Annotated in this window: 49 protein-coding genes (2 of these 49 running past the window's edge); 9 read left to right on the top strand and 40 right to left on the bottom strand. The window is 64.5% G+C overall.

Features of this window, described 5'->3' with window-relative positions; genetic code table 11:
- The 15 genes from PXJ20_RS15285 to PXJ20_RS15215 all read right to left on the bottom strand — a co-directional run.
- On the bottom strand, positions 1 to 689 hold the 5' portion of the coding sequence (locus tag PXJ20_RS15285) for an NAD(P)-dependent oxidoreductase (RefSeq protein ID WP_421032605.1). It extends 256 nt beyond the left edge of the window; the window shows 689 of its 945 coding nt (coding positions 1-689); the start codon lies at positions 687 to 689; the stop codon falls past the left edge of the window.
- Entirely contained in the window at positions 689 to 2,038 is a 1,350-nt protein-coding gene (locus PXJ20_RS15280; RefSeq protein WP_277599326.1) for an MFS transporter, read from the bottom strand. The genes PXJ20_RS15285 and PXJ20_RS15280 overlap by 1 nt, the downstream gene beginning before the upstream one ends.
- A 108-nt stretch (positions 2,039 to 2,146) precedes the next feature.
- Positions 2,147 to 2,551 carry a carboxymuconolactone decarboxylase family protein gene (locus tag PXJ20_RS15275; RefSeq protein WP_017773587.1) on the bottom strand — a complete coding sequence of 135 codons (405 nt, stop codon included), beginning with the start codon at positions 2,549 to 2,551 and terminating at the stop codon, positions 2,147 to 2,149.
- A 115-nt stretch (positions 2,552 to 2,666) separates the two neighbouring features.
- A complete protein-coding gene (locus tag PXJ20_RS15270) occupies positions 2,667 to 4,097 on the bottom strand; it encodes an aldehyde dehydrogenase family protein (RefSeq protein WP_421031234.1) in 1,431 nt (476 codons plus the stop codon).
- A gap of 25 nt (positions 4,098 to 4,122) precedes the next feature.
- Entirely contained in the window at positions 4,123 to 5,010 is an 888-nt protein-coding gene (locus PXJ20_RS15265) for an NAD(P)-dependent oxidoreductase (protein ID WP_421031235.1), read from the bottom strand.
- A gap of 12 nt (positions 5,011 to 5,022) precedes the next feature.
- Positions 5,023 to 5,349: an NIPSNAP family protein gene (locus tag PXJ20_RS15260; protein WP_017773584.1), complete on the bottom strand. Its 327-nt coding sequence runs from the start codon at positions 5,347 to 5,349 to the stop codon at positions 5,023 to 5,025.
- Positions 5,350 to 5,372: 23 nt separating this feature from the next.
- Positions 5,373 to 6,308 carry an NAD(P)-dependent oxidoreductase gene (locus PXJ20_RS15255; protein ID WP_421031236.1) on the bottom strand — a complete coding sequence of 312 codons (936 nt, stop codon included), beginning with the start codon at positions 6,306 to 6,308 and terminating at the stop codon, positions 5,373 to 5,375.
- 37 nt (positions 6,309 to 6,345) lie between these two features.
- The gene (locus PXJ20_RS15250; RefSeq protein WP_421031237.1) at positions 6,346 to 7,713 is read right to left on the bottom strand and encodes an MmgE/PrpD family protein; all 1,368 of its coding nucleotides are present in this window, start codon (positions 7,711 to 7,713) and stop codon (positions 6,346 to 6,348) included.
- A 1-nt stretch (position 7,714) separates the two neighbouring features.
- Positions 7,715 to 8,512: an SDR family oxidoreductase gene (locus tag PXJ20_RS15245; RefSeq protein WP_421031238.1), complete on the bottom strand. Its 798-nt coding sequence runs from the start codon at positions 8,510 to 8,512 to the stop codon at positions 7,715 to 7,717.
- Positions 8,513 to 9,325 carry an N-acyl homoserine lactonase family protein gene (locus PXJ20_RS15240; protein ID WP_126875910.1) on the bottom strand — a complete coding sequence of 271 codons (813 nt, stop codon included), beginning with the start codon at positions 9,323 to 9,325 and terminating at the stop codon, positions 8,513 to 8,515.
- A 68-nt stretch (positions 9,326 to 9,393) separates the two neighbouring features.
- The gene (locus tag PXJ20_RS15235) at positions 9,394 to 10,818 is read right to left on the bottom strand and encodes an MFS transporter (protein WP_421031239.1); all 1,425 of its coding nucleotides are present in this window, start codon (positions 10,816 to 10,818) and stop codon (positions 9,394 to 9,396) included.
- 385 nt (positions 10,819 to 11,203) lie between these two features.
- The gene (locus tag PXJ20_RS15230; protein ID WP_017773578.1) at positions 11,204 to 11,911 is read right to left on the bottom strand and encodes a ribonuclease activity regulator RraA; all 708 of its coding nucleotides are present in this window, start codon (positions 11,909 to 11,911) and stop codon (positions 11,204 to 11,206) included.
- Between the two features lie 50 nt (positions 11,912 to 11,961).
- Positions 11,962 to 12,747, bottom strand: a complete 786-nt coding sequence (locus tag PXJ20_RS15225) for an SDR family oxidoreductase (protein WP_126875912.1) — start codon at positions 12,745 to 12,747, stop codon at positions 11,962 to 11,964.
- 69 nt (positions 12,748 to 12,816) lie between these two features.
- The gene (locus PXJ20_RS15220; RefSeq protein WP_017773576.1) at positions 12,817 to 14,103 is read right to left on the bottom strand and encodes an MFS transporter; all 1,287 of its coding nucleotides are present in this window, start codon (positions 14,101 to 14,103) and stop codon (positions 12,817 to 12,819) included.
- A gap of 98 nt (positions 14,104 to 14,201) precedes the next feature.
- Positions 14,202 to 15,203: a 2-hydroxyacid dehydrogenase gene (locus PXJ20_RS15215; RefSeq protein ID WP_421031240.1), complete on the bottom strand. Its 1,002-nt coding sequence runs from the start codon at positions 15,201 to 15,203 to the stop codon at positions 14,202 to 14,204.
- 119 nt (positions 15,204 to 15,322) lie between these two features.
- Here PXJ20_RS15215 and PXJ20_RS15210 point away from each other — a divergent pair, with 119 nt between their 5' ends.
- From PXJ20_RS15210 to PXJ20_RS15200, 3 genes are all read left to right on the top strand, one after another.
- Entirely contained in the window at positions 15,323 to 17,062 is a 1,740-nt protein-coding gene (locus PXJ20_RS15210) for an IlvD/Edd family dehydratase (RefSeq protein WP_126875915.1), read from the top strand.
- A gap of 142 nt (positions 17,063 to 17,204) precedes the next feature.
- The gene (locus PXJ20_RS15205; protein WP_017773573.1) at positions 17,205 to 17,942 is read left to right on the top strand and encodes a GntR family transcriptional regulator; all 738 of its coding nucleotides are present in this window, start codon (positions 17,205 to 17,207) and stop codon (positions 17,940 to 17,942) included.
- A 71-nt stretch (positions 17,943 to 18,013) separates the two neighbouring features.
- Positions 18,014 to 18,823, top strand: coding sequence for an NAD-dependent epimerase/dehydratase family protein (locus tag PXJ20_RS15200; RefSeq protein WP_421031241.1), 810 nt, complete (start codon positions 18,014 to 18,016; stop codon positions 18,821 to 18,823).
- 162 nt (positions 18,824 to 18,985) lie between these two features.
- On the opposite strand, the gene PXJ20_RS15195 is transcribed toward PXJ20_RS15200, so the two are convergent.
- Positions 18,986 to 20,110 carry a mandelate racemase/muconate lactonizing enzyme family protein gene (locus PXJ20_RS15195; protein WP_421031242.1) on the bottom strand — a complete coding sequence of 375 codons (1,125 nt, stop codon included), beginning with the start codon at positions 20,108 to 20,110 and terminating at the stop codon, positions 18,986 to 18,988.
- A gap of 130 nt (positions 20,111 to 20,240) precedes the next feature.
- On the opposite strand from PXJ20_RS15195, the gene PXJ20_RS15190 reads away from it, so the two are divergent.
- The 3 genes from PXJ20_RS15190 to PXJ20_RS15180 all read left to right on the top strand — a co-directional run bounded on the left by PXJ20_RS15190 (position 20,241) and on the right by PXJ20_RS15180 (position 23,325).
- On the top strand, positions 20,241 to 21,194 hold the full coding sequence (locus PXJ20_RS15190; protein WP_199542185.1) for a LysR family transcriptional regulator: 954 nt from the start codon (positions 20,241 to 20,243) through the stop codon (positions 21,192 to 21,194).
- A gap of 110 nt (positions 21,195 to 21,304) precedes the next feature.
- A complete protein-coding gene (locus PXJ20_RS15185) occupies positions 21,305 to 22,390 on the top strand; it encodes a lactonase family protein (RefSeq protein WP_421031243.1) in 1,086 nt (361 codons plus the stop codon).
- Positions 22,387 to 23,325 (top strand): dihydrodipicolinate synthase family protein, encoded by a 939-nt coding sequence (locus tag PXJ20_RS15180; RefSeq protein ID WP_421031244.1) that lies wholly within the window; start codon positions 22,387 to 22,389, stop codon positions 23,323 to 23,325. Before PXJ20_RS15185 ends, PXJ20_RS15180 begins: the two co-directional genes overlap by 4 nt.
- Positions 23,326 to 23,387: 62 nt before the next feature.
- Here the strand turns inward: PXJ20_RS15180 and PXJ20_RS15175 are convergent, their stop codons facing one another.
- The 21 genes from PXJ20_RS15175 to tssB all read right to left on the bottom strand — a co-directional run bounded on the left by PXJ20_RS15175 (position 23,388) and on the right by tssB (position 48,790).
- On the bottom strand, positions 23,388 to 23,993 hold the full coding sequence (locus PXJ20_RS15175) for a hypothetical protein (protein ID WP_017773567.1): 606 nt from the start codon (positions 23,991 to 23,993) through the stop codon (positions 23,388 to 23,390).
- A gap of 57 nt (positions 23,994 to 24,050) precedes the next feature.
- Positions 24,051 to 25,157: a type VI secretion system protein TssA gene (gene tssA, locus PXJ20_RS15170; protein WP_421031245.1), complete on the bottom strand. Its 1,107-nt coding sequence runs from the start codon at positions 25,155 to 25,157 to the stop codon at positions 24,051 to 24,053.
- Positions 25,154 to 29,356: a type VI secretion protein IcmF/TssM N-terminal domain-containing protein gene (locus tag PXJ20_RS15165; RefSeq protein WP_421031246.1), complete on the bottom strand. Its 4,203-nt coding sequence runs from the start codon at positions 29,354 to 29,356 to the stop codon at positions 25,154 to 25,156. Before PXJ20_RS15165 ends, tssA begins: the two co-directional genes overlap by 4 nt.
- 73 nt (positions 29,357 to 29,429) lie before the next feature.
- Complete coding sequence (locus tag PXJ20_RS15160; protein ID WP_421031247.1) at positions 29,430 to 30,182, bottom strand: DotU family type IV/VI secretion system protein; 753 nt, start codon at positions 30,180 to 30,182, stop codon at positions 29,430 to 29,432.
- 82 nt (positions 30,183 to 30,264) lie between these two features.
- The gene (tssK, locus tag PXJ20_RS15155) at positions 30,265 to 31,599 is read right to left on the bottom strand and encodes a type VI secretion system baseplate subunit TssK (RefSeq protein ID WP_421031248.1); all 1,335 of its coding nucleotides are present in this window, start codon (positions 31,597 to 31,599) and stop codon (positions 30,265 to 30,267) included.
- On the bottom strand, positions 31,596 to 32,096 hold the full coding sequence (locus PXJ20_RS15150) for a hypothetical protein (protein ID WP_421031249.1): 501 nt from the start codon (positions 32,094 to 32,096) through the stop codon (positions 31,596 to 31,598). The genes tssK and PXJ20_RS15150 overlap by 4 nt, the downstream gene beginning before the upstream one ends.
- Positions 32,093 to 33,523 (bottom strand): dicarboxylate/amino acid:cation symporter, encoded by a 1,431-nt coding sequence (locus PXJ20_RS15145; RefSeq protein WP_421031250.1) that lies wholly within the window; start codon positions 33,521 to 33,523, stop codon positions 32,093 to 32,095. Before PXJ20_RS15145 ends, PXJ20_RS15150 begins: the two co-directional genes overlap by 4 nt.
- The gene (locus PXJ20_RS15140; RefSeq protein ID WP_017773560.1) at positions 33,520 to 34,221 is read right to left on the bottom strand and encodes an aspartate/glutamate racemase family protein; all 702 of its coding nucleotides are present in this window, start codon (positions 34,219 to 34,221) and stop codon (positions 33,520 to 33,522) included. Before PXJ20_RS15140 ends, PXJ20_RS15145 begins: the two co-directional genes overlap by 4 nt.
- Positions 34,222 to 34,230: 9 nt before the next feature.
- On the bottom strand, positions 34,231 to 35,505 hold the full coding sequence (locus PXJ20_RS15135; RefSeq protein WP_017773559.1) for a dicarboxylate/amino acid:cation symporter: 1,275 nt from the start codon (positions 35,503 to 35,505) through the stop codon (positions 34,231 to 34,233).
- A gap of 42 nt (positions 35,506 to 35,547) precedes the next feature.
- A complete protein-coding gene (locus PXJ20_RS15130) occupies positions 35,548 to 36,567 on the bottom strand; it encodes a substrate-binding periplasmic protein (protein WP_421031251.1) in 1,020 nt (339 codons plus the stop codon).
- A gap of 13 nt (positions 36,568 to 36,580) precedes the next feature.
- Complete coding sequence (locus tag PXJ20_RS15125; protein ID WP_421031252.1) at positions 36,581 to 36,844, bottom strand: hypothetical protein; 264 nt, start codon at positions 36,842 to 36,844, stop codon at positions 36,581 to 36,583.
- A gap of 13 nt (positions 36,845 to 36,857) precedes the next feature.
- On the bottom strand, positions 36,858 to 37,244 hold the full coding sequence (locus PXJ20_RS15120; protein ID WP_277599304.1) for a DUF4280 domain-containing protein: 387 nt from the start codon (positions 37,242 to 37,244) through the stop codon (positions 36,858 to 36,860).
- A 2-nt stretch (positions 37,245 to 37,246) separates the two neighbouring features.
- On the bottom strand, positions 37,247 to 38,026 hold the full coding sequence (locus PXJ20_RS15115) for a toxin-antitoxin system YwqK family antitoxin (RefSeq protein ID WP_421031253.1): 780 nt from the start codon (positions 38,024 to 38,026) through the stop codon (positions 37,247 to 37,249).
- Positions 38,027 to 38,034: 8 nt separating this feature from the next.
- A complete protein-coding gene (gene tssI, locus PXJ20_RS15110; RefSeq protein ID WP_421031254.1) occupies positions 38,035 to 39,957 on the bottom strand; it encodes a type VI secretion system tip protein TssI/VgrG in 1,923 nt (640 codons plus the stop codon).
- A 4-nt stretch (positions 39,958 to 39,961) separates the two neighbouring features.
- Positions 39,962 to 42,727, bottom strand: a complete 2,766-nt coding sequence (tssH, locus tag PXJ20_RS15105) for a type VI secretion system ATPase TssH (protein ID WP_421031255.1) — start codon at positions 42,725 to 42,727, stop codon at positions 39,962 to 39,964.
- Positions 42,728 to 42,738: 11 nt separating this feature from the next.
- On the bottom strand, positions 42,739 to 43,866 hold the full coding sequence (gene tssG / locus PXJ20_RS15100; protein ID WP_421031256.1) for a type VI secretion system baseplate subunit TssG: 1,128 nt from the start codon (positions 43,864 to 43,866) through the stop codon (positions 42,739 to 42,741).
- On the bottom strand, positions 43,821 to 45,575 hold the full coding sequence (gene tssF, locus PXJ20_RS15095) for a type VI secretion system baseplate subunit TssF (RefSeq protein WP_421031257.1): 1,755 nt from the start codon (positions 45,573 to 45,575) through the stop codon (positions 43,821 to 43,823). The genes tssG and tssF overlap by 46 nt, the downstream gene beginning before the upstream one ends.
- A 1-nt stretch (position 45,576) precedes the next feature.
- Complete coding sequence (tssE, locus tag PXJ20_RS15090) at positions 45,577 to 46,032, bottom strand: type VI secretion system baseplate subunit TssE (RefSeq protein ID WP_421031258.1); 456 nt, start codon at positions 46,030 to 46,032, stop codon at positions 45,577 to 45,579.
- 67 nt (positions 46,033 to 46,099) lie between these two features.
- Complete coding sequence (locus tag PXJ20_RS15085; RefSeq protein WP_017773549.1) at positions 46,100 to 46,585, bottom strand: Hcp family type VI secretion system effector; 486 nt, start codon at positions 46,583 to 46,585, stop codon at positions 46,100 to 46,102.
- A gap of 78 nt (positions 46,586 to 46,663) precedes the next feature.
- A complete protein-coding gene (tssC, locus tag PXJ20_RS15080) occupies positions 46,664 to 48,169 on the bottom strand; it encodes a type VI secretion system contractile sheath large subunit (protein WP_017773548.1) in 1,506 nt (501 codons plus the stop codon).
- Between the two features lie 66 nt (positions 48,170 to 48,235).
- Positions 48,236 to 48,790: a type VI secretion system contractile sheath small subunit gene (tssB, locus tag PXJ20_RS15075; protein ID WP_277599296.1), complete on the bottom strand. Its 555-nt coding sequence runs from the start codon at positions 48,788 to 48,790 to the stop codon at positions 48,236 to 48,238.
- Between the two features lie 780 nt (positions 48,791 to 49,570).
- Here tssB and PXJ20_RS15070 point away from each other — a divergent pair.
- Positions 49,571 to 50,599, top strand: coding sequence for a helix-turn-helix domain-containing protein (locus tag PXJ20_RS15070; RefSeq protein ID WP_421031259.1), 1,029 nt, complete (start codon positions 49,571 to 49,573; stop codon positions 50,597 to 50,599).
- Positions 50,600 to 50,922: 323 nt separating this feature from the next.
- Here the strand turns inward: PXJ20_RS15070 and PXJ20_RS15065 are convergent, their stop codons facing one another.
- Together PXJ20_RS15065 and PXJ20_RS15060 are read right to left on the bottom strand one after the other, a co-directional pair.
- Entirely contained in the window at positions 50,923 to 52,818 is a 1,896-nt protein-coding gene (locus PXJ20_RS15065) for an SAM-dependent methyltransferase (RefSeq protein ID WP_421031260.1), read from the bottom strand.
- A 70-nt stretch (positions 52,819 to 52,888) separates the two neighbouring features.
- A complete protein-coding gene (locus PXJ20_RS15060) occupies positions 52,889 to 53,833 on the bottom strand; it encodes a LysR family transcriptional regulator (protein ID WP_421031261.1) in 945 nt (314 codons plus the stop codon).
- 99 nt (positions 53,834 to 53,932) lie between these two features.
- Between PXJ20_RS15060 and PXJ20_RS15055 the strand changes: the two genes are divergently transcribed.
- Complete coding sequence (locus PXJ20_RS15055; protein ID WP_421031262.1) at positions 53,933 to 54,760, top strand: SDR family oxidoreductase; 828 nt, start codon at positions 53,933 to 53,935, stop codon at positions 54,758 to 54,760.
- Positions 54,761 to 54,902: 142 nt separating this feature from the next.
- Here PXJ20_RS15055 and PXJ20_RS15050 read toward each other — a convergent pair whose 3' ends face one another.
- A complete protein-coding gene (locus tag PXJ20_RS15050; RefSeq protein WP_421031263.1) occupies positions 54,903 to 56,639 on the bottom strand; it encodes a CPBP family intramembrane glutamic endopeptidase in 1,737 nt (578 codons plus the stop codon).
- A 373-nt stretch (positions 56,640 to 57,012) separates the two neighbouring features.
- Between PXJ20_RS15050 and PXJ20_RS15045 the strand changes: the two genes are divergently transcribed.
- Positions 57,013 to 57,671, top strand: partial view of an MFS transporter gene (locus tag PXJ20_RS15045; RefSeq protein ID WP_199542164.1) — the 5' portion only. It continues 637 nt past the right edge of the window; only the first 659 of its 1,296 coding nucleotides appear in the window; its start codon is at positions 57,013 to 57,015; its stop codon lies beyond the right edge, outside the window.

The raw sequence follows: 57,671 nt of genomic DNA, 5'->3' as shown, positions 1-57,671 counted from the left end.
TTCGGAAAGCGGTTCAGCGTTGCGAAATTCACACCGCTGCTGCTGTTCAGCACGTCCAGCAGCAACCGCAGATCGAGGCCCGCCTTCTTGCCCGCAACCATGACCTCGGCGCTCGCTGCAAGGCTCACCGCGTTCAGGAAGTTGTTCAGCAGCTTGGTCGTATGTCCCGCGCCGCTCGCGCCCATGTACGCGACCTTCGCGCTGATGGGCACAAAAGCCCATTCGATCGATGCCACCGCATGCTCGTCGCCACCCACCATCAGCGTCAACGCGCCCTTCTCCGCCGCCGCCGCGCCGCCGGAGATGCCGGCGTCCACGTACTGAACGCCTTCCTGCGCGAAGCGCTCTGCGAGCCGTATCGTCGAACTGGCCGCCGCCGTGCTCAGATCCACGACGATCTGCCCGGCACGGCAGTGCGCAAGCACGCCGCCCTCGCCTTCGACAACCGTCTCGACAACCTTGCTGTCGTGTAGCGACATCATCACGACGTCCGCAAACTTCACGACCTCTTCGATCGAGCCTGCAACTTTCGCGCCCGCTGCGGCAACCCGCTGCGGCGCTGCGTCGTAGCCCAGCACGGCAATACCGGCATCGACGAGCCGCCGCGTCATCCGGCCGCCCATGTTGCCGAGGCCGATGAATCCGATCCGCTCCTTGTTCATCTCTGCGGTTTCCTGTGGTTGATGAATCAAAAATCGACGTCCTTCGTTTCCGGTCCCATCAACGCTCCAATCGCGCCGATCAGGCCGCCCACCGTCAGCAGAACGACGGATGTCAGATGCAACGGCATGAAGGCGCTCAACCAGTTCATATAGAACGCGTAGAACGACGGAATGATCACGGAGAGGCTGAAGCCGACACCGAAACCCGTTGCGCGCACGTCGGTGACAAAGCGCTCGTTGATGTAGGTGACGATGACGCCCCACGGAGACGTGACGAGCACGGCGAGCAGGCACGTCAACACGATGATCGTCGCGAGCGACAACCCCTGTATGGTGGCAAGCGCGTACATCAGCGCCGCGCCCACGGTTGCGATGGCGGGACCGACGATCACGAAAAAGCGCCGCCGTCCGATGCGCTGCGCGATCAGGCCCGAGGCGATGTAGCTGAAAAACAGCACGCAATACGTGATCATCAGCGTGAGCGTCATCTGGAAACCCGTCAGATGCAGCGTCTTGACGAGCATCCCCGTGGGCAGAAAGATCGTGATGATGTTCTGCGTGAGCCAGAAGCCGGTCATCATCAAAAGCACCTGAAGCAGGTTACGTCCGCTGCGGCCGCGCATCAGATCGGTCAACGGCAGTTTTTCCGCCTGTTTCGGCTTGTCGCCGGCCTCGCTCTTCCAGATTTCCGATTCCGCCACCTTGTGCACGTAGTACAGCGCGAGAATGCCCGCAAGCGCGGCACCCATCACGAACGGCACGCGCCAGCCCCACTGCGCGTACGGCGAGTTCACGCCATTCAGCGGAAACAACACGAACATCACCATCGCGACCAGATTGATCGTCACGTAAGCGGCCGGAAAGCCCGCAATGATGAAGCCGCCGACGAACCCCCGCTGCGACTTCTTCGAGTACTCGATTGCGAGCGGCATCGCGCCGGTATAGCCCCCGCCAAGGAAGATGCCGTCGACGAATCGCAGCAGCACCAGCAACCAGTACGACACGATCCCGATGCTCTGATAGCCCGGCAGCAGCGCAATCAGCAACGTGACGATGCCGAAGCCCGACACCGACCAGATGGATGCGCTGCGGCGCCCCACCCGGTCCGCGATCATGCCGAACAGCAACGCACCCACCGGCCGGCCCAGCAACGTCGTGATGAAGACGAGCGACGCAAGAATCGTCTCCATGCCGCTCGACAGATGCGGCGGCTGAAAATAGGCCAGCACCGGCGAGAGCACGACCACCGGCAAATAGATATCGAACATGTCGATGAACTCGGAAAAAAACGCGCCTTTGATCGCATGGCGGCGCTTCGTTTCGATCGACTGATCGCTGTCCCGCTGTACCACTTCGTCTGCTGTCAGGGTCTTCATCGTTGTCTCCGTTCATTGTCGGCGCCTCGTGGCGCGTGTTTTCCCCGCATAGCCATCGGCGGCGCGAATTGCCGGGCGCCGCCGCGTGCCGCGGTGTCTCATGGTCGGTCAGACCGCCGAGGTCTCCGCCTCATAGGCCTTGATCGCGTCGCTCGCAACGCGAAACGCGGCGAGGGCAAGCGGTACGCCGCAATAAATCGCGGCCTGCATCAGCACTGCGCGAATCTCTTCCTTCGTTACGCCGTTGCGCAGCGCCCCTCTCACATGCACCGAGAGTTCGTGATGCTGGCTCATCGCGGTAAGCATCGCGAGGTTCAGCATGCTGCGCGTCTTGAACGGTAGAGTCTTGTCGCCCCAGATATCGCCCCAGCAACTCTCGGTGACGAACTTCTGCATTGGGCGGTTGAAGTCGTCTGCGTTGGCCCACGACTTCTCCACGTGCGCGGCCCCCAGCACTTCCTTGCGGTTTTCGAAGCCCCTTTCAAAGCGTTCGTCGAAGCGTTCATTGCCCATCTTGCGATCTCCCGGTTTCGTTCCATTCAGCATCGTCATTGCATGACGGAATGATTGAATGTTTGTCATACAATCAAAACGAACAAAATTTTTTGGTGCGCGGCCGGTGCACGGCTTACGTGCCGCCGTAGCCCACCAGCGCCTTCGTTTCCAGATACTCGCGCAGTCCCGCTTCGCCCCACTCGCGGCCATTGCCCGATCGCTTATAGCCGCCGAAAGGCGCATGGAAGTCCGCTGGCGGATAGTTCAGATGCACGCCGCCCGCGCGCAGCGCGCGCCCCACCTTGCGGGCCCGCTCGACACTGCCGGACTGCACGTATGCCGCAAGCCCGTAATCGGTGCCGTTGGCCATGGCGATGGCGTCCGCTTCAGTCTCGTAGGCCATCATCGAAAGTACCGGGCCGAAGATCTCTTCCCGCGCAATCGTCATATCGGGCGTGACGTCGGCGAACACGGTCGGCTTCACGTAGTAACCCTTATCAATTCCCGCCGGTCGCCCTGTGCCGCCGGTTACGAGCCGCGCGCCTTCGTCGATACCTTTCTGGATCAGCATCTGCACACGTTCGAACTGGTTGCGATTCACGAGCGGGCCGAGTTGCGTTGCGGGGTCTTCGGTCGCGCCGACACGGTACGCTTGCGCCGCGCGCTTCGCGATCTGTGCCGCGTCGGTCATCAGATGACGAGGCACGAGCATTCGCGTCGGGATCGAGCACGACTGGCCCGAGTTCGTGAAGCATGCGGCGACGCCGCGTGTCACCGCCGCCTCCAGATCGACGTCGTCCAACAGAACGTTCGCCGACTTGCCGCCCAATTCCTGCGCGACGCGCTTCACTGTGGGCGCGGCCGCCTGGGCGACCAGCACGCCCGCGCGCGTGGAACCGGTGAACGACACCATGTCGATGCCCGGGTGCGCCGCAATCGCCTCGCCTACGCCAGGGCCGTCGCCGTTCACGAGATTGAACACGCCGGCCGGAACCTGAGCCTCGTCGAGCACTTCGGCAAACAACAGCGCGCTGAGCGGCGAATACTCGCTCGGCTTCAGCACCATCGTGCAGCCGGCTGCCAGCGCGGGCGCGATCTTCACGACGATCTGGTTCACCGGCCAGTTCCACGGCGTGATGAGGCCGCACACGCCGATCGGCTCCAGCACGACGCGCGTGTTGCCGCGTTGCTCCTCGAATTCGAAGCGCTCCAGCACTTCGATCAGCGTGTTCAGATGCGCGGGGCCGCGGGCGGCCTGGCCGTTGCGCGCAAACGTGATGGGCGCGCCCATTTCGCGTCGCATCAGCTCGGCGAATTCGTCATAGCGCCGTTCGTAAATCTCGAGTACACGCTTCAACAATGCGACGCGTGCTGTGACGCTCGATGCCGACCACGTCGCGAACGCGCGGCGTGCGGCCGCAACCGCGCGGTCCACGTCTTGCGCGTTGCCGAGCGCGAGCCGCTCGAACGCCGTTTCGGTGGCTGGATCGATCACGTCCATCCAGCGCGGCGAGGCCGGTTCCGTCCAGCGCCCGTCAATGTAGAACTGTGCAGTGTGTGACATGAAAACTCCGAGTGGCCGCGCCGGTTCAGGAACTGCTCACGGGCAGCAGCCGATACATTTCCGTGTGGTCGGTTGCAGGCGTCGAGCGTTGCGCCGCTTCGTCCCACAGGGCGACGCAGGTATCGCCGAGCGTCATGGGATACCCCACGGATTGCGCGAGTGCGCGCGCAATCTTCAGGTCCTTCGTCATCAACTGCAGCGCAAAGCCGGATGCGAAGGTGCCGCTCAACATGAACTGCTTCACCTTGTTTTCCGACGTATTGCTGCGGCCCGACGAGGCGTTCAGCACATCCGTCATGACAGCTGGCTCGATACCGAAACGCTGCGCGATATGCAGGGCCTCCACGGTTGCGGCAAGTCCGGCTGCCGACACGTAGTTGTTCAGCGCCTTCGCGGCGTGGCCCGCGCCCGCGCCGCCAATGTGCAGCAGGCTCTTGCCCATCGCCTCCAGCACGGGCCGGCAGTTCGCGAACACGTCTTCTCTGCCGCCCACGAGGATTGCGAGGGTGCCCTCCGTCGCCTTCTTCACACCGCCCGAAACCGGTGCGTCCAGATACGCGAGGCCGCGCTCCCCGATCACCGCGCCGAGCTTGCGCGAGCGTTCCGGTTCCGACGAACTCATATCGATCACGACCGCGCCGGCACGCAGATGGTTGATCCAGCCGTCCGCGCCGCTCCCCAGCAGTACGCGTTCGACAATCGCCGAGTTCGGCAGCATTGTGATGAGCACATCGAGCGATCCTGCGTTCGCGGCGCTCAGGCGTTGCGCGCCGGTTTGGCTGACGATGGCTTCGGCGCGCGCGGCATCGGCGTCGTCGACGAACAGCTCGAAACCCGCATGGGCGAGGCACTGCACCATTGGCGCGCCCATCATGCCGAGGCCGATGAAGCCGATGCGTCTGGTTTGACCCATGATGTCCAACTCCTATGCCAGCGCCGAAAAAGCCGTCGGCACGAGAAAGTGGTTTTCGATACGCTCGACGATGGGCCGCACCGCCTCCGTCTCCGCGCGCTTTGCGATCCACTCCGGGTCGGTCTGGAACGCGTTCCACTTCTGCTCGCGCTCCGCGAGACTTTCCCACTCCAGCATGTAGGTGAGCGCGTGGTTGTCCGGTCCGATCAGCGTGGTCCAGAAGCCGATCTGCCGGATGCCGTACTTCTCGAAAAAGCCGAGCGTCGTGGTCGAGAAGCGCTCGAGCAGTGCGGGCAGGCGCGTCGGCGCGCAATGGTAGATACGCATTTCAACAATCATCTGTTTCTCCTGTGATGTGCTGTTCAATCGTCGAGGCCGCTGGCAGACGACCAGCGCTCGACATATCTGACGAGTTCCGTCATGTCGCGTGCGGCGCCGTCCTGCATCGCCGCGTCATTCCAGACCTGACGTGCGGCGCTACCCACCCGCATCGGCACGCCAAGCGCCTGGCATTCCTCTACAGCGAGCCCGATGTCCTTGCACACGCTGCCAACCGGAAAGCCGAAATCGAATGTGGCGGGCAGCACGTGCTTCGGAAACTTGTCGAGCGTCGCGCCGTTCTTGCCGCTGCCTGCATTGATGACCGCCATCATCACTTCGGGATCAAGTCCGCCGTGAATACCGGCAACGTAGGCTTCCGACGTGATCGCAAACGCGGTGGTGGACAGCATGTTGTTCAACAGCTTCAACAACTGCCCCTGGCCGGGCACGCTGCCCACCACGAAGACCTTGCCGAGCACGTCGAACAACGGGCGTACTGCGTCGAGCGGCGCCGGCGCGCCGGCCGCCATGATCGCGAGCGATCCCTTGCTGGCGCCTGCCGCACCGCCGCTGACCGGCGCATCCACTGTCTCGATCCCGCGTGCGAGCAGCACCTGCGCCACTTCTTTTTCGACGCGCGAGCCGACGGTCGAGAGATCGACAAGAATCTTCAGCGCATCGCCGCCCGCAAGCCCGTCGTCGCCAATGGCCACTTGCCGGAAGACCGCGGGTGTGGGCAAGCTCGTGAAGACGATGCGCGCCTTGTCCGCCACCTCGCGCACCGACTGCGCCGTGCGCGCACCCATGCCGGCCAGCGCTTCAACAGCCGCTTCGTCGCGATCGTAGACGATCAGGTCGTGCCCCGCTTCGATCAGGCGCCGCGCCATGGGGCGCCCCATCGTGCCGACCCCGACGAAACCCAGCACGCCTGGTTTACGCTCGCCGTTTGCCAGGTCATCCTTAGGACCATTCGTCATGTCCATCCTCATACGTGAATAGTGAAAAGCGGTTGCATCACGACACCGTCCGCGCGGCGCGCATCGGCGCTGCGGCGTCGGGCGCGGTGTCGAGTTTCCAGAGCAGGTCGAGGAGCGGCTGTGCTGCGACGCCGGAACCACCGTACGCTGCCAACTCATAAAGCTTGTCGGACAGTTCCACGTCCGCGAGCGGCGCAGCCAGGCTGCCGCGTGCGTTCAGCACGCGATGCGTCACGCGCTTCCCAGACCGAAACACAAGCGTCACCTGCGCGGACTCAACGGGCCACGCAGGATCGTCGATAAAGCGCAGCCGGTTACCCAACGCGCGCAATGCGGGATCGCTGACCGCGTTGTCGCTGAATTCCGCGAGTCCCGCCCTGCCACGCGCTAGCGCGACCGCGACGGCATGCTGCGCGCTGACCTGTGATTCGCGGCCCGTGCGCACATGGGGCCGATCGGTACGCTCGCGCAGCAGCGGATGGCCCACGATCTCCACCCGTTCGATCTCATCCAGCGTCCAACGGGCATCGCGGCGCAAGTCAAGACACGCGTCGATCACCGGATTCAGCACGACACCACACGGGTACGGCTTGTAGGTGTTCGACAGCAGCGCCCATTCACGCCCGAGCCCTTCGGTAATACGGCGTGTCTCAGCGCGCGTGCATGCCACGGCGAGAAATCCGCGTTGGCCTTCCAACGGCGCGTCGGGGCCGGCAAGTCCCTCCTTTGCGAGCAGTGCAGAGAGCATGCCGTTACGCGCCGCATTCCCCACGCTGACACTCTTCGACATCGTGCCGAGCGTTTCCACGAGTCCGCCCGCCTGGCCTGACGCATGACCCAACGCCCAACCGGTCTGCATTGCGTCGAGTTCGAGCGCCCGCGCAACGGCGGCAGCCGCGCCGAACACGCAGCATGTCGATGTGATGTGCCAGCCACGCTGGTAATGCTCCGGCGACACAGCATTGCCAATACGGCACGCCACCTCGACACCCATCACGAACGCAAGCAGCAAGGCCTCCCCAGACATAGGGCGGCACTCTGCCAGCGCGAACAGCGCAGCGGCAATCGGCGCCGTGGGATGGATGATCGTGGGGATATGCGTGTCGTCGAAGTCGAATACGTTCGCGCTCATCGCATTCAGCGCCGCGGCATTCAGCATGTCCATGCGCTCATCGCGGCCGATGATCGTCGCGTAACTGCCGGCACTAAAGCGCCCATAGACGCCAACCGCCTTATCGATCATCGGATCGCGCGCGCCCGCGAGCGCCACGGCGAAGTAGTTGACGAGCGCGCGCTTCGCTTCGTGACGCACCTCGCGCGGAATGTCGCCCCACTGCGCCGCACTGACGAAACGGGACAGCGCCTGCGTCACGGCAACCTCGTGTGAAGGCCGGGTTGCATTCATATCAGCCTGCAAGCCAGCCTCCTTCGATAGGCATCAACGCGCCCGTGATCTGGCTTCCTGCGGGCCCGCACAGGAATACGGCCAACTCGCCGACGTGCGCCGCATCGATCAGTTCGCCGCCCGGCTGCTTGCCCTTCAGAAACTCGCGCACCGCGTCGCCGCGATCCAGCTCACGCGCCGCCATCAGTTCACGAATGCGTCCATCGATATTCGGCGTGAGTACGGAGCCCGGACAAAGCGCGTTGCAGGTGATGCCCTGGCCCACGGTCTCGATCGCCACCGAGCGCGTGAGCCCGAGCAACGCTGTCTTCGTCGTCACGTAGTCGACGCGGTTCGCGACGGCGCGCGTGCCGTACACGGAGGTCATGTTGAGAATGCGCCCCCAGCCGCGCTCGCGCATGCGCGGCAGCACCAGCTGGATTGCCCGGAAAGCAGAGGTCAGATTCACCGCGAGCGCGGCGTTCCATCGCTCTATCGGAAAAGCATCGAGCGGCGCGAAATGTCGAACCACGGCATTGTTCACGAGCACGTCGAGCGAGCGCAATTGCCGCGTCGCCGTGTCGATCAACGCATCCACGCCCGACGTATTCGCGAGGTCGGCCCGTACGTAACGGCATTCCACGCCGAATTCGGACGCGATACGGGACACCGTGAGCGCCACGTCCCCCGGTACTTCCAGACCGTGCAGCACGACATCGCAGCCGGCGCCCGCAAGCGCCTTCGCTATTGCGAGCCCGAGACCGTTCGACGATCCGGTGACAAGCGCGCCCTTGCCGCGCAACATGCCTGGTTGTGCCATCTATTGCCCCTCAACACGAGGTGCGAGATCGAGCCGCACGATCCAGCCTTCCGTTTCGGCATCATGTGCCGGATAGCGGGCGAGCACTGCGGGATCGTGGCCCGGAATCACGTGATCCGGCGAACTGGCAAGGCGATGCGCGGTCTCGTAGCCTTCGATCATGTCGCCTACGTTGTAGACGACGGGAAACGGCCGCTCCTCCTGCATGTTCGCGTAGAAATGCGAAGCGTCGGATGCGAGCACCACCCAGCCGCGAGCCGTTTGCACACGCACGATCTGCAGGCCGTTCGTATGCCCGCCAACCCAGTGCACGGTAAGGCCTGGCGCGAGCTCCGCACTACCGTCGTGGAACTTCACGCGCCCAGCGAAAAGGCGTCCTACCATCGACTTCACGTCCTCCGGTTCGAACGGATGGCTCAGCGCATGGTGGCACATGCAGCGGCCCGTGCAGTAGGCCATTTCGCGGTCCTGCACGTGATAGCGTGCACGCGGAAACAGCCCATGATTGCCGGCATGGTCGTAATGCATGTGCGTGATCACGACATCTTCCACCTCGTCTGCACGAATGCCGATCTTCGCGAGGCCGTGCTCCACGGGGTTCGTGATGGTGCGCCCGCGCTTGTCGGCCATCGCCTGATCGAACCCGGTATCCACGATGAACGTGCGTTGCGCGCCCACCACTGCCCACACGAAATAGTCGAGCGGCATGGGCACGTCATGAGAATCGCCGCCAATGAAGTTATCGCGTGAACGGCGTTCGAAATGCGCGTACTTGACTGCGTAGATGCGGTAGTTCTCGCCCGGTGATTCCATGTCTCATCCATCCTTCTGTTGTTGATGGGTGCCACTGCTCAGGTCGTTGCTCGCGTTGTCGCGAGGCGTCATTCGATGGCCGCCGGCGCGCTGCCTGGCCTACCCGTCATTTCCGTCTCGCTCGTGGGGCCGGCAACGTCCGCTGCAATCGACTCCAGCGAGCGTCGTCGCGTTTCAGTGCCGAGCAGACCGACGATCAGTGCCTGCGTCAGCAGCGTTCCGACAATGAGCGCCAGCACGCCGCCAATGCCGAAGTGTGTGAATGCGCCCGCCACCGCGAACGGCACGAAGATGCTGACCGCGCGGCCCGCCGTGTTGGCAAGGCCCGAACCACGCAGTCGCAATGCGGTTGGAAACATCTCTGGCACGTAGGTGGCAACGCTGAACGACGACAGCACGTAGATGCACGCCGTGATGGCAAAGCCGAGTGCCGCAATCGCCGTTGCCGACTGCGCGTACGGATACGCTACGCCGAAGCCCGCGCACACGAGTGAAAACAGCACAATGCCCCATTTGCGGCCAAGCCGTTCGGCAAGACAGAACGCGATCAGCGAACCGATGGGACCGCCCGCGAACATCACGGCGGTGAGTCCGAGCGAACTCGAAACACTATGCCCCTGCTTGACGAGGAACGTTGGAATCCAGCTCACGAACGCATAGTTCACGACGAACAGCGCGACGAGAACCACAACGGCGGTGACGGTTCGCGCGAGCAACCGGCGCGAGAACAAGTCACCCATGCGGCTCTCGTGAGAGACCTTGACCGTTGCGGCGACCGTTGCGGTAGCGGGCGCGTGCGTCGCTGCGTGCCCAGACGACGCACCGCACTCGGCCTCGATGCGTTCCACGATCCGCTGCGCCTCTTCGGCACGCCCGTGCGTTGCCAGCCAGCGCGGCGATTCGGGCATCGACTTGCGAAGAAACCAGACCACGAGCGCGCCACAGCCCGCGATGGCGAACATCCATCGCCAACCATAATGCGGCACGATCAGCCAGCCGAGGAACGTCGAGAGAAACAGCGACGTGTTGATGATGAGATTGAGGATCGTGCCGAAGCGCCCACGCCATGACGCCGGAATGAACTCGCTGAGCGTGCCGTAGCCAACCACGATCTCCGCGCCCATCCCGATTCCCATCACGAGACGGAATGCGATCAGCCAGTAGATGGAAAGCGCAAGCGCGGCGGCAATGGATGCAAATCCGTAGATGCCCAGGTTGAACTGGTAGCAGAAGCGTCGGCCGAAGCGGTCACCCAGCCAGCCGGAGAGCCACGCGCCCGTCATCATGCCGATGAACGTGACCGAAACGAAGGTGGCGTTCAGGCGGAGTGTCGATTCGCCGCTGTGAATCATCGCGGCGAGCACGGTGCCCGCAATGTAGATGTCGAACGAATCGAAATACATGCCGGCGGCGATCAGCCCGAGCAGACGCCAATGGAAACGCGAGAGCGGCAGCCCATCCAGGCGTGCTCCGACACTTGCATCACCGTACATTTGCTGTCTCCGGTTCGTTATGGTCATGGCGCCGTACGCAGGCAATGACAGACCGCCGAGCGCAAGCATGGGAGCGATTATATTCTTGTCATACAATCCGTCAAGAATATAAGAGGTGGCCGAGCAGCGAACGATCGCACAAGTCAATGGTTGCGGCGCAACGCGGCAAGGCCTGCCGTGCAACGGGTGCGATTGGAGAAAGTTCGGTGAAAGACCGGCGCGGCCGCGCGCGCCGGCAAGGGAAGGCGGCGATGAACGCCGTGCTGCTGCGCAGCGTGTCGGCAATGCCGGCGTACAAGACGCCGCCGGCAATCTCTGGTGAAAGCCCTGTGCGGGCCAGTGCAGCCTCGAATGACGAGCCGCTTCGTCGTGAATCAGCCCTCTTTCAGTGGCCTCCGCGCTTCCAGGCCTCATACCGCGCCTTGTTCTCCTCGTTCGGCGGATAAAGGCCGGGCAGCGCGGCCCCTGCGTCCACCTGCTGCATGATCCAGCCTTCCAGCCGCTCCTGTTCGGGCGCTGCGGCAACCATATCGTCGACGAACGCTGCGGGAACCACGACTGCGCCGTCCGTATCGACCACAATCAGGTCGTCCGGGAACACCGCTACGCCGCCGCAGGCAACAGGCTCCTGCCAGCCCACGAAAGTCAGCCCCGCGACGGAAGGCGGCGCAGCAACGCCGCGGCTCCACACCGGCAAACCCGTGCCGAGTACGCCTGCCACGTCGCGCACCACACCATCGGTCACCAGCCCCGCCACACCGCGCTTTTGCATGCGCGCACAGAGAATGTCGCCGAATATGCCGGCGTCGGTTACGCCCATCGCATCGACCACTGCCACGCAGCCCGACGGCATGGCCTCGATGGCCGCGCGAGTCGAACGCGGCGACGACCACGATTCGGGCGTGGCGAGATCCTCACGCGCCGGCACGAAACGCAACGTGAATGCTCGACCGACAACACGCGGTTGCCCGGCCCGAATCGGCATGGCGCCGCGAATCCATACGTTGCGCAGCCCCTTTTTCAGGAGCAACGTGGTCAGCGTCGCGGTGGTCACGCCCGACAACGCATCAAGAATTTTCTGATCCACTGACATGAAACGCTCTCCTTCTCCATAACACTTTGGATACCGAACGAAGCGGCATTTCAGATGCCGGCAATGAGCCCACCGTCGACGCGAATGACGCCGCCCGTCATGTACGAGGCCCGCTCGCTTGCGAGGAACGTGACGACGTCCGCATACTCTTTCGGCTCGCCGTAGCGGCCGACGGGAATAGACGACGTGCTCTCGGCGGCCACGGCCTCGACGGTGCGCCCCTCGCGTCCGGCTTTCGCTTCGTCGAGAAAGCGGATGCGGTCCGTCGCCACACGTCCGGGCACCACGATGTTGGCCGTTATGCCGTCGCGCGCGACCTCGCGCGCCAGCGTTTTCGACCAGCCGACGAGCGAGAGCCGCAGCGCGTTCGACATCGCAAGATTCGGAATGGGCGCGACCACGCCGGAAGAGGCGCTCGTAATCACGCGCCCCCATTTGCGGGCACGCATGCCGGGCAGCACGCGGTCGGTAATCGCAATGACGGACAGCACCATCGAGCCGAAATACTTTTGCCACGCCTCGGCGGGCTGCCCCGAAGCCGGCGTTGGCGGAGGCCCGCCCGTGTTGTTGACGAGCACGTCCACTCCGCCGAATTCCGCTTCGATCGTCGCAACGTGCCGCTCGATCGCGGCCAGGTCGCCAAGGTCCCATTGCAGCGAGAGCGTGCGAGCCCCGGCGGCCTCGACTTCTTGCGCCGCGCGCTTCAGCGCGGTTTCGTCGACATCCGCGAGCACGACGTTCGCTCCCTCGTGCGCGAGCGACAACGCAATTGCCCGACCCAATCCACCGCCGCCGCCCAGCACCAGCGCAGTCTTGTTACGCAAACCCAGATCCATTCCATTCCCCCGGCCGCCTGGCCACCAGACTTTCACTCATGCGCACGGGCGTGTCTTCCCGCGCGCCCTTTACATCGCAGCGCCTGACGTCACGGGACGCATGCCGCCGCGGCTGCGCACCACGAACGTCATCGCCAGCACGCCGATCAGGTCGATCGTCGCGCCCAACGCGAATCCACTGCTGTAGCCGCCGAAATGTTCCACTGCGATCCCGGTGAGCGTGGGTCCGACAATGCCCGAGATGTTGGCGATCAGATGGACGAAGCCACTGACCGCGCCAAGATGCGTGCCGGGCACGAGTTCGTGAACCACCGCCCATACGGCTTGCGATGAAGCAGTCAGGAACAGCACGGCGAGTGCGACCAGCGATACGGCGGGCGCGGTCGAGGTGACGAAACTGACCGCCAGCATCGCGAGTCCCGACAAGGCCAGCGGCACGACGGCTGCGAGCTTGCGCGCGAGCAGCTTGTTCGCCATGCGCTTGAACAACAGGTCGGCAGCAAGACCGCCGCCAAAGTAGCCGATGGCGCCGCACGCCCAGGGAATGGCGGTCATCAGGCTCATCTGCGTGAGGTTCAGATGAAGCGCGCTCGTAAAGTAGCTGGGCAGCCACGAAATGAAAATGAACAACGTGTAGTTGACGGCAAAAAGACCCACGCCCAGCGCAAGCGTGCTCGGACGCAGCAGATACGCGCGCAGCGCCATCCCTTCTTCGCTTGCCTCGTGTGCCTGCACGGTCTTGCGGCTGCGTTCGATCAGTTCGCGTTCCTGATCACCCACATGGCGATTCTGTGCCGGCGTGTCGGTCACCCAAAGCCGCCAGACAGCAATCCACACGAAGCCGAGCACGGCGACCACCACAAACGAAACGCGCCAGCCGAACGCGACGGCCACGAGCCCCACCAGTGGCCCGGCCAGCGCATTGCCGAAGGTCTGCCCCGAAAACGTGAAGCCGATCATCGTTGCAGTCTCGTCGCGCGGGAACCAATTCGTGATAGCGCGATTCGTGGTGGAGTTCATGGGGCCTTCGCCGAAACCGAACAGCGACCGCAGGACGAACATCGAGGCGAAACCGGTGGCAGCGGCCGTGAGGCCGCAGAGCAGCGACCACACGCCCATTGCCCACGAAAAGACGCGCGTCGGCCCGAACCGGTCAGCCAGATGCCCGCCGACGAATGAAAAGATCGAATAGCCTACGAAGAAGCTGCTGAATATCACGCCGAGTTGCGACGGTGAAAGACTCAGTTCCTTGCTAATGACGGGCGCGACGACACCAAGCGCCGCGCGGTCCATGTAATTGATCATGCCGGCGGCGAACAGTAAGCCCGCCACGGTGAATCGATACCTGCCGCGCATCTGCGTCTCCATTTAATTTGGTTTACTGAATAATTAAAGCGGGCTGACAGGCTCGAAAAACGCGCCACGCTTCATACCCGCACTAAACGCCGAACGGCTCAAGCGGCCGGAGTACGCGCACGCCGAACCTCGAGTGCCTCCGGGTTGACGGTCGTTGCCACGGGCTGTCCCGCGAGCGCCGCAATCAGATTGCGCGCCGCCTGCCGCGCCATGGCCGCGCGTGTTGCATGAGTCGCCGAGCCAATGTGCGGAAGTGCGACGACGTTGGGAAGCGTGTAGAGCGGTGAGCCGGCCGGCAGCGGTTCGCGCTTGAACACGTCGAGCCCCGCGCCGCGGATCGTGCCGTTCTGCAGCGCAGCGACAAGCGCGGACTCGTCCACTACGAGTCCACGCGAACCATTGATCAGGATTGCATCCCGTTTCATCAAGCCAAGCTCGCGCTCACCGATGAGGTGATGCGTCTCGGGCGAAAGCGGCACCATGAGGCAAACAAAGTCGGATTCGGCAAGAAGCGCGTCCAGCGTCCGGCGTTGCGCGCCGTAAGCCGACTCGGCGACCGGATGCGGCGTTCGCTTCGTATAGAGAACACGCATCCCGAAACCCAGCGCGGCCCGGCGCGCCACAGCCTCGCCGATACGTCCCAGACCGACGATGCCAAGCGTGCGGCCATGAACGTCCACGCCGAAATAGCGTTCTTCCACCTGAGCGCGCCACGCCCCGCTCGACGCCCAGTTCGCCAGTTCCACTACCCGTCGCGCGCTTGCCAGCAGCAGCGCAAACACGAGGTCTGCGGTGGTTTCGGTGACTTCGTCCGGCGTGTTGGTGAGCACGATGCCGCGCTGCGTGAGTGCGGCCACGTCGAAAGCGTCGTAGCCGGCGGAGATGGTCGAGGCCACTTCCAGCCGCGGGGCCGCCTCCAGCAGCGCCGCCCCGATCTTGAGCGTGTTGCCCATGATGCCGTGCGCGCTGCCCAGCGCCTCGACGAATCGTGTGCGGTTGGCCTCGTCGACGTCGTCGAAGGCCGTCACGTCGAACTCCCGACGCAGGCTTTGCACGACGTCTTCGGGCACCTTCCTGTACAGCACCACATGCTTCTTCACATGACTCTCCAGGCTCGCTGCGCACGGTGGCGCCACACGCCAGCACGTTGACTTGCGGCCCACTATAAAAGTGGATAAGATCGTCGTCAAGAATTATTGATAATCCTATCGATGACATTATGGACAAGAAATCAGAGAAGCAGGGACTGAGGAAAGGGCTGACGAACTACGGCGACGAAGGCTTCTCGCTGTTTCTGCGCAAGGCCTTCATCAAGGGCGCGGGCTATACCGACGACGCGCTTTCGCGCCCCATCGTCGGCATCGCGAATACGGGCAGCGGTTACAACCCGTGCCACGGCAACGCGCCGCAATTGATCGAGGCCGTGAAACGAGGCGTGATGCTGGCGGGCGGGCTGCCTGTCGATTTCCCGACCATCTCGATCGGCGAGAGCTTTTCGCACCCCACGAGCATGTATCTGCGCAATCTGATGTCGATGGACACGGAAGAGATGATCCGCGCGCAGCCCATGGATGCGATCGTGCTGATCGGCGGTTGCGACAAGACCGTGCCCGCCCAGTTGATGGGTGCGGCCGTGGCCGGCGTGCCGGCCATCCAGCTCGTCACGGGTGCGATGCTGACCGGCTCGCATCGCGGCCAACGCGTGGGCGCATGCACCGACTGCCGGCGCTTCTGGGCCAGTTTTCGCGGGCAGGAAATCGACGCACATGAAATCGACGAGGTGAACAGCCAGCTTGTCGCAACCGTGGGCACCTGCTCGGTCATGGGTACGGCAAGCACGATGGCCTGCATCGCCGAAGCGCTAGGCATCATGCTGCCGGGCGGCGCGAGCGCGCCGGCGGTAACGGCCGATCGCATCCGCATTGCCGAACGCACGGGCGCAACGGCGGTCGCGATGATCGAACAGAAGCTCACGCCCGAACGCATCCTGACGCCCGAAGCGTTTGAAAACGCGCTGCGCGTACTGCTCGCGATTGGCGGCTCGACCAACGGCATCATTCATCTCACCGCCATCGCCGGGCGGCTTGGCGTGGAGATCGACCTGAACGAAATGGACCGCATGGCGCGCGAGACGCCCGTGCTCGTCGACCTGAAGCCTTCCGGCAAGCACTACATGGAAGATCTGCACAAGGCCGGCGGTCTCACCACCGTGCTGCGCGAACTGCGGCCGCTGCTGCACCTCGACACGTTGACGGTGACGGGCCGCACGCTCGGCGAAGAACTCGACGCTGCGCCCGCAAGCTTCCCGCAGGACGTGGTGCGCCCGCTTCACCAGCCGATCTTTCCGCAGGGCGGTGTGGCGGTGCTGCGCGGCAATCTCGCTCCGGGTGGCGCAATCATCAAGCAGTCCGCAGCGAATCGCGAGTTGATGGAGCACGAAGCACGCGCCGTCGTGTTCGAAAACGCAGAAGACCTGGCGCGCCGCATCGACGATCCCGAACTCGACGTCGAGGCAGACGACGTGCTCGTTCTCAAGAACATCGGGCCTATCGGCGCGCCGGGTATGCCCGAAGCCGGCTATATCCCGATTCCGAAGAAGCTCGCCACGCTGGGTGTGAAAGACATGGTGCGCATCTCGGACGGCCGCATGAGCGGCACCGCGGCGGGCACCATCGTGCTGCACGTGACGCCCGAGTCCGCAATCGGCGGGCCGCTCGCACTCGTGCGCAGCGGGGACCGCATTCGCCTGAGCGTTGCGAATCGCTCAATCGACGTGCTCGTCAGCGACGAAGAGCTTCGGCGGCGTGCCGCGGAGCAGCCGCCGTATGCGGCGGCGTCGCAGGAACGCGGTTATCGCAAGCTGTTCCTCTCGTCGATCACGCAGGCCGACAAGGGGTGCGACTTCGACTTTCTCGCGGCGACGGAAATGACCGTCAAGGTTCCGCGCCCGCGTGGTTGACCGCGAGATGAGACAGGTGCTTTCCCGCATCGCCCGCAACTGGCCGCGAGATGCGTCGCGCACGAGGATTTGCAGGCAGAATTGTCTATATACTGCTGGCCTCCTTCGAGGTAACCCGGGTTACGTTCCTTTCCCCGTCGATATGAAAAACGCCTCTCCCGACCTGCCCAGCCCCGCGTTGCAGCGCCCCGCAGCGCGCGACCGCGACATCGACCTCACCGTGGCACGCGTTGCCGATACGCTCGAAGAGGAAATCGTGCTGGGCGCGCTGCATCCGCGCGAACGCCTTGTGGAAGACGATCTGTGCGAACGCTTCGTGATCAAGCGTCACGTCACGCGGCTCGTGCTCGCGGAACTCGAGCAGCGCGGCCTCGTCGAGCGGCGCAAGAACGTAGGTGCGCTCGTGAAGTCGTACACGCCGCGCGAGGTGATGGAGTTGTACTCGGTGCGGGAAATTCTGGAAACCAGCGCGGCTTCACGTATCAAGCTGCCGGTGCCGCCGGAACAACTCGCGGAACTGGTCGAAATCCAGCAGACGCACGACGCCGCCGCGCAGACCGGCGACCTGCGCGGCGTGTTCCGCTCGAACATGGCTTTTCACCGCGCGCTGTTCGCACTGTCCGACAACCAGGCACTGACCGAAGCCATTCGCGAATACGAGCGCCGTACGCATGCCATTCGCTCGGCGTCGCTGCTCTTTCCGCACTACCTCGAAAAAGCCCGCAGCGAACACCACGAAATGCTGAAGGCGCTGGCCGGCAATGATCAGGGCAGACTGGTCGAACTCTGCCGCGACCACCTGGTTCCGGCCCGCGATGCTTATCTCGATGCGTATCACCGCCGCGCAGGCACCACGGCGGGCGCGAACATCGACCAGTAGACCCGTAGCAGGCTCCAACGCCGGGCGGCTTTCTTGCTCCCGGCAATGGCGCTTTACTCAGGAGAACTGAAATGAACCGAATCTTGATAACCGGTGCGGCCGGCCACATCGGCCGGGCTTTGCGACGCGGACTGAAGGGTTCATACCCGCTGATCAGGCTGGCCGACATCGCGCCGCAAGCCCCCGCGGAGCCGGGCGAAGAAATCGTGACGGCCGATATCACAGACCCTGCGCAACTCAGGCAGGCAATGGAAGGAATCGACTGTGTGGTCCACCTTGCCGGCATTCCCGACGAAGACACGTGGGACAACATTCGCCGCATGAACATCGAAGGTTGCTACAACGTGTTCGAAGCAGCGCGTATGGCGGGCGTCAAGCGCGTGATCTTTGCAAGTTCCAATCACGCTGTGGGCTTTCACCGCCGCGACCGGATGATCGACGACGAAGTCATGCCGCGTCCCGATAGCCGATATGGCGTGTCGAAAGTATTCGGCGAAGCGGTTGGGCGGCTGTACGCGGACAAGTACGGGCTCTCGGTGGCCTGTCTGCGCATCGGGTCGTTCCGTCCGGACGACCGACCCACGGCGCCCCGCCATCTCTACACCTGGATCAGTCATCGCGACATGGTCCAACTCGTGCGTCGCGCGGTCGACTATCCGGCGTATCACTTCATCGTCGCTTACGGCGTGTCCAACAATGCTCGCAACCGCTGGGACAACGCGAACGTGCGCTTTCTCGGCTACGAGCCGCAGGACGATGCCGAACGCTATGCCACTGCGATCCTCGCCTCGGGCACGCACGAAGACGAACGCGAGGCCTTGTTTCACGGCGGTTTCGGCTGTCTCGCCGAATTCGCCGGAAAACTCGAGGCTATCGACTGACCATCGTGGGCATCTCAGCGCGGTGGCGCAGTACGCGCCCTGCGCTGAGATGCCCACGGGTGGAACGAACCGGAACGATGGGCGCATATGCCCCGTGCGCCATCCAGCAAGGAGCACGTAACAATGACGTTTTTCGCTGCCGGCCCGCGATGCGCGACGTCCTCACCTCGACTCGGTCCAGCGCCCGTACTTCGCCACCTGGGTCTCGTCGAAATGGAATCCGAGCCCCGGCTCCTGGTGCAGGACGATACGACCATTCTTGTGCGTCAATTGACGGTCAATGAGACGCCGGAAGTTGAGCACCTGGTCGTCGCGGAAAAACTCGACGTAGCGCGCGTTCGGCGTGGCCGCTACCAGCGGCGCGTGAACGTCATGGAACCAGTGCGGGCACACGACGACACCGTAGCTCGCCGCCGTGGCGGCAATACGGCGCCACTCCGAAATACCGCCGCAAACCAGCGCATCGGTCTGCAGGATCGACGCCGCCTGCTTGTCGAGCAGCTCCTTGTGATACCAGCGGCCGTACCCGATCTCGCCCGTCGCAATGGGCACGCGCGTCGCGCTTGCGAGGCGCGCGTGGTTGTCCACGTCGTCGGGCGAAAACGGCTCTTCGATGAAGTAAGGGTCGTACGCCTCGAAGCGGCGAACGAACTGGAGCGCTTCAGTCACGTCGCGCCAGCCGTTGTTGATGTCGATCATCAGTTCGACGTCCGGGCCAATCGCCTCGCGCGCGGCGCGCACGCGCGCCTCTTCTTCAACCGGCGAAAGACGACCGGCTTTCATCTTCACGGCCCTGAACCCCGCTTCGACATAGCTCGCCATTTCTTCGCCGAGCTTCTCGGGCGTCTTGCCGTCGAGGTAATAGCCGCCGCTCGCGTAGGCCGGCACCGTTTCCAGTTCAACCGCCCCCAGATACTTGTGAAGCGGCACGCCATGTGTGCGCGCATTGAGGTCCCACAGCGCCGTATCCAGCACGCTGATAGCGCGCATCACGGTGCCGGCCCGCCCCTGCAGCAGGCTCTCCTGATACATGGCTTGCCACAGCCCTTCCACGCCATACGAATCGCGTCCCTTCAGAACCGGCGCCAGCAATTGCTCCACCGCTACGCGCATCAGTTCGCCACCCGCGCTGCCCACATAGCAGAAACCGATGCCTTCCACGCCGTCGCTCGATCGTATCTTGACGAGACCGTACTCGCGGCGCGACACGACGCGCGTTGAAAACGACGTCACGCGGTCCAGCGGGACTACGGCAGTACAAACGGAAATGGACTCGATTCGTGGCATATCGACCTGTCTCCTGGTGTCCCCGGGTGAAGAAATGCGCCGACGTCGCGGCGCCCACCATGAAGTGTGAGGGCTGCTGCGCCGCGATGGCAGCATGCTTCGCCTTCTTCAGGCATTAAAACTTTTATCGATGGACTCGCGCTATCTTCAGAGCTTCGTCTACGTCGTCGAACTCGGCTCGATTGCAGAAGCCGCACGGCGTCTCGACCTCACGCCCGCGGCCGTCGCCCAACGCGTCAAGATGCTGGAGGCCGAACTGGGGACGAAACTCGTGCGCCGCTCGGGCCGTACGGTCGGCACGACCGAAGCGGGCGAACGCATTCTCGAGCGGGCACGCACGGTGCTGCACGAAATTCGCGACCTCAAGTCCGATCTGAACGACGCCGCCACGCTTGCGGGCCAGTTGCGCCTGGGCGGTACGCCGACCATGATGACGGGCCTCATTCCCGACGTGCTGGCCACCCTGCTCACACGTCACCTCCAGATGGACATCTATCTGGAGCCCGGCCCTTCGACAGAGCTTTATCGCAAAGTCGTGAACGGCCATCTCGATGCAGCCGTACTGGTCCAGCCGCTCTTCGCCCTGCCGAAAAGCTGCGACTGGCACACGTTTCGCGAGGAACCGCTCGTGCTCCTCACACCCGCCTCGATGAACGTGATGGACGTTCACGAAACATTGCGCACAGAACCCTTTCTGCGCTACGACCGCAACGTTGTAGGCGGCCAGCTTGCGGACGCCTATCTGCGGCAGCACAACATCAATCCGCGCCAGCGCTGCGAACTGGACGGACTCGACGCGCTGGCCGTTCTGACCGACCGCGGCCTCGGCGTAACGCTCGTGCCGGACTGGCGCATGACGCGCTTCGCCGGCCTCGCGCTCGCAAAATGGGCGCTTCCTCAGCCCTTTACCAGGCGAGTGGTCGGGCTGCTCTGGAACCGCTCGTCGGCACGCGTGCGGCTTGTCCACGCGTTTCGCGAGATCGCTATCGAACTGCTGGGCGAAAATGGTGCGCAACAGCAAGGTGCCGGGCAAAACCCCACCACGCCGTTGCGCATGCCGGACACAAAAAACTCTGATGCCTGAAGCAAGCGGACATCGCTTTTCCTGGTCCCGGCCGCCGCGTAATACTGGGCTTGCCGCCAAGCTTGCTCCTGGCCGAAGCACCAGGAAAGCCCCGTGAAAGGAACGACGATATGCCCGAAAACTGCTTCGCCATCCTCTCTAATGCCAACGACGCCAGCCTCTGGACCTACTGTTTCGACGCCTCAGCCACCGCGCCCTCGCTGCGCACAAGCGAACGCATCGCAGCGGGCCCCGGCGTGATGCCGCTCGCACTGAGCGCCGACCGCCGCCAACTCTTCGCGGCCACACGCGGCGGCACGCCTTCGCTCGTGAAGTACTCGGTGGACGCTCGCGCTGCCCGACTGACAACCGAATACCGCCTCCCTATCGGCGCGAGTCTCGTCTCACTGGCCGCCGACCGCACGGGGCAGCTTCTATTCGGCGTCTCGTACGGTGGCCACGAACTGCTCGCCTTTAGCGTCAAGCAACTCGACCTCGGCGACCCTACGCCACGCCAGGTGGAAAGCGGCATCCGTAACGCGCACGGTGTGCTGGTATCGGACGACAATCGTTTCGTCTACGCGACCTCGCTCGGCAGCGACGCCGTGCTGTCCTGGACCCTCGACGAAAACGCCCCGCAACCGCTCTCGGCGCTCGAAACACTGTCGGTTGGCCGTGGTTTCGGCCCGCGGCATCTGTGCCTTGCGCCGGACGGCGCATGGCTCTATGTGCTCAGCGAATTTCGCGCGACCGTAGCCGTGTTTCGTCGCGATACGCGCACCGGCAGGCTCGCGCCGCACAGCGTCTGCGCGCGCCCCGACGTGCTCGCCGATTTGCAGGACGGCTTTGCACGCCCGCCCGCCACGGAGCCGCAACCCGATCCGGCCATGCTCGCTTCGCTCGTCTGGGCCGCCGATATCCATGTGCATCCCGATGGGCGCTTCGTCTATTTCTCCGAGCGCACGACGAACCGCCTCTTCACGCTGCGTGTGCGCGCCGACGGCACACTCGAACACGCCGGACACGTCGAGACCGAACCGCAGCCGCGCGGCTTTCGCATCGACCCGTCCGGTCGGACGCTGCTCGCGTGCGGCGAACACTCCACGCACGTGTCGTTGTTCAGCATCGACGCACAAACGGGCGCTCTCACGTTGTGTTCGCGAAGCGAAGGCGGGAGCGGGGCAAACTGGGTAGAAATCGTGGCGGTCGACTCATGAGCAACGTATTGGATGTATCGGCGAAAGGCGTTTTTCCGATTGCCGTCACGCCGTTCACCGAAGATGGCCAACTCGACCTGGCCAGCACTGACCGGATGGTGGACTTCTATCTGGAGTGCGGCGCAAACGGCCTCACCATACTCGGCATTCTTGGCGAAGCCACGAAACTGACCGCCGACGAATCGCGCACGTTCGTCGCGCGCGTGCTGGCACGCGTGGCAGGCCGCGTGCCGGTCGTCGTCGGCGCATCGGCTCCTGGTTTCGCGCCAATGCGCGAACTCGCGACAAGTGTGATGGACATGGGCGCCTCCGGCGTGATGGTTGCGCCGGCCCCCACCTTGCGCACGGACGAGCAGATCGTCGCCTACTTCGACATGGTGGCCGCGACGCTGGGCGAACGCTGCCCCTGGGTGCTGCAGGACCACCCGGTTTCCACCGGCGTGCAAATGGCCCCTTCGGTGATTCTGCGCATACTGGGCAACGCGCCGACATGCGTGATGCTCAAGCACGAGGACATTCCGGGCCTCTCGAAACTCTCCGCCATTCGCGCGGCCAGCGAGCAAGGTACGGTGCGGCGCGTGTCCATCCTGACCGGCAACGGCGGCGGCCTGTTCCTGCCCGAGGAACTCACGCGCGGCGCCGACGGCGCGATGACAGGCTTCGCCTATCCCGAGATGATGGTCGAGGTCTGCAAGGCGCACGCGGCGGGCAACGTCGAACGCGCGCACGACGTTTTCGACGCCTACCTGCCGCTCGCCCGCTATGAGCAGCAGCCGAATATCGGACTCGCGGTGCGCAAATATCTCATGGCAAAGCGCGGCGTCATTGCATCGGCAGCGCTACGCAAGCCTCGCGCCCAACTCACCGCCGCCGATGTCGCCGACATCGAGCTGCTCGTGAAGCGGCAGGCGACACGGCTCGAAGCCTTGAGGTAGCGGGATCGTCGCATGGGAGCTCAAGACCCTGGGCGTGCCGCGGTCCTTCAAGGTCCTATTGCTTACGAGTCCAGCCTCATGAGTTTCGGCGAAATACTGAAACCCGCGTGAAGCATCTGAAGCATAAACTCCTTCACCTCGCTCGCCAGGCGGTTTCCGGTCACGTCGACATGCCTGACATACGTGAACCCTTTGTCTTCCCGAGTGAATGCCGCCAGGAATCTTCCGTACGCCTCCCCAATATCGGTAAGCAAATGAACGTACAGCCCGTTGATGTCGAAGAACCCGGCCGGCAACGGAATATTCACGCGATGCGGCGCGATCACGATGCGCCCTCTGGAACTGCGATAAGAGGCGGGGTCCGGCGCCACCAGATTCTGCCGTGCATCGTTCAACCTGCGGCGAAGGTCCGAACCGATATTGAGTTCGTATCGGCATCCCTGAGCAATGAAATTCCTGAAGATGAAGTTGAATTTCTCCATACTCGGAAGCTTCGCGTAATCGAGAATTGCGATCATCGCCAGAATATTTTCCGGAGACTGGGAGATCGTCGCGTAATACGCCAGCATTTCCCGCAAGGCATACACGTTTCTGGGATTAAAGAAGTTCGCTATTTCGTCTGCTTCAAGCCCGTCCTGCAAGCGAACCTCAAACGTATCGAGCATCATTTCAACTCCCTTTCGTGAATTTTCGGAAAAGTCCAGGTGGTCGCAGCGGCAACTGCGTCATTCGAGGCCAAGCATCGCGAGGTACCGCGACATATCGCCCTCCGTGCGCACCACCTCGCGCATCAATTCAGGCAATGGCAAGCGTCCCCACGACACGGCGCGTTGCAACAGGTAAGGCGTCGGGCTGTGCGGCTCGTGCACGAGCAGATAATTGGCCGCGAGTTCGATCAGTTGGTAAGCCTGTGCCCGGCTATCCACTTTCGCGGGCAATGGCTGATCGGCGTCGGGCATTGAAAACGTCTGTCCTGCCTGCGATTCCTGCAAGGCACTGGTCATTGCGGTCTCCCTCATAGCGGAGTGTGTCGTCGCGCCCGGCGCATCGGCATTTCCTGGCGGCACGGCGCGAGAAGCGTGGTCGCCGGGCAGGCTGGTCACGGCTCGCAACAAGCGCGCAAGCACGTCGTCCACGCTACCCAGATGGGGTGAATCGTTTTGCAGCAGTTCGTCGAGCAGGCTTCTGAACGTACGCCACGCGCCGCGTGCCGCTTCCAGCTGCTGACGCAACGACGTGAGCGCAATCAGGTTGCCGCTCTGCTTCGCATTCCTTTCGAGCAAATCGCGCGAGAGATCTGCCGCCCGCGCATCGTCTTCCACGATCACGCGCTGCCACTCGTCGAGATTCACGTGCGCCGGTTCGCGTCCTTCAATTGCAAGAAGCGGCACATGCAACGTCAGCGTGAGCGCAAGCGTGTCGTTCAACCAGACGAAGGGCGCAACGCGCGCGTCCGCATCGCCTTCCTCCAGCGCGGGCCACGCGTCTTGCCAGTAGCGTTGCGCGAGCCCTGTCAGCAACCGCGTGCCGGCCACCAGGCCTTCGATGTGGTACACGTGCGTCCATGCTTCAGAGAGCCATGCCGCAAGCTGGAAGTCCTTGCTGCGATTCGCGAGCGCGTCGCTGCTCAGCGCCGCAACGCGCTTCCAGTCGGCCTTGACGAGCGGACGTTCCCAATCGCCCATGGGCAGGCTCGCATCGTCTTGCGTCCTCGCGTCGCGGATCTGCTGGTACACCGGTTCGTAACGCAGCGAAACGCCTGCCCCATTACCCTCGGCGACGGGTGCGAGCAGCGTCTCGATATCGAAGTCCATAGCGTTCGCCTGTGTCATAGCGCGCTCCATTCGGGTGCGCGCACCGGGAAGCTGCCGGGCCACGGCAGCGGCGTCTTCTTGCCCGCGGGCATGAGCGAGAGGCGCACGTAGACGCGTCCATGCGCCTGCTTCGGCAGTGCCGGGAGGTCGGCGGGATTCACCGTGCCCAGCGGGAACTCGAACCTCAACAGCTGTGAGGCACGCTCGCTGCGGCCGTTGCCGTCCGCCGCCCGCTGACGGTTGATGAACGTGAGCAGCGCCCACGGGTCGGTGAACTGCCATGTCAGCGTGCGCCCGTCGGTGGAGTAGGCGCGCTGCTGTGAATCGGCCGCGCCCGTCAATGGCGAGTCCTTCGCAAAGCGCAGCACGAGCGTGACCGGCGTGCCGAAGTCCCAATGCAGCGCATGCGGCGGTTCGTTCATCGAAAGACTTTGCGAGCCGACGCTGAGCGTCCAGTCGATGATCTGGTTCGCCGCCACTTCGGCGTTCCGGTTAACGCGGAACTCCACGTTCACGTCGTAGCCGGCAGCCGCGCCGTCGTCTGACGGATAGAGCGGTGCGAGCAGCGTCTTCACCTGGTCGAAGTTCTCGATGAACTGGCGCAGCTTGACGTTGGTCATCGCCGGCGAGGTTCCCGCACTAGCGTGCGACGCGTGGAAGGTCTCCGAAACCGCGCTGTAGCGCTTGAGCACCTGCCCCACCTCGCCGAAGTCCGCTGCAACCGGCGCGCCATTGTTGCGCGCCACCACACGCGGCATATCGCTGTTGTCGAACGGCACGCGCCCCGCCACGCTTTCGTTGAACTCCGTGGAAAAGCTCGCCCACTGCTGGCGCATGTCGGACACGTAGCCCTGGCTGCATCGCGCAAGCAGCCTGTCGTACAAGCGCGCATGCAGTGTCGCAAAGTAGTCGTCGCCGCCTGTGGTGGAAGGACGGCCCGTGAACTTCGACATGCAGCCCGCGGGCCCCGGGTCGGCTGCCAGCGAAAGCGCGAACTGCTCCAGGCGCAGCAGACTACTGTTCGGGTTCTTCAGGCGATAGCGCTCCAGGTCGCGATTGATCGCCTGCCAGCGCAGCGCGAGCGGCGAGCCGGCATCGCTCGCATCGAGCGCGGCGAGATACACGGAAGCCTGTTTGCCGAGTGCAAGCACACGCGACGACTGCTGGTCGAGATACGGCGGCAGCGCCGCGGCATCGGGAACGCCGAATGCCGCGAGCACGGGCGAACGCCCGCCATGCCCGGCATCGCCGCTATCCTGACGCGTCGCATACAGTTCGGACTGCGTAAGCGCCTCGTCCACGCGTTGCAGACGTGCCATCGCATCGCTCGACACGACGCTCGCCAGGTCTTCCAGCTGCGCGCTCGCGCCCAGTTCGGTCAACAGCGCCTCGATGCGCGAAAGCCGTGCGAGTGCCGCCTCGAATGCCGCACTATCGGCCTCGGCCGGCGCGGTCGTCACGTTCGCTGCCGCAGCGGTTTGATCGACGATCAGTCGTGCAAACTGCAGATCGAGCGTGGCTTCGATACCGGGGCGTGCCGCCGCGGGCAGGTTCGCGAGGCCTTCGGCGAGGAAGCGCTTGTGTACGTCGCCAAGCGCGAGCGCCTGGTCGAGTTGCGCGCGATCCCAAACGATCGTCGAGCCATCGGTGAGCGTGGGCAGTTCGCGATTACGCGGCGCAACCATGAACGGCTGGTTCAGCAGCCCCGACAAGCCGTCGCGCAACGCGGTGCGGCCAGCAGACACGCTATAGCGGGCGTCCTTGTCGACCCAGACGACGCCGCTGTCCGCTCCACCGAAGTGCAGCGCAAGCTCGTTGCGGAAGGCCTGGAACGCGGTGTCGTCGCGCTGGCGGATCTGCGCGGAGAGATCGGCACCAAGCAGCCGGTTTTGCGCGACACGCGCGAGTGTGCGGTCGTACGTCGGTCCCGGCACGAACTGCGTTTGATGAAGCCATCCGCCCTTGCCGGCGGCGAGCAGGTCGCGTTGCGTGTCGATGCCGGCCACCACGGCACGATAACCGTCCGTGATTTTCGTGAAGTCGCCCGCGCCCGCGTCCGCCACGGTGAGGCTGTTCAGATGATCCGTAACGGCGTGCTCCGCGACGAGCAGCGGGTTGTTCACGAACATGGCGAGGTCGAGTTGCTGCGCGCCCTTGTCGAGCGTGCAGCGCAGCGCCTGCAGGATAGCCGGCAGATTGACGCCAGACGAACCATTGCCGAATGCGTTGCGGCCGTCCTGATCGCGATAGAAGTAAGGCACGCTGTCCGCCACGCCGCCCTGAAGGTCCGCGCCCAGCGCATAACGCACCACGAGGCGCAGCGAGTCGGCGTTGTCGGGCGCGGGATGCTGGAGACGCTGCAATGCCTGAAGCGCCGCGTCGAGATGATCGACGTTGTTCACATAAACCGCGAGCGCGCGCATCTGCGGCAGATCGTCGACTGCAAGGCTCAACGGCGCGGCTGCGCCGAGATGCCCCATGACGGGCGCCGCACAGTCGTCGCCGATAATCAGCTGGCCCGTGCTCGGGTCACGCGCCACGCCGGTCAGTTCGCTCACGTGCGCATACATCTCGCGCTCCAGCGCCGCCACGGCAATGCTGCCGAACTCGCGTTCGAAGCGCTCCTTCACGCGCGCATTCAGATCGTCGACGAGACTCCACGAGCCCGGCATGAAAACCGCCCAGCCGCTCGTCGTCTTCAGGTTCTGGTTCATCGCGATCAGCGCGAGCGCCTTGCGGCGATACCAGTCCGCGGGCAAGTCCTGCCCTTGCTGCGCGGCGCTCGCGCGTTCGGCCGAGTCGCGGCGCAGCGTGCCGAGCGCGGCGATCAGTTCGCCATTGCGATGGCTCAGTTGCACCGTGGCGACAACAAGGCCGAGCCCCCAGCCGCCCAGCAGCGCAATGCCGCCCCAGCGCAGCGCGCGATTGAGCACCGGGCGCGTGAGGTGCTGCGAACGCGAAGGCCGCGTGAGCCCGTATTCGAGGAAGATCTTCTTCTCGAACAGATCGCGCAGAAACGCGGGCTGAAGCATGAGGTCGTTGATCTGGCCGCCGGGCTCGCGACGGCCATCGCTCATTTCGGCATCGGCGCCGTTCTGCGCCGTCTCGTGAAGATCGCTCGCATCGTAAGGCGCAAGCGCGTCGTGTGCATCGGAAGACGGCGCTTCGAGCGCGGGCACGCCGTCGTGCGGCACTGTCGGGTCCGCAGCCTGCGTTACGCTCCACTGCGCGAATTCGCTCGCATCGCCGGTCAGGTAGATGCCCCGAAAGAAGAACGGCTCGTGGTATGCGCTCGCGCGCAGCAGTTCGTCCACGTAAAGCTGAAGCTGTGCGCGCATGGCGTCGATGCGCGAGGGCAGCTGCAGAAACTGGCGCGCGTCGAGATGCGCCGCATCGAGTGCGAACAGTTCGGCGCTCGCGTCCGAGACCGAACGCATGATCGAGTTCATCGCCGTGTCCACCCACCCCGGCTGATACGTGGTGGACAGATCGTAAGGCGAAGACCAGCCCAGCATGCTCGCGCGCAGCGGCTCCGGCAGCGCACACGCGAACGTCGCGAAACCGGGCAGCGCCTCGCAACCCGTCACCACCACGTACACGGCGAAGCGCATGGCGAAGCGGTTTTGCGCGAGCCACAGGCGGCGGTGTGCAAGCTTCGCGTGGCGTACAAGTTCGAGCCGCGCGTCGGTGTCGTCGGCAAGCAGCGTGGCGGCGGGCACGGTAATGACCACCGAATCGAACGGACGCTGCTGGCGGTAGTTGCGGCACAGGCTCAGGAACTCGTCCCATGACTTGCCGTCGCCGTCGTCGTCGGGCGAGCCCAGCCAGGCCGCCTTGATGTCGACGACGATGCCGCGATCGAAGAAGTGCCACGAAATACCCTGCGTTGCGGCGGGGCTTGCGGCATCGGCCGCCAGCACGCTTGCGACGCCCGACTGGGCGATGGGCAGCGGGCGTGGATCGTCGCCCTCGTTGAGGATCATGATCCACGGAATGTTGTAGCGCTCCGCGCGCGAGGCAATGTTGCCTTCAATCAGTTCGACGGCCTGACGAAACGCGCTGCGCAGCGAGTCCGAACGCAGGCGCACGACTTTGCGCTCCGCGGCCGGTTTCGCCTGCGAGCCGTGCAGCGCGAAGTAGATCACCGCGCCGAGCACGGCGCACACGACAAGCGTGAGCACCGCGATGGAAAGCAGGAACAGGTTGCTCGTCAGCATGCAAACGCCCCCATGAAAAACGGGCTCGAAGACGCTGTCGCACGTGCTTGCATCTGGATCACACGGCTCGAATTCATCGGCTCACCCCCGTCACGGCGTCGGCATGCAGCGCTTCGCGCACGGGCCACGATTGCCACAGCCAGAGCACTTCGGAAATGGCCAGCAGCGACACTGCCGCCAGCATGAACACGACGGCCCAGCGGCTCACGGTGGGCAGCTTGCGGGGCGCGACATGCGAAAGCGTGTTCGCGTAGGCCGCCGGGACCAGCACGCGGTCGCGGCCGCCCAGATCGGCGCGGCGTTGATAGACGAACTCGTAGAGTTCTTCGCGATAGCTGCGCAGGCGTGTAGCGGCATCGGTGCCGCGAAAACGGCCCTGAAAACCCATGGCGAGCGCAAACAGATAGAGGCGCGCGATGTTGCGCCGCGAGGGTTCTCGCTCGGAGAGCAGTTGCTCGACGCGGCGAAACACGAGGTCGCCCGCCACGTTGGTGCGAAACAGCGTCGATTCGAGCAGATACGCGGTCCAGCGTTCGCGTCCGGCCCATTCGGTGTTGAGCAGAATCTCGTCGGCCAGCACGGCCTTCAAATAGCGCGCGTCGGCCACCGTCTCCATTTCGAAGCGTGTGCTCTCGCGCCGCGATTGCAGCGTCTGGATCTCCAGCAGGTTCAGCAGGTGACGGCTCAACCCTTGCGCGGCGAGGTCCGGGTCGGCGTCGGGCAGTTCGGAGAAGCGCGCCTGAGCCTTCACGAGTTCGTCGAGAAAGGTGCGGAACTGCTCCGTCACGAGATCGTCTTCTTCGGGGTCCGGTCGGTTGCGTGCCATGCTCAGCGTGCCTTCTCGATTGACGTCTTCGTTGTTAGCGTCTTCGTTGTTAACGTCTTCATTGCTTTCACGGTCCTCTTCATCAGCCCTTCACGAACAGCAGCATTTCCTGCGGCCGCTGTGCACTCGCGCCTTCGTTAGGGTTACCAATCACCAGCATCTCGTTGGCGAGCACGAGTGCGGGCTCCGCCGCCACCTCGAACAGCAGGTAGCCCGACCCTGAGCGCAGGCCCAGGTCTTCGGCGTAGTCGATGCCGCGGCGCGCGGCACCCAGCACGCGGCGGCTGCGCAGCGACGCGTAGATGGACTGCGAGCCGATCACCGCGCCGTCCATCCACGCGAGCAGGTCGCGGTCCGACTGGCCGCGCAGGCCCACCACGAGCCGCTCGCCGATCCAGTCGGGAGGCAGCGTGATTTCGAACGCGCCGTGGCGGAACTCGAACTTGTGCTCGCGATACTCCTCGTTCACCTCGGAAGCCGACTCGCGCAGCGAGCGCAGCAGCGGCGTGAACACCGAAAGCGGATCGCCGTGGTCGTAATCGGGCGGCATGGGCGGCAGCCCGCCGGGCTTGAGCATGGCGAGCGCCCCGCTGAGCGCCGCGAGCGCGTGATACAGCGCGAGCGGATGCAGATGCGGCGTGCGCAACACGGCCTCGGCAAGCGGCAACGCGCTCAAGAGGCTGCGCAGGCGGTCCTTCAACTCCAGTTGGGTGAGGCGGTCGTCCACTCTCGACGAAGGGTTCGCGGTCTGTCGCGCCACGAATGCCGCCTTGCCGCGCAACTGACCCAGCAGCGAGGCGACGCTCGTCCATAGCGGATTGTCGCGAGCGATTTCGAGCAGCGGCGGCTGGTGCTCGGTGAGGCGCACCACCTCGTTGTCCTTATAGAGCGAGCCGAGCCGAAGCCAGACGTGCATCGCCGAAGGCACCTCGCCCGCCGCAAGTGCCAGGTTCGGAACGAGACGCGGAATGTCGGCAGGCGGCGCATCGGAGACCAGGTCTTCCACCGGCTCGCCGGGCGTCGAGCGAAAGCGCTTGACCTGCGCCGCGCGCCGCATCGTCGAGGCGCCAGGCAGCACGAGATAGAAGTCGAGCGCGCCATTCGAAAGCTGCTCGGCAAACGGCTCCAGCGACAGTTCGAGCCGCTGCCCGCCATCTGCCTGAGCGTGCCAGGTGACGGCCGTGCCGTCGGGCAGGATGGCATCGAGTTCCAGCACGCGCAGCAGACCCGCAGGCAGCAGACCGTTATCGAACACCAGGCGCCGCACGCCCCAGCTGAACGGCGCGGCGGCGAGCGTTTGCCAGGCCACGAGCGCATCGGCGCGCGAAGCCATCTGCTGGAAATGCTGCGGCGCGAGCAACATGCCCTCGAACCATTCGATCCGCTCCGGCACCGTCATGTTGTGGTCACGCGTCATTTCGAATCCAGGACGGTAAGGTTGTTGCTGTCCAGCTTCACCACCATGTGGCCGCTGAAGTGCTCGACGCGCACGCGATGCGCCCCCGGGTCCTGGTAGCTGGCGAACACGAATGCGCCGGCCACCGAGGCACCCCTGAACTGCTCGCCGCTCACGCGCACGTGCTGGCCCGGCACGAGCTCCCAGCCGCGGTAGCGCAAGCCTTTCGGAAACGTGCTCGCCAGATCGTCTCGGGCTGCGAACCATTTCGACGCGGGCATCTCGGCCACGCGCGCCAGCAGCGTCGCGTCGCTCACCAGCACGACGTCCACGGCCACCGGACTGTTGTTGTTGACGTCGTCACTCGCGGCGAAGGTCACGTCGGTCCACTTCGCTTTCTCGCCACCGAGCCCGAGCATGCTGCAGCCGCCCAGCGCGAACACGGTGCCCGACGCCATCAGCAGCATGGCCGCACGGCGCGCAAGCCGCTCGCACAAACGCAATCCCCGCTTCTTCATCTCGCTCCCACTCCAATTCCCATCAGCACGATCAGCAAGGCCGCCATCGTGACGCAGCCCGCCGCCAGCACGAGTTGCGCACGCGTGAACGTGAAGCGCAGCACAGGGCTCAACCCCGCTGCGCCGCCTTGCAACCCGGCGGCCGTCTTGCGCTCCGAGGGCAAGCCGGCGGATACCAGTGCGATCACCGTGCATACCGCAAGCAGACTCAGCGCATTGCGCGGCCCTTCGCAGATCAGATCGACGGATACGAACAGCACGCCCGCCGCCTCGGCAGGCAGATGCAGCATGGAGAGCACGACACCCGTGTAGCCCACCGCGGCCACGCCGCTCTGCCCCGCCGATACGAAGGCGGCCAGAACGGCCGCCGCGCACACGAGCGCGATTTCCCCCGCACCGAGCGGGCGTTCGTAGAGATTGGCCACGAACACAGCGGCCAGTGCGTAATACAGCGCCGAGCCCGCGCGCACGAATACCGAACCGAACGGCACGACGAGCTCCACCACGCCGCGGCTGAAGCCGAGGCGTTCGCTCATGGCCTCGATGGTGTGCGGAATGGGGGCGGTGGCGCTGCCCGACGTCAGTCCCACCAGCAGCGGCGCCTTCAGGCCGCTCAACACCTGTGGCAGCGATTGCCCGGCGCGCGCCGCGATGGTTGCGAGCGCGAGGCCCGCGAACACGAGAGCCGCGAGCGCAAAGCACACGAGGAAGCTGCTCATGGCGGTGAGCGTCGCGCCCTGGGTCTGCGACGTGAGATGCGCGGCCACGCCGAACACCAGCACCGGAATCAGCAGGTTCGCCTGCGCGATGATGGTTTCGAGCGCGCGATACACGCCCTCGAACACGTTGCTGAGCATGCGCGTCTGGTCGCGCGAGAGCGCCGCGAACGCGAGGCCGAACAGGATCGTGCCCGTCAAAATGCCGAGCGGATGCCCCTGCGCGAGCACGCGATAGAAGTTGTCGGGGAAGAGGTCGCTCACGTCGATCAGGCTTGTGCCCGTGCCGCTGCCCGCGCTGCCCGCGCCCTGGCCGAACAGCGCAACGCGTACGTCCTCCGCGCCCGCGTTCTTGAGCACGAGTTCGCCAAGGTGCGCGTGCGCCTCGGCGGAAAGGTGCTGACCCGGCATGGCAAGCACGCCTGCCAGCGTGCCGCCTGTCGCGCTCAGCACGACGAAGGCGAGCGCGAGCAGCATGATGGTGCCCACGCGCGTGCGCGGACGCGGCAGCGCGATCACCTGGCGCAGTCCGAAGAACGTTGCGACAACGAGCAGCGGAATCGCCGCCATATTCACAACGCACAGATACAGCTCGCCCACGAAGTACGCGAACGCACCGGCCGGCTCGGCGAATATGCCGCACAGGCCGCCCACCGCGAGGCAGGCAATGAGCCCGAGCGTGCTTCGCGAAAGCGTGTGCAGCGCTTTCATCGCGGACGGTTCCAGCCGCGCTCGCACGCGTACGTCACCACGGCGCGCGCAAGTTCGAGCGAACTGTCGATGAGCGTGAGCGGCGGCGACGCAATGCGCTGCGCCGCGAGCGGAATTTCGGTGCAGGCCATGAGCGCCGTGCTCACGCCGTCGTGCGCGAACATCGCCAGCACCTCTTCCAGATGCGCCGCGGCCAGGTCCAGATAGCCCGCCTTCACCTCGCGAATACATGCGGCCACGCGCGGCTGCATCGCTTCGTTGGGCGTCACAGCTTCAATGTCGCGCTCGGCGAGTGCCTGCTGGTAGAAGCCGGAAACGAGCGCGCCGCCGGTAGCGAGCAGCGCTACGCGGCGCGCCGTGTGCGGCACTGCGGCCACGCACGTCTGCGCGATATGCAGCACCGGTGCCTTGCTGTGCGCGCGTATCGGTGCGTACCAGTGATGCGCCGAATTGCACGGAATCGCGATGAGCCCCACCCGGTTCCGGTTCAACAGATCGATGCCGTCGAGCAACGCCGGCAGCGGGTCCGCGCCGCCGTCGATGATCGCGCTCGAACGGTCTTCGATATGCGGCAGGTTCGCTACCAGCAGCGGCAGATGCTCCTGATCGCGGCTCGCCCCGGTGAGGCGCACGATCTTGTCCATGAAGTCCACCGTAGCGAGCGGCCCCATGCCGCCCAGAATGCCGATCATTGACATGGGTGGCTCCTAGATCTTGAGCGGACGCGGACAGAGCACGGAAACCGCCGCGGCATTGCCGATCACGAGCACGAGCGTGCGCAGCATGTCGCAGATCGGATCCACGGCGAGGAACAGAATGAACGCGGCCTCGAACGGCAGGCGCAGATACGCGCAGGTCATGCCCACGAGCGAAACGGTCACGAGCCCCGTCATGCCGGCCGAAGCAAAGCCCGCGAGCACGGAAGCGAGCAGCACCGTCACCACTTCCACGACGCCGAGCGCATGCCCGTAAAGCTGCGCGATGAAGAGCGTGGCGCAGACGTAGTAGACCATCGGGCCCACGCGCAGCAGCGAAATGGTGAGCGGCACCAGCAGTTCGACGCGCGAGCGCGCGAAGCCGAGGCCGTCCACGAGGCTTTCGACCATGCTCGGCATGCACGCGGCGCTGTTGCGCGTGGCGAGCGCAAGTGCGAACGGCGCGCGCAGCGCGTCGAGCGTCTTGCCGAGGCTATGGCTCGAACGTTTCCAGATGATGATGGCGGCCAGCACCAGCAGCAGCGACGAAGCGACGAAGAACGCCAGCACGAATTGCAGCATGGCGTGCAGCGGGCCTACGCCCGACTTGCCGAGTTGCGCCGCGCTCATGCAAAAAAGGATGAGCGGCAGCGGGTAGCTGAGCCAGTGCATGAGCTTCTGGCACGCGTGGTAGACGGTTTCCAGCGACTGGCTCAGGCCTACCGAGATGCGCTCGGGCACGCGGCCCACCGCAAGGCCGAACAGCAGCGCGAACACCAGCGCCTTCAAGGCGTCGCCGTTCGCGAGCGCGGCGAAGATGTTGGTGGGCACGAGGCTCGCGAGCACGTCGGAGAAGCTGGGCGACTTCGCCGGCAGATCGGCGCCGTAGAGGTTCATGACCGTATCGCTCGACGAACTGTCGCTGCCCACCATCAGGCCGAAGGTCTGCATCGTCGCCGTGGAGATGTTGGCGCCCGGATGCATGACGAGCAGCACGATCGCACCAACCACGGCGACCGTCACGGATGCGCCCAGAAACACCGAGATCACGCGCATGAGCAGCCGCGAGGTGCCGCCGTCGCGAAAGAGCCGCTGCAGGCTGAAGATGACCGCGGAAATCATGAACGGCAAGGTCGTCATCTTCAGCAGGTCGACGTAGACGTCGCCGATGAAGCCGAGCTTTTGCGCCAGGTCGGGCAGGAACAGGCCGAACGCGCCGCCAAGCGCGAGGCTGCCTATCACTACCCAGGGGTTGAGAACGAATGCGTAAAGCCTGCTGGAATTCATGGTGGTCTCTCGTGCTGTTTTCTTTCTGTTCGCGCGTTTCGATTAGTGGTCCGCTGCCTGCAAAACCGCGCTCACGTCGAGCTTCACGCTGCGTTCGGCGAGGAACTGGTTCACGAACGCGAGCAGCGCCGGGTCGCTCACGTTCACGCCGACCGCGAGCGTGTCTTCCAGGTCCTGGAGCGTGACGACGCGCAGACGCAGCGAAGCGGTGGGGTCCACCTTGAGCACGTGCTTCACTTCGAACTCGTCGCGATAGGCGGCAGTGATTTCACCCGCGTTGAGCGCCTTGAGCACGTCGTCCCAGGTCGGATAGGCGTGCACCTGCGCATGCGGGAAGTTGCTCACCACGTAGGCGGCATACGACGAATTCGCGACCACGCCGATGGAGCTGTCGAACGAGCGCACCACTTCGGGCACCGAGCGGTCGTGTGCGATCTGCGCGAACTTCACGCGGTTGAGCAGCAGCGCGCGGTTCAGGCGCAGGTACGGCGTACTGAACGCGATGACCGTGGCGCGCGCGAGCGTGCGCGACAGCTTGCTCACGGCAATGTCGGCCTGGCCGCGTGCGAGCAGGCTCACTACGTCGTCGAAGGTGCGCGCGTCGCGGTTGAAGCGCACCTTCACGTGCAGCCGGTTCGCCATGTCGCGGGCAAGATCGATGTCGATGCCTTCGAGCTTGCCGTTGCGTTCCTCGAAGAACGGCGGCTGGTCCACGCCCAGCACCGCGACCACCAGTTCGCCGCGACCGACGATGCGTGCGAACTCAGGGGCGAGCAGGCGTCCGTCGGGCATCTGAACCACGCCGGTCGAGGTGGTGACAGGCGCCGCAGACACAACGGCTGCGCCCGATGCGCCGCCCGCTGCCGCAACCGGTTTCGTGAGCGAGGTCGCGCCCGCACCGGCGGGCATCGCCGCGAATGCGCCGGTTGCGGCGCCCAGCATCGCACCGGCCACGCCCACACCGAGCCACGCACGCCATGCGCGTCGCGCAGCACGTGCTAGCCGCGCGGCTCGCGAGCCGCGCACGTCGTTGGATGGAAAGTTGAACAAGGAAGACGACATGGCGTTACCGGTCTCAAAGAGTCGAAGAAGCGGATGCGGGCGCTGCGACGGTGCTGCCCGTATCCAGCGGCGAGGGAGCGGCGAGATCGGACTGCATACCCGGCGCAGGAGCCGTGGCGGATGGGGTGGCGCGCAGCGCGTCGGCGCTCTGGGCGGGCGCGCGATTCATGCGTGCGCCGATCTCCACGCCAAGCAGGAACAGCAGCAGGCACAGCAACAACGCACAACTCACGGCGATGGTCACCATGCGCGAAGTCATCGAAAAAACGTATTGCATCGCAGCCTCGGTCTCAGTTGGTCAGCGTGGTGAACTGCGCGGCGACCACTATCTGGATGACACCGCCCCATGTGCACATCAGCCGCGACGAGTCCTGTAGCGCAGGCATCTTGCCGATCATGACCTGCGATGAGCCCGGTGCCCACGGCGCCGCTGTGGCCGGCATGCACGGCATCGGCGTGAGCACGCCCGACGCCGCTGCCGTGGCGGCGGCCACTGTCGGGTTGGCCATCGAGTTGCACATGCCGAACGGCAGCACGTTGACGAACGGCGCGTGGTCCATGATGTTTGCGGCCGGCGTGCCCGCCGTCACGCATTTCACCGGCAACACCTGCAACGCCGAAGGCGTGGCGCCGAAGCTGCACTGGAGCGTTGCGCCCGAAGTCACCTGAAATGCCATGTCTACCCTCTCACCCACTTTTCCAGTTGCTTGACCATGCGCGGCCCGCGCGCCCCGTCGGCGTTCGTCGCGGCAGTGTCGAGCGCGCGCCAGTCGCCTTGCGGCTTGCCGAGGCGATAGACGCGCTCGTGCGTCACCGTGCCGTCGGGCGCATAGCGGCGCGCCGTACCGTGCAGCAGGTCGCCGTGGTACGGCAGGCTCTGCGCGAGCGTGCCGCTGGCAGCGTACTCGCGCGTCTCGCCTTCCAGACGGCCCTTCACGTAGCGCGCGCGGCGCACCACCACGCCCTCGTGCAAAAAAACCGCTTCGCCTTCGAGCTTCCCGGCCTCATAGGTCATGCGCGACGTGACGAGCCCCGAGGGCGCATAGGTCACGCGCTCGCCGTGCAACACGCCGGCCACGTATTGATGCCGTGCGGCGAGGCGCCCGTCCTGATACACCGACATCGCGCCGTCGAGCAGGCCCGCGCGGTACTGCGCTTCCTGCACGGGCTGCCCGTGGGCATCGAACGTGCGCAGCGCGCCGTCGAGCAAACCGAGCGCGTAGTTCGCGCGCAGCAGCGCCGTGCCATCCGGCGCGTAGTGCACCGTCTCGCCGTGCGGCACGCCGTTCACGAGCTCGGCGCGGGTCACGAGGCGACCTGCGGCATCGCGCGCCTCGATCACCGTCGGTTCGACGGCCTCGGTTGCATCGGCGGCGTGGGTGGCAGGGGTAGCATGCGTGCCATCGCCCACGAAGAACACGTTGGCAGCAGAAGGCGGAGCAGAGGTCGGCGCAGACATGGCTATCCCTAGTTGAGCGCAATGAGGCCGCCCTTCAGCACGAGCATGGTGCCGCCGTCCACGGTCTGTTGCGCGGATGCCTTGTGCGATACGCTCGCGGCCTCGGTGCTGAGCGTGATCTTCGCCTTGCTCGTGTGGGTCGTGCCGGCTTCGCTCGAAAACGACGTGCCGGCCTTGATGCTCACCGAGCCCGTCACCTCGATCGAGAGATTGCCGCCCACCTTCAGCGTGTAATTGCCGTCCACCGTATGCGTGTTGTCGCCCGTCACGTTGTGCGTGAACTTCGCGTGGCTGGTGTGCGTTTCGTCCCCGGTCACATCGAGCGTGCGCGTGCCCTTCACGGTGTGCGTTTCCTTGCCCTCGCTCACTTCGATGCTGCGGTCGCCCTTCTTCACGACGTGCGTCTCCGCGCCTTCCTTCACCGTGGTGGAAAGCGCGTTTTCGATCTCGACGGTCATGTCTTTCTGCGCGTGGAAGTACAGCTGCTCGGAATCGAGCTTGTCTTCCATGCGGATCTCGTTGCCCGCCTTGCCGTTCTTCGACGAACGCGAGCGCATCACGCTCTGCGTCTGCATCGACGGCAGCGAAACCGGCGGCGCGTTGTCGCCGTTGTAGACGCAGCCGGTTACGAGCGGCCGGTCGGGGTCGCCGTCCACATAGCTCACCACCACTTCCTGCCCCACGCGCGGCAGGAACAGATGTCCCCAGCCCGGCCCCGCCACCGACTGCGCCACGCGCACCCAGCAGGAGCTGTTCTGGTCGGCGCCCTCCGCGCGGTCCCAATGGAACTTCAGCTTGATGCGCCCTTGCGCGTCGGTCCAGATTTCCTCGTCGGTGGAGCCGACCACCTTCGCGGTATGCGTGCCCGCCACGAGCGGACGAGGCGTCACGAGCGGCGCGCGAAACGGCACCGTGGCCGGAAACACGTCGAACTCGTTGCTATAGGTGCTGTTGGACGCCGTATGCCGCACGGCCCGTGTCACGTAGCGCACGTTGAGTGCGCTGCGGGGATGCGCCTTGAGCGTGAACGTGGTGCCCGCGGCAAGCCCGTAGTACCTGCCGGCGCCCTGCCCGGTCTGCCGGGTGACGTTGTGCGATTCGAGCTGTGTGGTTGAGAGATGCGTGGCCTGCCCCGCGGTCGCAACGCGGCCCGGGAACGTGAAACGCGTGCCGGTCGGCAGGTTCGAAGACGCCTTCGCCGAAGAGAGCATTGTTTCCGGCGTCGTGTAGTCGTAGTCGCTCACGATGTGCTCGCCCGCCACCACGCCACGCGACATCGCGAAGAAGTCGAGACGCTTCGCGTCGCTGGAAACGCTGGCGTCGGGCGCGAAATACAGTTCGCCGGCCGGGGTTTCATCGTGGGCCGAAGCGTCGTCGGCGAGCACCATCGTGTGCGCGCCGTCTGCGAACGTGAAGAAATAGAAAATGCCTTCCTCTTCCATCAGCCGCGAGATGAAGCGAAACGCGCTCTCGTCGTACTGCACGCAGTATTCGCGCGTGCCATAGGCGCTGCTGCGCTTCGTGCGGTCCTGGAACGCCACGCCGAACGTGCCCAATACGCTCTTGATGATGTCGAGCGCCGTCTGGTTCTGCCAGATCACGCGGTCTTGCCCGAGCGTGAGCAACCACAGGCGCGGCGCCAGTTCCGCGGAGTAAAAGCCGTACTGCACGTCCGCGCCCGCGTGCGCGAAACGCGTGACCATGCCGTTGAAATGCCGCACAACGCCGGTCTGGTCCTCGAGCGTCACGGTCACGCTCTTGCCCACGATCTGTTCGGGGTCAAGCACCTTGTTCGTGGAATGCATGCGCAGGTCGAAGCGAAACAGCTCCGAGATGGCCTCGCGGCCCGCGAAACCATCGAGCAACAGCACGTCCGCGCCGAACGGCGTAGAGACCGACGCGAACCAGTTGGCCTGGCTGGGTTTCGACATGCGCTTATGCCTCTTCGCCGGAGTGGAAGCGGAACTCGACCGCGCCCGATGCGCCGGGCGCGAGATGCACGCCGGCAAACGGTTCGGATATCGAAATGCGCTCCAGCACCTGACGCGCAAGCTCCGGCAGCACGGACTGCGTGAGGATGTGGTCCACGTTGCGCGCGCCGCTGTCCACTTCCTTGCAGCGTTCGGCGATCAGCATGGCCATGTCCTTGTCCCACGTGAGGCGCGCGTGATGGTTGCGCTGGAAGCGCTGCGCGAGCCGTTCGAGCTTGAGGTTCACGATGGCGTTGATCTGCGCGTCGCCCAGATGGTAGTAAGGCACCAGCACGAGGCGGCCCAGGAAGGCCGGACTGAACTGCTTGAGCAACGCGGGGCGCAGCTTCTCGATGAGTTCTTCGGGCGGCGGCCGGTGGCCGCCGCGGCTCGCTTCGGTAATGACGTCTTGCGCGGCGTTCGACGTAAGCAGGATCAGCGTGTTCTTGAAGTCGATAGGCACGCCTTCGCCGTCTTCCATCACGCCCTTGTCGAACACCTGGAAGAACAGCTCCAGCACATCCGGGTGCGCCTTCTCCATTTCGTCGAGCAGCACGACGCTGTACGGGCGGCGCCGCACGGCTTCGGTCAGCACGCCGCCACGCCCGTAGCCCACGTAGCCCGGCGGCGCGCCCTTGAGCCCCGAGACGCTGTGCGCCTCCTGGAACTCGGACATGTTCACCGTGATCATGTTGCGCTCGCCGCCGTAGAGGATGTCCGCGAGCGCGCACGCCGTCTCGGTCTTGCCCACGCCGCTCGGGCCCACGAGCAGGAACACGCCGACCGGCTTGCCCGGATCGTCCAGGTCGGCCCGGAACGTGCGCACGCGGCGCGCAATCGCGTCGAGCGCTTCGTTCTGGCCTACCACGCGTTCGGCCAGTTTGTCCTGCAGATAGAGCACCGTGTGCAGTTCGTCGGCGAGCATGCGGCCCACGGGGATACCGGTCCAGCCCGAGATCACTTTCGCGACGGTGGCCGAATCCACGCAAACGGGCACCATCGGCTCGTCGTTCTGCACCGCTTCCAGACCTTTCTCGAGACGCGAGAGGTTCGCGCCCAGCGATTCGGCGTCTTCGCCTTCGGCGGCGCTGGCCGCATCGGCAAGATAGCCGCGGATCTTCTTGCGCCACACGAGTATCTCGTCCACGGCGCGCTTTTCGGTGCCGAGCTTGTCCGAAAGCCGCGCGTGCTGCGCGCGCTCGTCTTCCAGCTGCTTCGTGAGCGCGGCGATGGCGTCGGTGCGGTCGGTGCCTGTAGCGGCCTCGTGGCGCAAGATGCGCAACTGGTTCTCCGCACTTTCGATGGAGCGGCCAAGCGCTTCGATCTCTTCGGGCACGCCGTTCTGGCCGATCGCCACGCGTGCGCATGCGGTGTCGAGCACGCTGATCGCCTTGTCCGGCAACTGGCGCCCCGAGATGTAGCGATGCGAGAGCTTCACCGCGTCGCGCACGGCTTCGTCCAGAATTTCGACACCGTGATGTTCTTCGAGCTTCTGCACCATGCCGCGCAGCATGTCGATGGCAACGGCCTCCACCGGCTCTTCGACCTTCACCACCTGAAAGCGCCGGGCAAGCGCCGGGTCGCGCTCCACGTACCTCTTGTATTCGGCCCACGTCGTGGCGGCGATGGTGCGCAGCTCGCCGCGCGCGAGTGCGGGCTTGAGCAGGTTCGCGGCGTCGCCCTGGCCTTCGCTGCCGCCCGCGCCGATCAGTTGATGCGCTTCGTCGATGAAGAGGATCACAGGAACGGGCGACGCCTTGACCTCGGCGATCACCGATTTCAGCCGGTTCTCGAACTCGCCCTTCACGCCCGCGCCGGCCTGGAGCAGCGCGAGGTCGAGCGAGCGCACCGAGACGTTGACGAGCGCAGGCGGCACGTCCCCCTGCACGATGCGCTGCGCGAAGCCTTCCACCACCGCCGTCTTGCCCACGCCCGCTTCGCCCGTGAGGATCGGATTGTTCTGGCGGCGGCGCAGCAGCACGTCGATCAACTGGCGGATTTCGGCATCGCGGCCGCGAATGGGGTCGATCCGGCCTTCGCGCGCGAGGCCCGTCATATCGACGGTGTACTGCTCCAGCGCGGACTGGCGGCCGCTCGCGCCCACAGCGCCCGCCGTCATGCTGGGCATGGCCGCCGCACCTGGCGCAGAGGACGGCGCGGCGGCGGGCATGCCCGTGGACATTCCCGAGCCCGGCCCGCCGGACCGACCCGCATCAGAGCCAACGGCCTGGCCGCGCATTTGCGAGCCGCCCGCATCTTCGGACGACCCCGCGAGAATCGCCGCGAGCCGTTCGCGCAGCGCCGCACGCGGAATATTGAGCAGCGCGGGCGCGGATTCGAGCAACAGGCCGCGCAGGCTATCCACTTCGAGCAGCGCGAGCGCGAGCGTGCCCGAGCGGATCTGCTGCTCGCCGAGCAGCATCGAACTGAGCAGCCAGGCCTCCTGGAAGAGCGGCGAAAAATTCGGCGAAAGCGCGGGCGTACGGCCATTGCCGCGCTTGAACGAATCCACGGCCTTTTGCAACTGCGCCGTGAGCGTGTCGGCCTTGATACCGAAGTGCGAAAGAATGGCACCCAGGTCGGGCGCGTCGGATTCGAGCAGCGTGAGCAGCAGATGCTCGACATCAACGTTGTAGTGCGTCTGCCGCACGCACAGCTGCGCGGCCTGCTCCATGGCGAGCTTGCATTCGGGGTTGAGACGGCTCAACAGCGTGCGGATATCGATGTCCATGCGCAACGTCCTTAGTGATGCTTCAGCGCGGGCACGGCGGCCTCGCGCATCGCGAGGCGCACGGGTGCCGGCGCGCGAGTGAGGTGACGCGAACCGCCCAGCCAGGTGGTCCAACCAAGCTTCGCCGCTTGCGCACCGCCGGCTGCGCAGACCGTGGCCTGCGGTGCAGGATCGGGCGCAAGATGCAGCACGAACTGCACGTCGAAATCTTGTTGCAGATAGGTGCGAACGAGCCACGCGGCGCGCGCGTGATCCGCGCCGCCAGGCAGAAGCGCCTCGAAACGCGCCTTCGAAAGACACGGAAATTCGAGGCGAATGCCGCTCGCTTCGTCCCACGTGCGTCGCCCGAGCATCGCCACACCGGTGAGTCGTGTTGCACCGGAATCTGTTTCTGAAGCAGTTGCCAAACCGATGCCGGCGAGACGCAGCGAATCGGCGCGATTGATCTCACGCCAGCCGCCCACGAATTGCACGCCGCGTACTTCGATTCCTAGCCGGTCCGCAAGCACAGCGACGAGACCCGTCATCGAGCGCGGCGCGGCGCTCAGGAGCCCTGCGTGGCGCAGCCACAGACGGGCGTCTTGCGGGCCGCGTTCATCCGCGCGCAGACCCAGATTACTGAGCGCGTCGAGCGAAGTTGCAATCGCGCTCGCATGCGGCGAACGCCAGTTCAGCGCCGGCGCGTGCTTCTTGCGGCTGCGATACAGGAACGACAGAAAGCGGTGATTGAAAATGTCGAGCAGGTCTGTTGTCGCCGTGTCGCGTTGCGCACGGCGCTCCAGCACCAGTTCGGTGTAGGCCCTCGGCAACGGGCCGTTGGCGCCCGCGAGCGTGAGCAGAGGCGTGGACAGCGTCCACGTGGGTCGCTGTGCGTAAGAGACGCCGGGCGCGCTGTCGTGATCGGCCGCAGTGTTTTCGCGCACGCTGTGGATGTCGCTCGGCTGGAACGCGAGCGAGACGTGGCCCGTCAGACGCACCGCCTCGGCAAGCCCGTTGCCCCGCCCGAGCGGACGCGCCCACGGCGCGGACCGTTCCAGCAGACTGATGGCCTGGAACAGATCGAAGCGCTGCGGATTCGCCCGGAGACGGGCGATCAGAGCAACTGCTGGCAGCCTGTCATCGGCTCCCATTGCTTCCATATCTCGTCTCCACGGCGCACCACGAGCCGTACAAAGGAATTGACCGACGTGTACATCGCGAAGAAGCGCGCGAGCACGGCGCCCAGCAGCAGCGGCGAGCCGCCTACGAAGGTGTCGGGATCGAACTCGACGCAGACCTCGGTGCCGCGGCAATAGCCGCGCCACGCATCGCCGCCCACATGCGCCGTCGCGCTGCGTGCGTCCACACTGCGAATGCCTCGAATCTGGTCCTGTTCGCGCGTGCTGTCCGATGCGAAGAGACGCAACATCTCCTGCAACTGTGCGCGGCCCGTCGCGCCGCTCACGAGCGAGTGATAGTTGAGCGTAAGCAGCGAGATCAGCCGCCACAGCGTCTCGCTGCCGAGTGCCGGGCTGCGCTGTGCGGTGGGTTCGTAAAGGCAGCGCACGCGCGCGTTCTGCGAGACTTTCTCGACGAGCATGCGCGCGCCCACCGGCACACGTTCGGCGAGCCGCCGGTTCGTGCAAAGCACGTTCGCGTAGATCACGGGCGCACCAGGATCGGCGAGCGTGTTGGCCGCGTCGACGAAACTCAGGAACATGTCGGTGCCTTGCACGTGCTCGCGCAGGCTGCGCTCGCGGCGCGCCGACCAGAACACGGTGTCGCCTTCGGCCGCTACGTGGTCGATGGCCGAAAAGCACGGCACCGCGGACTCGCGCCCGAGCGTCGGGTGCGACGCCACGACGGAATCGATGGAATGGATTTCCGTAATCGACTCGCGCCGCTGGTCGGCAACGAGCCGGTATTCGTAGTGGCGATGATCGATGACGATCGGCTCGCTCGTCTGCGAAAACAGATTGATGACGGGCGTGCAGCCAAGCTGGAAATGCCCGGCGTTGAGCATGCCGAGGCCACGCGGCGTGCGCTTCAGATGCAGCACGATCTCGCAGCGGCGGCCCTTGCCGAGACGCCCTTCGAGATGGTGCAGATCGAAGAAATGAAACTTGCGCGGAAACGCAAAGTACTCCTGCATCAACGCGTAGGCAGGCTGCGCGTTCGGCGGCCGCGGCAGCACGTCGTCCGCTTCGCCGTAGCCCACTTCGCGCCAGGCGCGCGCGGGCAGCAGAACCGGCACACGGCCTTCGGGCTGCACCGAAACGTCCCTCACGCCCGATACGAGCAACTCGTAGAGCGGCATCGTCACCATCCAGTCGCCGTACAGATGCAGGCGCAGTTGCCTGATCTCCAGTTCGGAGAAGTCCACACCGTCCGCGCACTCCAGCGTGAGGCGCAGCGTGGCGTCTTCGCCGAACGCAGCGTGGACAATGGAAAGCGGCCACAACACCGTCTCCCACGCCGTGCGGAAGCGGCATGCGTCGCCTGTTTCCGTGCGTGCCTGCAGGCCCGTGTGACGCGGCACGGCGAAGCCTGCCGTGACCTTGCCTTGTGCGGGATCGAGTTCGAACTGCGCAACCGTCATCGAAGGCACGGGTTGCACGAGCGACGGACAAACGTTGTCGAGCAGGGCCGACGCGACCTGCGGAAACTCCTGGTCGAGATCGCGATGCACGCGCGCAGCGAGAAACGCCGTGGCCTCGATGAGGCGCTCGGTGTGCGGGTCGAGCGATTCCGTGCCGTGCAGGGCGAGACGCGACGCGATCTTCGGATAGCTGCGCGCAAACTCCGCACCTTGCAGACGCAGGTACGAAAGCTCGCGTTTGTAGTACTGAAGGATGTCGTCGGTCGCCATGTCAGCCCCGGTTCGCGCCTCGCGCATCGGCGAACGTATGTCCGTTGGCCGCAAGTTCGAACGCCACGTGCGTGACGCCCAGGCCCGCACGCATCTGCCCCGCAATGGTCAACGTCGCGTGCTGCGCGTGACCTGCGGGAAAGGCGAACGTCACCGTTGCGTGGGCGAGGCGCGGCTCGAACAGCGATATCGCGCGCACGATGACCGCAGCAATCGCGTCACGGTCCGGTCCGGATTGCAGCGAGCGCTCCGAAAAATCCGGCACGCCGTAGTCGAGCACGGTCCCCTCGCAACCGGCGAATTCGTCGAACGTCAGGTGTGAGCGCGTATTGAGCAGTCTCATGAGGTCGCGCGCGATCGAGTCCCGCAGCGCATCGGCGCTGGAAAGCTGCGCCTCGCCGCTGGCGGCGAGGCGGTCGAACAGGGGCATCGGTGAACCGCTGACGATTGCCGGCATGGCACGAAAACTCCAGATAGTGCGGACTGCCGATCTCCAGCATCCGACAGCGGCGCTCAGCCGATGCTCAGGCCGGTGCCTCGGCCTTGTTTGCGGCCAGATCCCAGCCGAACGAAGCCGTGCCCTTCTTCGTCGAGTCCACGTTTTGCTGCGTATAAACGGTCGTGATCTTCGAGAAGCTGATCGTCACGCTGTCGGTCGATTCGCCGCCGCCCGACGTATTGATCGAAGAGATCATGGCGTCGCTCAGGGTGTACTCCAGCAGCGGCATGAACTTGCTGCCCTCGTTGCGCCCGATCGAGATCTTGGCGTCCCCGAGCTTCGTACCGCCGGCACAGGCGCCGTAGAGGGCCGGCGTGGACTGGTCGGACGCCTTCGTGACGACGAAGTCCTGGAAGTTCGGGCGGCCGAGCGTACGCTCCGTGCGGCCCACGTCGTGATTCATCGGCATCGCCACGCCCAGTGAGTACGAATACAGCACGATGTGGTCAGTCGCGCCTTCCAGCGTCGAATTGCCCTTGATGTCCTTGAAATGCAGCAGAACGGTATCCATGACTGTCTCTTGTCGAAAGGTGACTCAAAAGATGAAAAGCGAAGTTGCGGCGTGCGGCCGGAGCCGCACGCGGGGACGTCACGCCGCGGCGGCCGGCAGTTCGGCCACGAGCCGGATCGACGCCGTCAGTTCTTCCATCTGGAAATGCGGCTTCAGGAAACACGTTGCGCGGTATGCGCCCGGCTTGCCCGGCACTTCGGTCACATCCACGCGGGCTTCGCCCAGCGGGAAACGCGCCTTCTGCGCATGCGAGGCCGACGGGTTGATCAGCACGTAGTCCGCAATCCAGTTGTTGAGAAACGCCTCGATGTCGCTGCGCGCCTGGAAGCTGCCCACCTTGTCGCGCATGATCACCTTCAGGTAATGGGCAAAACGCGATGCCGCGAGCACATAGGGAAGACGTGCCGAAAGCTGCGCATTGGCATTGGCCGCGTCCTTGTTGTAGACCTTGGGACGATTGGTCGTCTGGCCGCCGAAGAACGTTGCGAAGTTCGAACCCTTCGAGTTGACGAGCGCGATGAAGCCCAGATCGTTCAGTTCCTTCTCGCGACGGTCGGTGATCGTCACTTCGGTGGGGCACTTGAGCACGACGTCGCCCTCGCCCGTCTTGTACGCGTGCGCCACCATGTTTTCGACCTTGCCACCGCCTTCCACGCCGCGAATAGCCGTGGCCCAGCTGAACTTCGCGAACGAATCGGTAATGCGCAGGCCGAGTTGATAAGCCGAGTTGGCCCACAGGTACTTGCTGTGATCGGTGCCGTCCACGTCTTCTTCGAAGTTGAAGCTCTCCACCGGCTTCGTTTTCGCGCCGTAGGGCAGGCGCGCCGCGTAAGACGGCAGCACGAGCGAGACGTAGCGCGAGTCTTCCGAGTCGCGGAAGCTGCGCCATGCGGCCAGCTCGGCGCTCTCGAAGGTCTTGGACAGATCGCGCGTCACGCCGAGATCCGTGAACGACTTGAGGTCGAAGAGGCTCGGCGCAGCGGAGGCGACGAACGGCGCGTGGGCAGCGGCTGCCACCTTCGAAATGCGCTCGAGCAACGCGAAGTCCTGCGGATGACGACCGAACGAGTAGTCGCCGATCAACATCGAGTACGGCTGGCCGCCGAACGTGCCGAACTCTTCTTCGTAGATCTTCTTGAAGAGCGTGCTCATGTCGTGATCGACGGCGGTTTCGAGGTCTTTGAGCAACTCTTTCTTCGTCACGTTCATGAGGCGAAGCTTGAGTTGCGGGCCCGTTTCCGTGCCGAACACCATGTCGTGCAGACCCGTCCACGACGCTTCGAGCGCCTGGAATGCTTCGTCATGCATGATTGCGTTCAGTTGATCGGTGAGCAGCCGGTCGATCTCGGCCACGCGCTCGTTGATCATCGCGACGACGCTCTTGTCCGGGCTCGTACGCATGCCCTCGTCGAGAATCTGCGATGCGAGCTGGCCGATCAGCTTCTTCGCATAGCTGTTCTGCGAAGGCTCGACCGCCATGTTCCCTTCCTGAACGATTTGCTCGAGCAGGCTCAATTCGCCGCTTGTCGCGTCGAGAGCCGTGGTTTCGCGCGCGGCCGCGCCGGCCGCCTGATTGCTTGCCATTCCGATCACCTCAGAAAATTCGTTGCGCCCCGGTCAGAGGCAGATTGAGCAGTCTTTCGCGATGCGTCACGCTGCCGGAGCGTCTTCTGCGGGCGCAGCCGGCTCGGCCGACGCTGCCGCCGGGGCATCGCTCGATTGCGCCTGGCTCTGAACCTCTTTCAGCGCCTCACTGTTCTGCACGATGCGTTCGAGAATCGAATCCAGCTCGTCATTGCCATCGAGCTTGGCAAGCAGATCGCGCAACTGCTGGCGCGCTTCGAGCAGCTTCGCGAGGCGCGGCACCTGGTTGACGATGCTTTCGGGGTGGAAGTCTTCGAACTTGCGGAAATTCAGTTCGATCTTGAGATTGCCCTCGCCCTTCGCCGTGTCGGGCACGGAGAGGTCGAGACGCGGGGCGATCTTGCCCATGATCTCGTCGAAGTTGTCGCGGTCGATCTCAACGAAGCGACGTTCCTTGAACTTGGGCAGCGGCGTAGCCGGCTGTCCGGACAGGTCTGCAAGCAGACCGACCACGAGCGGAAGCTCGCGTTTTTCCACGGCATCGCCCACTTCGACGTCGTAGGTGATCTGGACACGCGGCGGACGGTTGCGCCCTACCCACTTCTGCAAACTGTTCGACATGGATCTCTCCGAAAACGCTCAGCTATTTAGTGTTACTAAGTGAATGCCACGCTCGCCGCGAGGCAGGCAGTACGAAGCGAAATGGTTGGTCGAAGCGCGCGGAAGTCCGCTTGCGACAGCGAGGCGGCAGGCCGCTGGCGCAATGCCGCTAACGTGAGCGCTTTTCTTCAGACTCCTGCGAACCAGGGCACTCACACACGGCGGTGGCGAACCTTGCGCGGATGGCAGGCTGCCGTATCGAGCGCCGGGGTCATGTCGGCGCTCGTCCCCGCGATTCTTCCGGGCCGTGAACGTCACCCTGGTCAGGGGTATGGCTGCACCGGAAAGAACCGTGACATCTATGAGTTGATTTGAGCCGGAGCACGATCGGCGCTCAGCCTCAGGTTTGTAGTGTCTCCAAATTCAGGCGGCATTTAACCATAGACTTTTTGCGTCGTACTGCCTGGTTCAGCGAAAATCGGACCGCGCAAAACAACGTATCAGGGTGTCTCAAATACTTGTCGTTCTGTCTCACTCGCGGCGGCCGTCGACGTGGCGGCGGACTCTGCCCGAATGCATACGTCAATACGCCTTACTCAATGTGACATCAGGATGACACTCGACGAGTGCGGCACCCCTCTGCCCTTTGCCGCACGCCGGTAGATCTGCCGCTCTAAAGTATTGGGCCGCGCGGCCGTTAGCCCTGTTAGCCCGGCGAGGTATCTCACGTTCAGCTCCTGCCATGCCCGCCCGGGACGTACAACGATCCAGTCCAGAACGCAGCCGGAACCCACGTGGACCATGAACCCAACGCCGAACGCTCTGCCTCATTCTCACTTCGATACCAGCGGCCTGCCGCGCGCCCAGCAGTTCGCGGCCTGGCGCGAAGCGGTCAACGTCATCTTCGACACCGAAACCTCCGAGTCGCGCGACGCCGGCTTCAAGACCCGCGTGAACGGATATCAGTATGGGGACGTGGTGCTGGGATCGATACAGACCGGGACGCAGCGCTACAACCGCTCCAATGCGAAGATCGGGCGTGATGGTCTGGACCACTATGTTCTGCAGTTCTATCTGGACGGCAGTTGCCGCGCGCGCGACGGCGGCCCGGAGTCGTGTACCCGGCCAGGCGACCTCTTTATCGTGGATGCGGCCCAGCCGCTCGCAACCGAAACCACGCAAAGCACCTTTCTCAATCTGGCCGTACCTCGCCGTCTGCTGTCGCCGCTACTGGACGCGCCGGACCAATACAGCATGCGGGTGCTTCGCGGCACCGATCCCACTGTGTCTCTGCTTCGCGAACATCTGACGTCACTATACAAGCACGGCCCCGAGATGACGATCGCAAGCGCGAAAGCCGTACTGCCGGCCACGTTGCAGCTTGCCGCTTCGGTCATGAATGCGAGCGTGAAACCGGAACATGCGGCCGCCGTTCAGCAGTGCGTGTTCGTATCGATTTGCCGCCACCTGGAAGAGCGGCTGAACGATCCGCAATTGAGTGCGGAGCAAGTGGCCTTCGCTTACGGCATATCGCGCGCTACGCTCTATCGGTTATTCGAGAAGGAAGGCGGTTTCGCGACATACATTCGCGAACGACGCTTGCGCCGCTGCCGCGAGATGCTCGCGGACCCGGCACGACGTGGCATATCGATTGCCGACATCGCCGCCGAGCATGGATTTTCGAACGCGGCGAACTTTGCCCGCGCGTTCCGCCGGTCGATTGGCTTGTCTCCGCGCGCAGTGCGTATGCTGGCGTTGAGCGGCGACGCCGCGCGAGTGCAAACGGCGAGTGCCGACGATTGGCACGACTGGATTGCGCGGATGCGGTGAGGTAGGCGTCGCGGACAGGCACACGGGTCCGCTGGACTCGAACCAGCGGGCCGTCATCCCGGAAGCGTCCAACACACGCGTCACTTCTTGCGTCGCGTATGTCGCGTATGTCGCGCACGTCGCGTATATCGCGTATGTCACATATCGCGGCGCGGCTCCGGCTCAACTGCGCGTGCGAATGAGCACCTTGCCGCACGCATGCCCCGTCGCGAGCTTTTCCAGCGCTGCGCGCACTTCTTCCAGCGGGGAGACACCCGTCGTAGCCAAAAAGGAAGCAGTCAGGTGAGCCAGGCGATATCCATCACGCAATCCGGCAACCAGGATCAGACCGTCGCCAAAACCAGACGCGTGGGCGCCACACCGATATTCAGCCCGTCCGTGCGGTTGGCGAGATAACGCCGGTTCAACTCGTCTGGCGTCCAGGTTTCGCTGCTGCTGAACCCCAGCGTGCCGAGCATCCCGGCGAGCGCGGCAGGTTCGAAGAAGCTCTTCCATGGCTCGCCGCGCTGCGCGAATTGCGCCATCAATTGCTCCATGGCGATGCGCATCATGGTGGGCATGCTCGACAGCGGCAGTGCGTATTCGAACAGCACCGCGCTGCCTTTGGCGCAGCCGGCGATGAAACGTAGAGTCTCGGCAACTGCCGCTTCGTCGAGATACATGGTCACGCCGAGCCAGCTGAAAACGGCCGGCGCGTCGGCATCGAAACCCGCGCGCGCCAGGCCCTCGGCAAGTCCCACGCTCTCGAAGTCGACCGGCACGAAGCGAAGCGATGGCGGCACCGCAATGCCGGCCTCGCGCAAGCGCATCTGCTTCCATGTCTGCGTAGCGGGCAGGTCGACTTCGAAGAGTCGACCGGGCGCATCGGGATGCCTGTACGCAGTCGTATCAAGCCCCGCGCCGAGCACGACGTACTGGCGCACGCCGCGTTCGATAGCGGCGGCCCACACGTCATCGGCCAGCCGGCTGCGCACGACCACCGAACTTCGCATCCCTAAAGACGTTGGTTGACGGAACGTTTCTAGGTTGTCGCGAAGCGCCTGTATTTCTTCTGCGTCGAGGATAGTCAACGCGACAGGATCGTCCAGCACGAGCGGTCGGTCCAGCAGTTGATGTGCAGCCCGCTGCACGGCCACCTTCAACGCGCTGGGCTTGGGCGCTGCCTGAACCGGCACCGCCGTGTCGTTGCCGACGAGGTGCGCCTTGTGCAGATAGGCCAGCAGCGCATCGTCCAGGCCCACGCCCAGTTGCAGATCGGGTTCCTGCATCAAGGCATTGCGAATACGCGCCTCCAGGGCCGCATCGTCTCCGCAGAAGCTATTGCGAAACAGCTGCTGCCAGCGCCTGACGATGGCCTGTACAGGATCGGCGCCTGGGTCGACGCCCGCCTGCATGTGCGTTCTCAGTTCGATCACCAGTGCCGGCCATGCCTGCCGGTTCGTGGCGGCGAACTGACGCCGCCGCACTTCCTCGGTCTGCGCCGCGCTGAGATGCTTCGCGAACAACGCGCAGCGCGCGTGCGTGAATGCTTCGTCGATCCACGCCAACATCTGCGCTGTAATGCCGACGATCTGCTGGGCGCGCGGCTCGCCAAGCTGCATCAGCATCAACCTCGTGGCCAGTGCCGGATTGTTGCGGGTCATTCGCACCACCTGCCGGATCCAGCGCCAGGCCAACGCCTGCGCGGCGCTGCTTTCGGCCGGCAGCGATTGCTCCACGGCGCGCCGCACCTCGTCGATGAGTTCGGTCCATGACGGGTCAGTTGGCGCAACCGTATCCGGCCCGGATGCGAGCAGCGTGTCGAGTTCGTCGTCGTTCAGGTGTTTGCGGTACATGTCCATCAGCTCCAGAGCGTCCAGCCAGTCGATCGCCGTGGTCTCGCTGCCGGCGGCGATCATGTCGACCAGGTGCTGCAAATGGCGGCCAAGGCGTTGCGCGCGCAGTGCCTGCGCATCGAGTTCCGCGATCTGCCGCTGCAGAATGTGCAGCGGTGCGTCAGCCAACGGGCCGTCGAGGCTGGACATGATGTCGGCAAGCGAATAGCCGTACCGTTTCAATGCCTCGATACGGTGAAGCCGAATCAGGTCGTCGCGCCCGTACAGGCGCGCGCCGCCGTCCGTGCGCTGCGACGGTGACAGCAATCCGATTGCGTCGTAGTGATGCAGGGTTCTGATGCTTAACCCTACCTTCTTCGCCAGTTCGCCGATTTTTAGTTGCATGGCCTTCCCAGTCGTCGGGCTAACCATAAAAGGTAACGTAACGTCAGGTGCAAGCGAAACGCCGCGCGTTTCAGCTTTCGTGCGGCGACTGGCGCGATGGCCGCGCGGCCCCGCCGCTCGCACTGCCCCACTGCTCCTGCAACAAATCAATGAACGCACGCAATCCGGCGGGAATATGCCGGTTGCCGGGGAAATACAGAAACAGCCCCGGAATCGCCGGGCACCAGTCGCTCAGCACCGCGACGAGCCGCTTTTTCGCCAGCGCATCACGCGCATAGGGCTCCGGCACGTAGGCGATGCCGAGTCCGTCCAGTGCCGCTTCGACCATCAGCGTGTTGCTGTCGAGCGTCAACGCACCTGGCGGATCGATCGTGATCGCCTCGCCATGACGCGCGAATTCCCAGCGATAACGCCTGCCGCCCGGCAGCCGTTGCCGGATGCAACGATGCGCCTGCAACTCCTCGGGCACGGCAGGCCGCCCGTGTTTGCGCAGATAGCGCGGCGACGCGACGGCCAGAAAACGGAAATCCTCGCTGACACGAACCGCGATCATGTCCTTGTGCACTGCTTCGCCCAGCCTGATGCCGGCATCGAAACCTTCCGCGACGATGTCGACGAACCGCCCTTCGGACACGAGATCCAGCTCCATCTGCGGATACATCGCCAGAAAACGCGGCACGACGGTCTGCAGCAGTTGCCGGATCGCGCCATCGCTGCCGTTGATGCGCAGGGTTCCGCGCAACGCCTTGTCGTCGCGCGCAACGTCGTCCAGCACGTGATCGAGGTCGCTGAGCACGGGGCGCAGCCGCGCGAGCAGACGCTCGCCCGCTTCCGTCAGTGACACGCTACGGGTAGTCCGATGCAGCAGGCGCACGGCCAGATCGTCTTCGAGGCCGCGCATGGCATGGCTCAGCGCCGAGCGCGACAAGCCCAGTTCGCCGGCCGCCTGCACGAAGCTGCGCCGCGCGGCGACCACCATGAAAGCCTGCAGATCGGCGAGCGTCGGTTTGCCCATTGGTGAATTTCCTTCAACACGTGATGCGGATTGGCGGCACTTCTGCGGCGAATCATACCGCTCTAGCATGAACGCTCAAACCTTCAACGGAGCGGGAGCATGGCGAAGAACTGGCTGATAACGGGCGCGTCGAGCGGTCTGGGGCGCGCAATGGCAGAACGGCTGCTTGCGCGGGGTGACAGCGTCGTGGCGACGCTGCGCACGCCGGGCAGCCTGGACGATCTGCGCGAACAATACGGCGACCGGCTGCACGTCGCGCAATGCGATCTGACGCGCGTCGATACGATCCGCACCGCCGTCGCACAGGCGTTTGCTGCGCTTGGGCACATCCACGTCGTCGTCAGTAACGCGGGCTATGGGCTCTTCGGCGCGGCCGAGGAACTTGGCGACGCGCAGATCGAACGGCAGATCGCGACCAATCTGACCGGCTCGATCCAGCTGATTCGCGCAGTCGTGCCGCGTCTGCGGCAGCAAGGCGGCGGACGCATCGTGCAGGTGTCGTCGGAAGGCGGGCGCGTCGGCTACCCGGCCTTCAGCGCGTACCATGCGACGAAATGGGGCATCGAGGGCTTCATCGAAGCTGTTGCGAAGGAGGTTCTGCCGTTCGGCATCGATTTCGTGATCGTGGAACCCGGCGCCACGCGCACCCACTTCGGCGCCGGCCTCGACCGCGCACAACCGATGCCTGTGTACGACGCGACGCCCGTGGACGACATCCGGCGTGCGCTCGAAAACGGCTACTTCGAATTTGCAGACGCGGAAAAGACGGTGGACGCGATGATCGCGACGATCGACAACCCGTCTGCTCCGTTGCGGCTGACGCTAGGCAGGTTCGCATACGAATCGATCCGCACGTCGCTGATGAAACAGCTCGAGATCCTGGAGGCGCAAAAGGAGATCGCCTTTTCGGTGATGGGAGATGCCTAGATTCGGAAAATGGACGGCGGCGACATGTGACGATCGGCATCCGTTGCAGGAGAGATCGCGCCACGTATAGCGGTTGAGCGCCGCTGCGATCACGCCGGGCGCGAAGTGGCGATCAGTATGCCGAAGCGGTCGCTGTGTGATCCTAACGAGCCGCCACCATCAACACGAAAAGCGCGTTATTGAGGGCATGGAACGCTATTGGCATCGCCAATCCTTTCGTTTTCCTGGCGAGCCACCCTGCAATCAAGCCAAACGCAGCAAGGTAGACGAAGTGCTGGCCGTCGTGGTGCAAGCCCGCAAACAGGAGCGCTTGCAGGATATTGGCCCAGCCGAAGCTCAGGTGGCGTGAAAGCCCGCCCAGCAGGCAGCCGCGAAAGACCAGTTCCTCCATGATGGGCACCCAGACCGACATGATCGCCAGCGCAAGCGGTATGCCGCCGAGCGACTGCGCGCCATGGACGAGCGCAACCGACCAGGTGGCGTCGGACCAGACAGGCGGCATGGCAGCGCGGTGCCGCAACCACTGATAGGCGGCCACCCCGAGCAGCGCCGCCGGAAGCAGAAACCACCGCTTGTTCCACCGGCCGCTGCCGGTCCATTCACGCCACGAAAGCAGCCTGCCGACCGGAATGAGCGCGATGGAGCAAAACAACAGCGTCCACAGATGCGACACCGCGACGCGCTTCGGCCACCCCATGCGGCCCACGCCGCTTCCCGAAGGCGATATCGACGTGTTGCCTCCGAAACGGAGCATCGCTACCGCGTAGAGCGCGAGCAACAAGATCGCAAGCGCGAGCCATGCATGCCGCAATCCGATGCGCTCGAACAGCGGCACGCAGGGCTTACCGATGCGTTGCCGAACGGTGCCGCGATAGTGGACCGGAAAAACCAGCAGCGCCGGAGCCGCGACAAAGGCGAACAGACAGCCGGCAAGCGCCCACGCGAGCGGAATGAGATCCGCGCGCGCGGCAAGTGACGGATCGAGCCGAAGCAGACGGGCGTACGCCGAAACGAGGTGGCCTGCATCTTTCGTTGCCGCGTACTGATCGCTGATGACGTCGGCGGCGGCTTTCGCGTCCGCGGCAGCGAAGGCCACGTCGAGGCGGAATTGCCGGTCCTGCGGTGTGCCGATCTTGCGTGACGCCTTGTCGGCGCTCAGCAGAGCGTCCGCGCCGGCGGCGTCTCCGGTACGCTCCAGGGCACGCGCCGCCGTATAGGAATCGATCTTCAGCCCGGCGCGCTGCGCGCGATGCAACTCATCGATCGCGGCATTTCCCGGAAGAATCTCCGTCGCCGTGCGGATCCGCGATGTTTCCGCCCACGCGAACTTCGGCAACGGCGCCGCTTCGAGCAACCGGGTCGCCGCGGCGGGGTCGCCCTTCTTGGCGAGATAGCGCATGGCGGGAACGAGTTGCACGCTGGCGGGATCCAGCTGCGTGGCGAGAACGGCCTCCTTGCCCGAGCGTTCGTCGTTCTTCACGTAGGCGTAGGCGCGTGCAAGCGCAGCATGCAAACGCGCCTGCTGCGATGAAGACCAGTTCCGGGCGCGCGGCACGAGCGGCTCACCGAACGCAATCGCCGGCTCGCCGAACTTGTGTTCGAGCAGGAACAACTCGACTTCCACATCCGACGCATGCTGTCTTTCGAGGGTTTCCCGGCAGGCATCGAAGTCTTTTCCCGCCGCGTCGGCCCAGGTCAATTCTTCCGACATGCCGAAATGCTCACTGAATTGGCATGCCGACAATGCCAGCGCGGCATCGGCCGGGTGTTCAAGCATCGCTCGCCGATACGATGCCAGCGTGTGGTCGTATGCGGCCTTCTCGCTGTTCTCCACGACGCGGGCTGCCTCGCTCGACGCGCGGAGTTCGTCGACCCGCATATCCGTACCTTCCGAAGCGGCGGCGCGGCCAATCGATAACGCAGCGAAAGCGCAAAGCGCCATGAATCTGGATGTTGTTTTACGCATGATCGACGAACCCTATGCGACGAACCCTATGAGCCATCTGCCATTAACGGCATCCGGCAGGCAATCTTGAGCGCGACATCTCGCACGGCGTTATCGGCTCCGCGCCCTGAAAAACGATGCGAATCGGATGGCAGGGCAGCAGCGAAGCTCATCGGGCAATTGATAATCAAATCACATCAATCGTTCCGAAAATCGCACTTATCGTTTTTCCGGCTTCGGGCGAACATTGCCCAAAACACAAACACCCAGACCCCCGCGCATTTTCCGGATTTCAGGAGACACCTCGATGCACCCCTCGTCTAGCCTTCCGACTGGACATTCGAAGGCCGCCACGGTCTTTCGCGTCACGGCCGGCAATTTCCTCGAGCAGTTCGACTTCTTCCTGTTCGGCTTCTACGCCACGCAGATCTCCAAAGTCTTCTTTCCCGCCGAGAGCGAGTTCGCCTCGTTGATGATGACGTTCGCCGTCTTCGGCGCCGGCTTCCTGATGCGCCCGCTAGGCGCAATCGTGCTGGGCGCCTACATCGACGAAGCCGGCCGCCGCAAAGGCCTCATCGTCACGCTCTCCATCATGGCGAGCGGCACCATTCTCATCGCGTTCATCCCCGGTTACGCCACGATCGGACTTCTCGCGCCGGCGCTCGTACTGCTCGGTCGGCTGCTGCAGGGCTTTTCGGCAGGTGCCGAGCTGGGTGGCGTGTCGGTCTATCTGGCCGAAATGGCCACGCCTGGCCGCAAGGGCTTCTTCACGAGCTGGCAGTCCGCGAGCCAGCAGGTCGCGATCGTCATCGCAGCGGGCCTCGGCTTCGCGCTCAATCAATGGCTGAGCGTCGCGGCTATCGCCGCGTGGGGCTGGCGCGTACCGTTTTTCGTCGGCTGCATGATCGTGCCGTTCATCTTCATGCTGCGCCGCAATCTGGCAGAAACGCAGGAATTCAAGATGCG

This window comes from Paraburkholderia sp. A1RI_3L, from assembly GCF_048957895.1.
Taxonomy (GTDB): domain Bacteria; phylum Pseudomonadota; class Gammaproteobacteria; order Burkholderiales; family Burkholderiaceae; genus Paraburkholderia; species Paraburkholderia kururiensis.
Note: the sequence above shows the minus strand (reverse complement) of the source record. Positions and strands in the feature narration are given on the sequence as shown.

Coding starts and splice junctions, on each gene's coding strand:
- PXJ20_RS15280 (WP_277599326.1), bottom strand. CDS start 2,038: ATGAAGACCCTGACAGCAGACGAAGTGGTACAGCGGGACAGCGATCAG.
- PXJ20_RS15275 (WP_017773587.1), bottom strand. CDS start 2,551: ATGGGCAATGAACGCTTCGACGAACGCTTTGAAAGGGGCTTCGAAAAC.
- PXJ20_RS15270 (WP_421031234.1), bottom strand. CDS start 4,097: ATGTCACACACTGCACAGTTCTACATTGACGGGCGCTGGACGGAACCG.
- PXJ20_RS15265 (WP_421031235.1), bottom strand. CDS start 5,010: ATGGGTCAAACCAGACGCATCGGCTTCATCGGCCTCGGCATGATGGGC.
- PXJ20_RS15260 (WP_017773584.1), bottom strand. CDS start 5,349: ATGATTGTTGAAATGCGTATCTACCATTGCGCGCCGACGCGCCTGCCC.
- PXJ20_RS15255 (WP_421031236.1), bottom strand. CDS start 6,308: ATGACGAATGGTCCTAAGGATGACCTGGCAAACGGCGAGCGTAAACCA.
- PXJ20_RS15250 (WP_421031237.1), bottom strand. CDS start 7,713: ATGAATGCAACCCGGCCTTCACACGAGGTTGCCGTGACGCAGGCGCTG.
- PXJ20_RS15245 (WP_421031238.1), bottom strand. CDS start 8,512: ATGGCACAACCAGGCATGTTGCGCGGCAAGGGCGCGCTTGTCACCGGA.
- PXJ20_RS15240 (WP_126875910.1), bottom strand. CDS start 9,325: ATGGAATCACCGGGCGAGAACTACCGCATCTACGCAGTCAAGTACGCG.
- PXJ20_RS15235 (WP_421031239.1), bottom strand. CDS start 10,818: ATGTACGGTGATGCAAGTGTCGGAGCACGCCTGGATGGGCTGCCGCTC.
- PXJ20_RS15230 (WP_017773578.1), bottom strand. CDS start 11,911: ATGTCAGTGGATCAGAAAATTCTTGATGCGTTGTCGGGCGTGACCACC.
- PXJ20_RS15225 (WP_126875912.1), bottom strand. CDS start 12,747: ATGGATCTGGGTTTGCGTAACAAGACTGCGCTGGTGCTGGGCGGCGGC.
- PXJ20_RS15220 (WP_017773576.1), bottom strand. CDS start 14,103: ATGCGCGGCAGGTATCGATTCACCGTGGCGGGCTTACTGTTCGCCGCC.
- PXJ20_RS15210 (WP_126875915.1), top strand. CDS start 15,323: ATGGACAAGAAATCAGAGAAGCAGGGACTGAGGAAAGGGCTGACGAAC.
- PXJ20_RS15205 (WP_017773573.1), top strand. CDS start 17,205: ATGAAAAACGCCTCTCCCGACCTGCCCAGCCCCGCGTTGCAGCGCCCC.
- PXJ20_RS15200 (WP_421031241.1), top strand. CDS start 18,014: ATGAACCGAATCTTGATAACCGGTGCGGCCGGCCACATCGGCCGGGCT.
- PXJ20_RS15195 (WP_421031242.1), bottom strand. CDS start 20,110: ATGCCACGAATCGAGTCCATTTCCGTTTGTACTGCCGTAGTCCCGCTG.
- PXJ20_RS15190 (WP_199542185.1), top strand. CDS start 20,241: ATGGACTCGCGCTATCTTCAGAGCTTCGTCTACGTCGTCGAACTCGGC.
- PXJ20_RS15185 (WP_421031243.1), top strand. CDS start 21,305: ATGCCCGAAAACTGCTTCGCCATCCTCTCTAATGCCAACGACGCCAGC.
- PXJ20_RS15180 (WP_421031244.1), top strand. CDS start 22,387: ATGAGCAACGTATTGGATGTATCGGCGAAAGGCGTTTTTCCGATTGCC.
- PXJ20_RS15175 (WP_017773567.1), bottom strand. CDS start 23,993: ATGATGCTCGATACGTTTGAGGTTCGCTTGCAGGACGGGCTTGAAGCA.
- tssA (WP_421031245.1), bottom strand. CDS start 25,157: ATGACACAGGCGAACGCTATGGACTTCGATATCGAGACGCTGCTCGCA.
- PXJ20_RS15165 (WP_421031246.1), bottom strand. CDS start 29,356: ATGCTGACGAGCAACCTGTTCCTGCTTTCCATCGCGGTGCTCACGCTT.
- PXJ20_RS15160 (WP_421031247.1), bottom strand. CDS start 30,182: ATGGCACGCAACCGACCGGACCCCGAAGAAGACGATCTCGTGACGGAG.
- tssK (WP_421031248.1), bottom strand. CDS start 31,599: ATGACGCGTGACCACAACATGACGGTGCCGGAGCGGATCGAATGGTTC.
- PXJ20_RS15150 (WP_421031249.1), bottom strand. CDS start 32,096: ATGAAGAAGCGGGGATTGCGTTTGTGCGAGCGGCTTGCGCGCCGTGCG.
- PXJ20_RS15145 (WP_421031250.1), bottom strand. CDS start 33,523: ATGAAAGCGCTGCACACGCTTTCGCGAAGCACGCTCGGGCTCATTGCC.
- PXJ20_RS15140 (WP_017773560.1), bottom strand. CDS start 34,221: ATGTCAATGATCGGCATTCTGGGCGGCATGGGGCCGCTCGCTACGGTG.
- PXJ20_RS15135 (WP_017773559.1), bottom strand. CDS start 35,505: ATGAATTCCAGCAGGCTTTACGCATTCGTTCTCAACCCCTGGGTAGTG.
- PXJ20_RS15130 (WP_421031251.1), bottom strand. CDS start 36,567: ATGTCGTCTTCCTTGTTCAACTTTCCATCCAACGACGTGCGCGGCTCG.
- PXJ20_RS15125 (WP_421031252.1), bottom strand. CDS start 36,844: ATGCAATACGTTTTTTCGATGACTTCGCGCATGGTGACCATCGCCGTG.
- PXJ20_RS15120 (WP_277599304.1), bottom strand. CDS start 37,244: ATGGCATTTCAGGTGACTTCGGGCGCAACGCTCCAGTGCAGCTTCGGC.
- PXJ20_RS15115 (WP_421031253.1), bottom strand. CDS start 38,026: ATGTCTGCGCCGACCTCTGCTCCGCCTTCTGCTGCCAACGTGTTCTTC.
- tssI (WP_421031254.1), bottom strand. CDS start 39,957: ATGTCGAAACCCAGCCAGGCCAACTGGTTCGCGTCGGTCTCTACGCCG.
- tssH (WP_421031255.1), bottom strand. CDS start 42,727: ATGGACATCGATATCCGCACGCTGTTGAGCCGTCTCAACCCCGAATGC.
- tssG (WP_421031256.1), bottom strand. CDS start 43,866: ATGGAAGCAATGGGAGCCGATGACAGGCTGCCAGCAGTTGCTCTGATC.
- tssF (WP_421031257.1), bottom strand. CDS start 45,575: ATGGCGACCGACGACATCCTTCAGTACTACAAACGCGAGCTTTCGTAC.
- tssE (WP_421031258.1), bottom strand. CDS start 46,032: ATGCCGGCAATCGTCAGCGGTTCACCGATGCCCCTGTTCGACCGCCTC.
- PXJ20_RS15085 (WP_017773549.1), bottom strand. CDS start 46,585: ATGGATACCGTTCTGCTGCATTTCAAGGACATCAAGGGCAATTCGACG.
- tssC (WP_017773548.1), bottom strand. CDS start 48,169: ATGGCAAGCAATCAGGCGGCCGGCGCGGCCGCGCGCGAAACCACGGCT.
- tssB (WP_277599296.1), bottom strand. CDS start 48,790: ATGTCGAACAGTTTGCAGAAGTGGGTAGGGCGCAACCGTCCGCCGCGT.
- PXJ20_RS15070 (WP_421031259.1), top strand. CDS start 49,571: ATGAACCCAACGCCGAACGCTCTGCCTCATTCTCACTTCGATACCAGC.
- PXJ20_RS15065 (WP_421031260.1), bottom strand. CDS start 52,818: ATGCAACTAAAAATCGGCGAACTGGCGAAGAAGGTAGGGTTAAGCATC.
- PXJ20_RS15060 (WP_421031261.1), bottom strand. CDS start 53,833: ATGGGCAAACCGACGCTCGCCGATCTGCAGGCTTTCATGGTGGTCGCC.
- PXJ20_RS15055 (WP_421031262.1), top strand. CDS start 53,933: ATGGCGAAGAACTGGCTGATAACGGGCGCGTCGAGCGGTCTGGGGCGC.
- PXJ20_RS15050 (WP_421031263.1), bottom strand. CDS start 56,639: ATGCGGGTCGACGAACTCCGCGCGTCGAGCGAGGCAGCCCGCGTCGTG.